The organism is Haladaptatus salinisoli, assembly GCF_020614375.1.
Classification (GTDB): domain Archaea; phylum Halobacteriota; class Halobacteria; order Halobacteriales; family Haladaptataceae; genus Haladaptatus; species Haladaptatus salinisoli.
The window spans coordinates 2,409,854-2,464,680 of the sequence record NZ_CP085327.1; the positions used below are offsets into that span (position 1 = coordinate 2,409,854).

60 protein-coding genes and 2 tRNA genes (2 of these 62 running past the window's edge) are annotated in these 54,827 nt (G+C 65.2%); 27 read left to right on the forward strand and 35 right to left on the reverse strand.

The features are described from left to right. The 3 genes from LIX00_RS13170 to LIX00_RS13180 form a co-directional block, all read left to right on the forward strand. On the forward strand, positions 1–357 hold the final stretch of the coding sequence (locus LIX00_RS13170; protein WP_227353646.1) for a profilin-fold protein. Its footprint begins 366 nt before the window's first position; 357 of the gene's 723 nt are visible here — the last part of the coding sequence; the start codon falls outside the window, past its left edge; its stop codon occupies positions 355–357. Positions 358–420: 63 nt separating this feature from the next. Continuing rightward, positions 421–873 carry a DUF2243 domain-containing protein gene (locus tag LIX00_RS13175; RefSeq protein WP_227353647.1) on the forward strand — a complete coding sequence of 151 codons (453 nt, stop codon included), beginning with the start codon at positions 421–423 and terminating at the stop codon, positions 871–873. Between the two features lie 118 nt (positions 874–991). After that, complete coding sequence (locus LIX00_RS13180) at positions 992–1,363, forward strand: VOC family protein (RefSeq protein ID WP_227353648.1); 372 nt, start codon at positions 992–994, stop codon at positions 1,361–1,363. Between the two features lie 82 nt (positions 1,364–1,445). Here the strand turns inward: LIX00_RS13180 and LIX00_RS13185 are convergent, their stop codons facing one another. Then, positions 1,446–3,248 carry a hypothetical protein gene (locus tag LIX00_RS13185; protein WP_227353649.1) on the reverse strand — a complete coding sequence of 601 codons (1,803 nt, stop codon included), beginning with the start codon at positions 3,246–3,248 and terminating at the stop codon, positions 1,446–1,448. 167 nt (positions 3,249–3,415) lie between these two features. On the opposite strand from LIX00_RS13185, the gene LIX00_RS13190 reads away from it, so the two are divergent. The 5 genes from LIX00_RS13190 to LIX00_RS13210 all read left to right on the forward strand — a co-directional run bounded on the left by LIX00_RS13190 (position 3,416) and on the right by LIX00_RS13210 (position 9,753). Next, positions 3,416–3,991 carry an NUDIX domain-containing protein gene (locus LIX00_RS13190; protein ID WP_227353650.1) on the forward strand — a complete coding sequence of 192 codons (576 nt, stop codon included), beginning with the start codon at positions 3,416–3,418 and terminating at the stop codon, positions 3,989–3,991. Between the two features lie 117 nt (positions 3,992–4,108). Continuing rightward, complete coding sequence (locus LIX00_RS13195) at positions 4,109–5,524, forward strand: GntP family permease (protein WP_227353651.1); 1,416 nt, start codon at positions 4,109–4,111, stop codon at positions 5,522–5,524. 41 nt (positions 5,525–5,565) lie between these two features. Continuing rightward, positions 5,566–7,041 carry a tRNA guanosine(15) transglycosylase TgtA gene (gene tgtA / locus LIX00_RS13200; RefSeq protein WP_227353652.1) on the forward strand — a complete coding sequence of 492 codons (1,476 nt, stop codon included), beginning with the start codon at positions 5,566–5,568 and terminating at the stop codon, positions 7,039–7,041. 79 nt (positions 7,042–7,120) lie between these two features. Beyond that, complete coding sequence (arcS, locus tag LIX00_RS13205; RefSeq protein WP_227353653.1) at positions 7,121–8,872, forward strand: archaeosine synthase subunit alpha; 1,752 nt, start codon at positions 7,121–7,123, stop codon at positions 8,870–8,872. 65 nt (positions 8,873–8,937) lie between these two features. Continuing rightward, on the forward strand, positions 8,938–9,753 hold the full coding sequence (locus tag LIX00_RS13210) for a GNAT family N-acetyltransferase (RefSeq protein WP_227353654.1): 816 nt from the start codon (positions 8,938–8,940) through the stop codon (positions 9,751–9,753). A gap of 188 nt (positions 9,754–9,941) precedes the next feature. Here the strand turns inward: LIX00_RS13210 and LIX00_RS25975 are convergent, their stop codons facing one another. Continuing rightward, complete coding sequence (locus tag LIX00_RS25975) at positions 9,942–10,064, reverse strand: hypothetical protein (protein ID WP_255679291.1); 123 nt, start codon at positions 10,062–10,064, stop codon at positions 9,942–9,944. Positions 10,065–10,575: 511 nt separating this feature from the next. On the opposite strand from LIX00_RS25975, the gene LIX00_RS13215 reads away from it, so the two are divergent. Then, positions 10,576–10,731, forward strand: coding sequence for a hypothetical protein (locus LIX00_RS13215; protein WP_227353655.1), 156 nt, complete (start codon positions 10,576–10,578; stop codon positions 10,729–10,731). Here the strand turns inward: LIX00_RS13215 and LIX00_RS13220 are convergent. Together LIX00_RS13220 and LIX00_RS13225 are read right to left on the reverse strand one after the other, a co-directional pair. Beyond that, positions 10,720–11,790 (reverse strand): archaeosine biosynthesis radical SAM protein RaSEA, encoded by a 1,071-nt coding sequence (locus tag LIX00_RS13220; RefSeq protein WP_227353656.1) that lies wholly within the window; start codon positions 11,788–11,790, stop codon positions 10,720–10,722. The genes LIX00_RS13215 and LIX00_RS13220 overlap by 12 nt on opposite strands. Before the next feature lie 15 nt (positions 11,791–11,805). Beyond that, on the reverse strand, positions 11,806–12,225 hold the full coding sequence (locus LIX00_RS13225) for a VanZ family protein (protein ID WP_227353657.1): 420 nt from the start codon (positions 12,223–12,225) through the stop codon (positions 11,806–11,808). Positions 12,226–12,621: 396 nt separating this feature from the next. On the opposite strand from LIX00_RS13225, the gene LIX00_RS13230 reads away from it, so the two are divergent. Further along, positions 12,622–13,812, forward strand: a complete 1,191-nt coding sequence (locus LIX00_RS13230; RefSeq protein WP_227353658.1) for an outer membrane protein assembly factor BamB family protein — start codon at positions 12,622–12,624, stop codon at positions 13,810–13,812. Between the two features lie 124 nt (positions 13,813–13,936). On the opposite strand, the gene LIX00_RS13235 is transcribed toward LIX00_RS13230, so the two are convergent. Then, positions 13,937–14,077, reverse strand: a complete 141-nt coding sequence (locus LIX00_RS13235) for a hypothetical protein (protein WP_227353659.1) — start codon at positions 14,075–14,077, stop codon at positions 13,937–13,939. A 74-nt stretch (positions 14,078–14,151) separates the two neighbouring features. Between LIX00_RS13235 and LIX00_RS13240 the strand changes: the two genes are divergently transcribed. Both LIX00_RS13240 and LIX00_RS13245 read left to right on the forward strand, forming a co-directional pair. Continuing rightward, the gene (locus LIX00_RS13240) at positions 14,152–16,083 is read left to right on the forward strand and encodes an aldehyde ferredoxin oxidoreductase family protein (RefSeq protein ID WP_227353660.1); all 1,932 of its coding nucleotides are present in this window, start codon (positions 14,152–14,154) and stop codon (positions 16,081–16,083) included. 232 nt (positions 16,084–16,315) lie between these two features. Next, positions 16,316–17,548, forward strand: coding sequence for a trans-sulfuration enzyme family protein (locus tag LIX00_RS13245; RefSeq protein WP_227353661.1), 1,233 nt, complete (start codon positions 16,316–16,318; stop codon positions 17,546–17,548). 413 nt (positions 17,549–17,961) lie between these two features. Here LIX00_RS13245 and LIX00_RS13250 read toward each other — a convergent pair whose 3' ends face one another. The 10 genes from LIX00_RS13250 to LIX00_RS13295 form a co-directional block, all read right to left on the reverse strand. Beyond that, positions 17,962–18,336 carry a DUF8048 family protein gene (locus LIX00_RS13250; RefSeq protein ID WP_227353662.1) on the reverse strand — a complete coding sequence of 125 codons (375 nt, stop codon included), beginning with the start codon at positions 18,334–18,336 and terminating at the stop codon, positions 17,962–17,964. Positions 18,337–18,358: 22 nt separating this feature from the next. Next, positions 18,359–18,613 carry a MoaD-like domain-containing protein gene (locus LIX00_RS13255; RefSeq protein ID WP_227353663.1) on the reverse strand — a complete coding sequence of 85 codons (255 nt, stop codon included), beginning with the start codon at positions 18,611–18,613 and terminating at the stop codon, positions 18,359–18,361. Continuing rightward, positions 18,614–18,883 (reverse strand): ubiquitin-like small modifier protein 1, encoded by a 270-nt coding sequence (locus LIX00_RS13260; protein ID WP_227353664.1) that lies wholly within the window; start codon positions 18,881–18,883, stop codon positions 18,614–18,616. It abuts the gene before it with no gap. An 88-nt stretch (positions 18,884–18,971) separates the two neighbouring features. Beyond that, positions 18,972–19,424: a hypothetical protein gene (locus LIX00_RS13265; protein ID WP_227353665.1), complete on the reverse strand. Its 453-nt coding sequence runs from the start codon at positions 19,422–19,424 to the stop codon at positions 18,972–18,974. Further along, a complete protein-coding gene (locus tag LIX00_RS13270; RefSeq protein ID WP_227353666.1) occupies positions 19,421–19,804 on the reverse strand; it encodes a DUF7971 family protein in 384 nt (127 codons plus the stop codon). The genes LIX00_RS13265 and LIX00_RS13270 overlap by 4 nt, the downstream gene beginning before the upstream one ends. A gap of 45 nt (positions 19,805–19,849) precedes the next feature. Further along, a complete protein-coding gene (locus tag LIX00_RS13275) occupies positions 19,850–20,815 on the reverse strand; it encodes an aldo/keto reductase (protein WP_227353667.1) in 966 nt (321 codons plus the stop codon). Between the two features lie 46 nt (positions 20,816–20,861). Next, the gene (locus LIX00_RS13280) at positions 20,862–21,137 is read right to left on the reverse strand and encodes a DUF8028 family protein (protein WP_227353668.1); all 276 of its coding nucleotides are present in this window, start codon (positions 21,135–21,137) and stop codon (positions 20,862–20,864) included. 218 nt (positions 21,138–21,355) lie between these two features. Further along, positions 21,356–22,162: a ZIP family metal transporter gene (locus LIX00_RS13285; RefSeq protein ID WP_227353669.1), complete on the reverse strand. Its 807-nt coding sequence runs from the start codon at positions 22,160–22,162 to the stop codon at positions 21,356–21,358. Between the two features lie 139 nt (positions 22,163–22,301). Next, complete coding sequence (locus tag LIX00_RS13290) at positions 22,302–22,562, reverse strand: DUF8028 family protein (RefSeq protein WP_227353670.1); 261 nt, start codon at positions 22,560–22,562, stop codon at positions 22,302–22,304. Between the two features lie 379 nt (positions 22,563–22,941). Further along, positions 22,942–23,090, reverse strand: a tRNA-Met gene (locus LIX00_RS13295). Between the two features lie 196 nt (positions 23,091–23,286). On the opposite strand from LIX00_RS13295, the gene LIX00_RS13300 reads away from it, so the two are divergent. Beyond that, complete coding sequence (locus tag LIX00_RS13300; protein WP_227353671.1) at positions 23,287–24,348, forward strand: DUF7115 domain-containing protein; 1,062 nt, start codon at positions 23,287–23,289, stop codon at positions 24,346–24,348. Between the two features lie 208 nt (positions 24,349–24,556). Continuing rightward, a complete protein-coding gene (locus LIX00_RS13305) occupies positions 24,557–25,087 on the forward strand; it encodes a 2'-5' RNA ligase family protein (protein WP_227353672.1) in 531 nt (176 codons plus the stop codon). Between the two features lie 364 nt (positions 25,088–25,451). Here the strand turns inward: LIX00_RS13305 and LIX00_RS13310 are convergent, their stop codons facing one another. After that, positions 25,452–25,814 (reverse strand): DUF5830 family protein, encoded by a 363-nt coding sequence (locus LIX00_RS13310; RefSeq protein ID WP_227353673.1) that lies wholly within the window; start codon positions 25,812–25,814, stop codon positions 25,452–25,454. Positions 25,815–25,900: 86 nt separating this feature from the next. Here LIX00_RS13310 and LIX00_RS13315 point away from each other — a divergent pair, with 86 nt between their 5' ends. Next, on the forward strand, positions 25,901–26,545 hold the full coding sequence (locus tag LIX00_RS13315) for a TVP38/TMEM64 family protein (RefSeq protein WP_227353674.1): 645 nt from the start codon (positions 25,901–25,903) through the stop codon (positions 26,543–26,545). Here the strand turns inward: LIX00_RS13315 and LIX00_RS26070 are convergent, their stop codons facing one another. From LIX00_RS26070 to LIX00_RS13325, 3 genes are all read right to left on the reverse strand, one after another. Continuing rightward, positions 26,546–26,668, reverse strand: a complete 123-nt coding sequence (locus LIX00_RS26070) for an HVO_2523 family zinc finger protein (RefSeq protein WP_303659898.1) — start codon at positions 26,666–26,668, stop codon at positions 26,546–26,548. Positions 26,669–26,714: 46 nt separating this feature from the next. After that, the gene (locus LIX00_RS13320) at positions 26,715–27,959 is read right to left on the reverse strand and encodes an aryl-sulfate sulfotransferase (protein ID WP_227353675.1); all 1,245 of its coding nucleotides are present in this window, start codon (positions 27,957–27,959) and stop codon (positions 26,715–26,717) included. A 103-nt stretch (positions 27,960–28,062) separates the two neighbouring features. Beyond that, positions 28,063–31,140, reverse strand: a complete 3,078-nt coding sequence (locus tag LIX00_RS13325; RefSeq protein WP_227353676.1) for an adenosylcobalamin-dependent ribonucleoside-diphosphate reductase — start codon at positions 31,138–31,140, stop codon at positions 28,063–28,065. Positions 31,141–31,522: 382 nt separating this feature from the next. Between LIX00_RS13325 and LIX00_RS13330 the strand changes: the two genes are divergently transcribed. Then, positions 31,523–31,684: a hypothetical protein gene (locus tag LIX00_RS13330; protein WP_227353677.1), complete on the forward strand. Its 162-nt coding sequence runs from the start codon at positions 31,523–31,525 to the stop codon at positions 31,682–31,684. Here LIX00_RS13330 and trpG read toward each other — a convergent pair. From trpG to trpD, 4 genes are read right to left on the reverse strand one after another with little or no spacing between them, the layout of a single operon-like run. After that, positions 31,660–32,283 (reverse strand): anthranilate synthase component II, encoded by a 624-nt coding sequence (gene trpG / locus LIX00_RS13335; protein WP_227353678.1) that lies wholly within the window; start codon positions 32,281–32,283, stop codon positions 31,660–31,662. The two genes, LIX00_RS13330 and trpG, sit on opposite strands and share 25 nt — an antisense overlap. Next, positions 32,280–33,833: an anthranilate synthase component I gene (gene trpE, locus LIX00_RS13340; protein WP_227353679.1), complete on the reverse strand. Its 1,554-nt coding sequence runs from the start codon at positions 33,831–33,833 to the stop codon at positions 32,280–32,282. The genes trpG and trpE overlap by 4 nt, the downstream gene beginning before the upstream one ends. Next, complete coding sequence (locus tag LIX00_RS13345; protein ID WP_227353680.1) at positions 33,830–34,468, reverse strand: phosphoribosylanthranilate isomerase; 639 nt, start codon at positions 34,466–34,468, stop codon at positions 33,830–33,832. Before LIX00_RS13345 ends, trpE begins: the two co-directional genes overlap by 4 nt. After that, positions 34,465–35,469: an anthranilate phosphoribosyltransferase gene (gene trpD / locus LIX00_RS13350; protein WP_227353681.1), complete on the reverse strand. Its 1,005-nt coding sequence runs from the start codon at positions 35,467–35,469 to the stop codon at positions 34,465–34,467. Before trpD ends, LIX00_RS13345 begins: the two co-directional genes overlap by 4 nt. 162 nt (positions 35,470–35,631) lie before the next feature. Between trpD and LIX00_RS13355 the strand changes: the two genes are divergently transcribed. Next, a tRNA-Val gene (locus LIX00_RS13355) sits at positions 35,632–35,705 on the forward strand. A 153-nt stretch (positions 35,706–35,858) separates the two neighbouring features. Further along, on the forward strand, positions 35,859–36,011 hold the full coding sequence (locus tag LIX00_RS13360; RefSeq protein WP_227353682.1) for a hypothetical protein: 153 nt from the start codon (positions 35,859–35,861) through the stop codon (positions 36,009–36,011). A gap of 91 nt (positions 36,012–36,102) precedes the next feature. On the opposite strand, the gene LIX00_RS13365 is transcribed toward LIX00_RS13360, so the two are convergent. Next, positions 36,103–36,771, reverse strand: a complete 669-nt coding sequence (locus LIX00_RS13365) for a DUF7344 domain-containing protein (protein ID WP_227353683.1) — start codon at positions 36,769–36,771, stop codon at positions 36,103–36,105. 142 nt (positions 36,772–36,913) lie between these two features. Further along, positions 36,914–37,249: a lycopene cyclase domain-containing protein gene (locus LIX00_RS13370; protein ID WP_227353684.1), complete on the reverse strand. Its 336-nt coding sequence runs from the start codon at positions 37,247–37,249 to the stop codon at positions 36,914–36,916. 95 nt (positions 37,250–37,344) lie between these two features. On the opposite strand from LIX00_RS13370, the gene LIX00_RS13375 reads away from it, so the two are divergent. Beyond that, positions 37,345–38,487, forward strand: coding sequence for a CBS domain-containing protein (locus LIX00_RS13375; RefSeq protein ID WP_227353685.1), 1,143 nt, complete (start codon positions 37,345–37,347; stop codon positions 38,485–38,487). Between the two features lie 142 nt (positions 38,488–38,629). Here the strand turns inward: LIX00_RS13375 and radB are convergent, their stop codons facing one another. Then, a complete protein-coding gene (gene radB / locus LIX00_RS13380) occupies positions 38,630–39,328 on the reverse strand; it encodes a DNA repair and recombination protein RadB (RefSeq protein ID WP_227353686.1) in 699 nt (232 codons plus the stop codon). Positions 39,329–39,413: 85 nt separating this feature from the next. On the opposite strand from radB, the gene LIX00_RS13385 reads away from it, so the two are divergent. Further along, positions 39,414–40,142 carry a RuvC family protein gene (locus tag LIX00_RS13385; protein ID WP_227353687.1) on the forward strand — a complete coding sequence of 243 codons (729 nt, stop codon included), beginning with the start codon at positions 39,414–39,416 and terminating at the stop codon, positions 40,140–40,142. A gap of 45 nt (positions 40,143–40,187) precedes the next feature. Here the strand turns inward: LIX00_RS13385 and LIX00_RS13390 are convergent, their stop codons facing one another. Both LIX00_RS13390 and larC read right to left on the reverse strand, forming a co-directional pair. Continuing rightward, positions 40,188–40,412, reverse strand: coding sequence for a hypothetical protein (locus LIX00_RS13390; protein WP_227353688.1), 225 nt, complete (start codon positions 40,410–40,412; stop codon positions 40,188–40,190). Between the two features lie 24 nt (positions 40,413–40,436). Further along, positions 40,437–41,738, reverse strand: coding sequence for a nickel pincer cofactor biosynthesis protein LarC (gene larC / locus LIX00_RS13395; RefSeq protein ID WP_227353689.1), 1,302 nt, complete (start codon positions 41,736–41,738; stop codon positions 40,437–40,439). Between the two features lie 213 nt (positions 41,739–41,951). Here larC and LIX00_RS13400 point away from each other — a divergent pair, with 213 nt between their 5' ends. Further along, positions 41,952–44,174, forward strand: a complete 2,223-nt coding sequence (locus tag LIX00_RS13400; RefSeq protein WP_227353690.1) for a CDC48 family AAA ATPase — start codon at positions 41,952–41,954, stop codon at positions 44,172–44,174. 263 nt (positions 44,175–44,437) lie between these two features. Next, positions 44,438–44,734: a hypothetical protein gene (locus LIX00_RS13405; RefSeq protein WP_227353691.1), complete on the forward strand. Its 297-nt coding sequence runs from the start codon at positions 44,438–44,440 to the stop codon at positions 44,732–44,734. Between the two features lie 188 nt (positions 44,735–44,922). Here LIX00_RS13405 and phoU read toward each other — a convergent pair whose 3' ends face one another. The 5 genes from phoU to LIX00_RS13430 form a co-directional block, all read right to left on the reverse strand. After that, a complete protein-coding gene (gene phoU / locus LIX00_RS13410; protein WP_227353692.1) occupies positions 44,923–45,600 on the reverse strand; it encodes a phosphate signaling complex protein PhoU in 678 nt (225 codons plus the stop codon). Positions 45,601–45,630: 30 nt separating this feature from the next. Next, entirely contained in the window at positions 45,631–46,431 is an 801-nt protein-coding gene (gene pstB / locus LIX00_RS13415; protein ID WP_227355704.1) for a phosphate ABC transporter ATP-binding protein PstB, read from the reverse strand. Between the two features lie 87 nt (positions 46,432–46,518). Then, positions 46,519–48,201 carry a phosphate ABC transporter permease PstA gene (gene pstA, locus LIX00_RS13420; protein WP_227353693.1) on the reverse strand — a complete coding sequence of 561 codons (1,683 nt, stop codon included), beginning with the start codon at positions 48,199–48,201 and terminating at the stop codon, positions 46,519–46,521. Between the two features lies 1 nt (position 48,202). Next, the gene (pstC, locus tag LIX00_RS13425) at positions 48,203–49,159 is read right to left on the reverse strand and encodes a phosphate ABC transporter permease subunit PstC (RefSeq protein ID WP_227353694.1); all 957 of its coding nucleotides are present in this window, start codon (positions 49,157–49,159) and stop codon (positions 48,203–48,205) included. Positions 49,160–49,214: 55 nt separating this feature from the next. Further along, positions 49,215–50,216 carry a PstS family phosphate ABC transporter substrate-binding protein gene (locus tag LIX00_RS13430; protein WP_227353695.1) on the reverse strand — a complete coding sequence of 334 codons (1,002 nt, stop codon included), beginning with the start codon at positions 50,214–50,216 and terminating at the stop codon, positions 49,215–49,217. 321 nt (positions 50,217–50,537) lie between these two features. Here LIX00_RS13430 and LIX00_RS13435 point away from each other — a divergent pair, with 321 nt between their 5' ends. Further along, positions 50,538–51,533, forward strand: coding sequence for a phosphate signaling complex PhoU family protein (locus LIX00_RS13435; RefSeq protein WP_227353696.1), 996 nt, complete (start codon positions 50,538–50,540; stop codon positions 51,531–51,533). An 81-nt stretch (positions 51,534–51,614) separates the two neighbouring features. Next, the gene (locus LIX00_RS13440) at positions 51,615–52,037 is read left to right on the forward strand and encodes an ester cyclase (protein ID WP_227353697.1); all 423 of its coding nucleotides are present in this window, start codon (positions 51,615–51,617) and stop codon (positions 52,035–52,037) included. Between the two features lie 57 nt (positions 52,038–52,094). On the opposite strand, the gene LIX00_RS13445 is transcribed toward LIX00_RS13440, so the two are convergent. Next, a complete protein-coding gene (locus tag LIX00_RS13445; RefSeq protein ID WP_227353698.1) occupies positions 52,095–52,469 on the reverse strand; it encodes a 30S ribosomal protein S8e in 375 nt (124 codons plus the stop codon). A 91-nt stretch (positions 52,470–52,560) separates the two neighbouring features. Here LIX00_RS13445 and LIX00_RS13450 point away from each other — a divergent pair, with 91 nt between their 5' ends. Together LIX00_RS13450 and LIX00_RS13455 are read left to right on the forward strand one after the other, a co-directional pair. Beyond that, positions 52,561–53,007, forward strand: a complete 447-nt coding sequence (locus LIX00_RS13450; RefSeq protein ID WP_227353699.1) for a DUF2240 family protein — start codon at positions 52,561–52,563, stop codon at positions 53,005–53,007. Positions 53,008–53,031: 24 nt separating this feature from the next. Continuing rightward, complete coding sequence (locus LIX00_RS13455) at positions 53,032–53,418, forward strand: DUF7993 family protein (protein ID WP_227353700.1); 387 nt, start codon at positions 53,032–53,034, stop codon at positions 53,416–53,418. On the opposite strand, the gene LIX00_RS13460 is transcribed toward LIX00_RS13455, so the two are convergent. After that, positions 53,415–54,071 carry an HAD family hydrolase gene (locus LIX00_RS13460; RefSeq protein ID WP_227353701.1) on the reverse strand — a complete coding sequence of 219 codons (657 nt, stop codon included), beginning with the start codon at positions 54,069–54,071 and terminating at the stop codon, positions 53,415–53,417. The two genes, LIX00_RS13455 and LIX00_RS13460, sit on opposite strands and share 4 nt — an antisense overlap. Positions 54,072–54,143: 72 nt before the next feature. Between LIX00_RS13460 and pyrF the strand changes: the two genes are divergently transcribed. Beyond that, positions 54,144–54,827 carry the 5' portion of an orotidine-5'-phosphate decarboxylase gene (gene pyrF, locus LIX00_RS13465; protein WP_227353702.1) on the forward strand. The gene runs 114 nt beyond the window's last position, so only the first 684 of its 798 coding nucleotides appear in the window; the start codon lies at positions 54,144–54,146; its stop codon lies off the right edge, out of view.

Below are 54,827 nucleotides of genomic sequence, written 5' to 3' on the forward strand. Positions count from 1 at the left end.
ACCGAGTTCCCCGCCGTCGCCTCCACCGATTCGGTCGTCGCCGAGCGCGACCGCGTGGTCGGACGCATCCGCGAGGTCGCCGACGCGATATCGGGCGAGCTCCACCGCTACGAGGGCGTCGACTACGGGACGTTCTCGGCGCGAGTGGACGGAACGCGGTGGGAGTTAAAGTGGGAGGAGGGCAGGGCGTCCTACCTCCGCGTCGGCGGGCGGGGCGGTACGTACCTCGTCTCGCAGTACGAGCCGCCGTCGGCGCCGGACCTCCGCGAACTCGCGCCGGAGTTCGGTCGATTCGTGGAAGCGTTCAACGAGCACGTCGACGACCTGGAGGCGGACCTCTCGCGGGTTTCGCTCTGAGCGGGTCGAGCGGCGTCGCACGTCGGCCGCGGCTATTTTCGTTCCGAGCCTCCTGTTTCGCGTATGGCCTCCGAAAGCGAGCGCCGAACCACCGTTCTGGTCGGCGGCGGGATACTCGGCTTCGGATTCGGGGCGCTCCTCGACGTCGTCGTGTTCCACATGATACTCCAGTGGCACCACCTGTTGTCGTCAATCTATCCGCCCTCGACCGTCGCCGGTCTGCGGACGAACGTGTACTTCGACGGAATCTTCTCGCTCGCCACGCTCGGCGTGATGGTTCTCGGCGGGGGAATCATCTGGCGAGCGCTCAATCGCTCCGACCGACCGCACTCGACGGTGCGGTTGGTCGGCAGCCTTCTCGTCGGCGCGGGCGCGTTCAACGTCTTCGACGGAATCGTCGACCACTACCTCCTCCACATCCACGACGCCGTTCACGGAACTCGCGCGCTGAACCCCCACTGGGTCGGGGCGAGCCTCCTCCTCCTCGGCGTCGGAATCCTCGTCCTGACGAGGTAGGCGCAACCGGAAACCGACCGCGGCCGCCCGACGGATTCGACCGCCCTCCCGCGCCCGATTTCACTTTCACCCTCCGCTTCGCGCACAGTTATGTCACCGCCCTGCGAATCGACGGACGATGTCGAAATCGCCGATAGAGAACCGAATCGGAACCGTGTTCGTCCCCGTCTCGGACGTGCCGCGGGCGATAGAGTGGTACTCCGACCTCTTCGACCTGCCGACGGACGGGACCGAGGCGAGTCACGAGGGAACGATTTACGACGTGGAGATGGAAGGCGACGCGGGACTCGTTCTCGACGCCAACCGACCCGTCGAGAACTCCTCGCAATCGCTGTGTTACTTCTGGACGGACGACGTCGAGGCGACCCACGAGTTCCTCGAAGAGCGGGATATCCCCGTCGTGATGGGGCCGGAGAACGTCGGGAGCGTCACGTTCGTGACCTTCGAGGACCCCGACGGAAATCGGTTGATGGCCTGTCAGGAGAACTGAACGACTGACTCGATTTTCGGTCCCCTCGCCTTCTCCTCCCGCTCTCTCCGCGCGTTCTTTCGCTCCCCCGCCCGACGCCGACTCAGGTCGTCTCCGAGGGCGTCTCGGTCGTCGCGGGGACGTCCTCGGTCGTCGATTCGGGATTCCCGCTCGGCTCCGATTCCTCGGTCGCCGGTTCCGCGGTCGTCCCGGCCGAGTCCGTCGTCGGCTCCGAGCGTTCGGTCGTCCCCTCCGCCGTCGCCTCCGTCGTTCGGTCGGTCGTTTGGCCGGTCGTCTCCGCGCCGGTCGTCACCCCGCACTCGGCGGCGGTCGGGCCGGTCGCGGTTATCTGATTCTCGTAGCCGAACGGGCGCATATCGAGTCGCCAGCGGAGTCGTTCGTCGGGACTCGTCGGATTCCAGCGCGCCGTGAAGCTGTGTCGCCCCGGTCGTAGCTCGTCTGGCGGCGCGGTCGAACTCGCGCCGACGAGTTCGCTCCGGACGAGGAGCGCCTCGTCGTTCGGATTTCGGTAGACGAAGGTTACGGTACCCCCGTCGTCGGTCGCGGTACAGCCCTCCGCGGACGCCGACACCTTTTCCGGGCGAACCCGCCGAAGGCAGGCTTTCAGATTCGGATTGCGCTTCGAAATCGTCGGCTCCGCGGCACCCGATTCGAAGGCGGCGACGTCCGTGATGACGAACCCCGAAACTCCGGCCACGTCGCCCACGTTCGACTCGTCGATTCGAGTCCGCCCGCTCACGGGGCCGATTTCGTTGTAGGAGGTCGCAACCCCGTCCGAGGCGTACCACGTCGTGCTGATCGCTACTCGCTCGAACGCGCCGGTCACCCGCGCCCGGTCGCAGTCGAGGAACTCGATTCGCCTCGTCGGTTCTTCCCCGTCGCCGCCGTCCCCTCCTCCGCCGTCCGGCTTTATCTCCCGCCCGTTGAGGTAGACGGTCGCGTCCCCGTCCATTCGGAATCGCCTCAGTTCGCCGGAGAAACGATAGGCGTCGCCGCCGCCCGCGACCGCGCCGCGGACGCGCTTGCCGGTGATGGTATCCTCGTCGTCCTTGGTGACGTGCCGGTCGGCGATGGGCGCGCCGCCGCTTCGCCCGCTCTTTCGCACTTTCCCGCTCACGGCGAACCGGTATTGCACGACGTTCCGCGGACTCCCGCCGAAGACGACGAGGTGGTTCGGCAGTCCTCGCTCCCGACACCACGGACCGGCGTAGGGGTTGTCCGCCGTGAACTTCGCGGGCTGTCCCGGCGTCCGAAGCTCCCGGGTGTCGACGCTCAGAGTGTCGATGGCGAAGGGATAGTGGTCGTGCGCCGCCGCCGGGTGGATGGTGGTCGTTCCGCTGACGGGGCCTTGGAACAGGACGTTCGTCCCGAGACCGGACTCGTCCCAGAAACTCGTGTGCATCCGGACGCTCCGGAAGTTCCCGGTCACCCGCGCCGTGTCGCAGTTCACGAACTCGATGGGCGTTTCCGCGGCGGGGTTGTCGCCGAGTTCGTCCGGACGAACCCGGCGACCGTTGCGATAGACGTTGAGTTCGCCCGCCCGCCCGGAGGACGGCGAAACTCGGAATCGAACGATACGACCTGTGTATCGGTAGGCGTCGCCGCCGCCGGCGACCGCGCCGCTCGCGTGGGTCCCCCCGCCCGAAATCCGGTCTTCGTCGTCCTCGGTGACGTGCCGGTCGGCGATGGGCGCGCCGCCGCTACGTCCGCTCTTTCGCAGGCGTCCGCTCACCGTGAGGCCGTATTCGATGATGGTGTCGGGACTGCCGCCGAAGACGACGACGTGGTTCGTCCCTCGTTTCCCCTCGGTTCGGATCCCCCCGACACCGACCATCCCCGCCGTCGCTGCGAGGAGGCTCCGTCGACTGACGCGATTCGGTCGCATAGTTGAATTGTTGTGAATTCGACGGTCCGGGCGATAAATCACGACAACCGTTTTCGTGCTCGTCGACAGGAAACGTCGGCTTTCCCGAAATCGTCGTCGGTGCAGGGTTCGCCTATCCCGTCGCCGAAGACCGGAGCGTCTATTCCCGTCCCCGAGAAGACCCGTGTATGCCCGACGAAGACGACCCCCTCGCGTGGGAGACGCTCGGTTCGGACGTGGCGTACACCTGTCCCGGCTTCGACGTGCGCCACGAGGACGTTCGCCTGCCCGACGGGACGGAGACGGACTTCGATTACCTCGCGGAACCCGAGAGCGTGGTCGTGCTCCCCTTCACCGATGACGGCGACGTGGTCGTCATCGAGGAGTGGCGACAGGCGGTCTCGCGCGTCTCGCGGGGCCTCCCGGTCGGCGGCGTCGAACCCGAAGACGAGGACCTCGCCGCCGCGGCCCGCCGAGAACTCGCGGAGGAGACGGGCTACGAGGCGAACCGGGTGGCGCACCTCACCACCGTCGAACCGGCGAACGGAATCGCGAACTCCGTGCTCCACTACTTCGTGGCTCACGGCTGCGCGCCGACGGCCGAACAGGAACTCGACCACAACGAGAGCATCCGCCCTGAGACGTCCACGTTGGACGCGCTCCGCGAGGAGATCGCGGCCGACGGAGTGTTCGACGGGCGAACCGCGCTCGGCGTGCTCTACTACGACGCCTTCGGTCGAACCGCCGGTGACGCTACCGAATAGCGTTTTTCCACTCCGGGAACCTGATCCCCCGAAACCATAATATATAGTTTATAATAATAAAACAACTCTTGATAACCATAAATTATAATTGGGAGTCGTGATTTATCCTCGGAGTGTATGGCGTATCCGCACAGTCCATTGGTAGCGTTCATCGTCGGCGTTCTCGCCGTCGTTATTTTACTCGTGTATTGGGATCTACCCGCGTTCATCGGGCTCATGATAGCCGCGATGATCGTCGGTCTCGTCGCACCGCAAGTTCCCGCGGGCAAGGTTCCCGTGAAGATAGCGAGCGCGTTCGGCGAGGAGATGGCCGGTATCGGTATTCCGATTCTGATGGCGGCCGTCATCGGAAAGTCGATGATGGCCAGCGGTGCGGCGAACCGCATCGTCCGCGCATCGACGTCGCTGACCGGCCGCGATAACGCCGAGTACGCCCTCTGGGGGAGCAGTTCGCTGCTGTCGATTCCGGTGTTCTTCGACAACGTCTTCTACCTCATGGCTCCGCTCGCGCGCTCGATGCGAACCCGTATCGGGAAGAACTACACGCTCTTCATCGTCGTCGTCGGCGCGGGCGGCGCGACGACGCACGTGTTTGTCCCGCCGACCCCCGGTCCGCTCGCCGTCGCGGCCGAAATCGGCGTCAACCTCGGGACGACCATCCTCGTCGGCCTCGCCGTCGCCCTCCCGGCGGCGCTGGTGGCGGGCATCTTCTACGGCCACTGGATCAACAAGCGACTGGACATCCCGTTGCGCGACTCGATGGACACGTCCGGCGACGAGATGGAGGAGCTTTCGGAGCGTCCGACGAGCGCGCTTCCGGGGCTGTTCGAGTCGCTCCTTCCGATACTGCTCGCGGTCGTCCTCGTCGCGGCGAACACGGCGACGACGACGCTGCGCGACTCGTACGGGGATCTACCGGTCTGGTTCACGTCCGCCGTGTCGCGCTCGATGCTGAACGGAATCTCCCCCGCGACGTCGCTGCTCGGCGATTCGACCTTCGCGCTGACGGCGGCAGCGGTCGTCGCGGCGCTGACCTTCCTGCGGACGCGGGATATCTCCCAACCCGAGTGGTCGGACGAACTCACCGAGGCGCTGAAGAACGGCGGTAACATCGCCGCCATCACCGCGACGGGCGGCGCGTTCGGCGCGATGTTGGCGGCGGCGGGCGTCGGCAACTACATCTCGGGCGGGCTGAAGGACCTCGGACTCGGCTTGCTCGTGACCGCGTGGGTCATCGCCGCCGCGGTGCGCGTCGCGCAGGGGTCGGCGACGGTCGCCATGCTCACCACGGCCGGCATCGTCGCCCCCTTGACGGGACAGCTCACGGTGCATCCGGCGTACCTCGTCATGGCCATCGGCGCGGGCGGAAACATCTTCTCGTGGTACAACGACAGCGGCTTCTGGTTGGTCAAGGAGATCGGCGGCTTGACGCAGGCCGAGACGCTGAAGACGTGGACCGTCCTGACGACCATCGTCTCCGTGACGGGGATCATCACCGTCCTCGTGCTGTCGTCGATCGTTCCGCTGACCTGACAGCGGAACCCTTACGCCACCGCCGCGGTTACGCCGCGGTAATGGACCGAGATGCCTTTGAGATTCGCGCGCAAGACGGAGGGGGTCGAATCGGGGAACTCACCGTTCCGCGGGCCGGCGTCACCGTCGAGACGCCGGCCCTCCTGCCGGTCGTCAACCCCCACGTGGTGACGGTCGAACCGTCCCGGCTCGAATCCGAGTTCGGCGCGGAAATTCTCATCACGAACTCCTACATCCTCTACAAGAGCGAGGACTTCCGCGACGACGCGCTCGACGGCGGCCTCCACGAACTCCTCGATTTCGGCGGGGCCATCATGACCGACTCCGGGTCGTTCCAACTCGCCGAGTACGGCGAAATCAGCGTGACGACCGAGGAGATTCTTCGGTTCCAGCGCGATATCGGTTCTGACATCGGGACGCCGGTGGACATCCCGACGCCGCCCGACGTCGACCGCGAGCAGGCCGAATCGGAACTCGAAACGACGCAGGAGCGCCTCGAACTCGCGGCGACCGTCGACGTCGGCGACATGCTCGTCAACGCGCCGGTTCAGGGGTCGACCTACGCCGACCTCCGCGAGGAGGCCGGTCGCCACGCCTACGACACGGGGCTCGACGTGTTCCCCGTCGGCGCGGTCGTCCCGCTGATGAACGAGTACCGGTACGGCGACATGGTGGACGCGGTCGCCGCCGCGAAGCGCGGTTTGGGCGCGGACGCCCCGGTGCACCTGTTCGGCGCGGGCCACCCGATGATGTTCGCGCTGGCGGTCGCCATGGGTTGCGACCTGTTCGACTCGGCGGCCTACGCGCTCTACGCCCGCGACGACCGCTACCTGACGGTTCGCGGCACGAAGCACCTCGACGACCTCGAGTACTTCCCCTGTTCGTGTCCCGTCTGCGCGAACTACGACCCCGACGAACTCCGAGGGTTCGGCGACCGGGAACGAGAGGAACTGCTCGCCGAGCACAACCTCCACGTCACGTTCGAGGAGATGCGTACAGTCAAGCAGGCGATCCGCTCGGGCGACCTCTTCGAACTGGTGGAGAACCGCGCCCGCGCCCACCCCGCGATGCTCGACGGGTACCGCGCGCTCGGCGCGCACGCCGCCCAACTCGAACGCGCGGACCCCGCATCGAAGGGGACGTTCTTCTACCTCTCCGGCGAGAGCGCCGCCAGACCCGAAGTGCTCCGTCACCGCGAGCGACTCTCGCGGCTGAATCCCGAGGGGCGCGTGCTCCTGACGGAGGGCAACCCGAGCAAGAACTACGACGAGTCGTGGCGCGTCGTCCCACCCTTCGGCCCGTTCCCCCGCGCGCTCTCGGAGACCTACCCCCTCACCGCCGAGATTCCCGAGCGCATGGACGGCGCGGGATACGAGTCGGCCGCCCGCGGGGTGGCGCGACTGGTCGAACTGAACCCGGCGTGCGAGTTCACGCTGGCGCACTACGACTGGCCCGCCTCGGCGCTGACGCTGGTGCCCGAGTCGGTTCGTGCCGTGGATTTGAGCGACCAACCGTAGTCCGCGGCTTCGATAGCTCGAACGACGCGACTCGCGGAGTTACGCAAGATAGTTCAAGCCGCTTCCCCGAGATTTGGGTATGACCGATTACTTCGAGGTTCACGACAGGGACGGGGCGGCCCGCATCGGGGAACTCCGCCTCGCCGAGTCCGTGACGACGCCCGGACTCGGCGACGACGTGCTCTCCGACGCGGGGAGCCTCTGGTTCGAGGAGCGCGACCTGCCGGAGGGCGACGAGTCGAAGCTGACCGTCCTCCCCCACCGCGCCTTCCCGAGCGGCACCGACGAGGAGGTGATGGCGTCGTTCGCGGTGGACTACCCGGACGTGGAGTTCCCGAGCGCGGCGGTGGTCGCGCCGGAGACGGCGGACGACTTCGGCACCGACGCCTACGTGCTCTCGGGGGCCCGCGGGTTCGTCGGCCACGGCGCGGGGTTCAAGGACGCTATCATCGAGACGCGCGAGGCGATTCCGTCGGACAGCGCGCTCCTGCTCTCCGGGGTCGCCACGCCGCGGAACGTGGCGACGCTCGTCTACGCCGGGGTCGACCTCGTGGACGCGGACCGGGCCGTGGTTAAAGGAACGCAGGGGAAGTACCTGACCACCGAGGGGGAGTACCGCGCGGACGAACTGCGCGAACTCCCCTGTTCCTGCCCGGCCTGTCGGCGTCCGGTGGAGGAGTTCACCCGAGAGCACTGCGTCGACCACAACGTCGCCGCGCTCCGGGCCGAGTTGGCGGTCGTCCGCGAGCGAATCCGGGGCGGGCGACTCCGGGACTACATCGAAGGGCAGGCCCGCCACGACCAGTGGCTCACCGCCGCGTTCCGGGAGTTCGACCAGCAGTGGGACTACCTCGAACGGCGGACGCCGATCGTCCGAAACGCGGAACTCGCCGCCGCGACGGAGGACACCCTGCGCCGGGTCGAGATTCAGCGGTTCGCCGACCGGGTGACGACGCGGTACCGCAACCGGTTCCGGAATCCGCTGGTGCTCGTCCCCTGCTCGGCGAAGAAACCCTACAGCGAGTCCCAGAGCCACGGTCAGTACCACGACGCCGTCCAGTTCAAGGCGCACAAGGTGTCGATGACGAGTCCCATCGGCGTCGTGCCTCAGGAACTCGAACTCACCTACCCGGCCCAACACTACGACTCGGTGGTGACGGGGCGGTGGAGCGAGGACGAAAAGCGGTTCGTGGCCGAGGTGCTGCGGCGCTACCTGGAGCGAAACGAGTACCCGAAGATCGTCGCCCACGTTCCCGACGAGGGCTACCGCGACGTGTGCGAACGAGTCGAGGACGCGCTCGACCTGTCGTTCGAGTACACCGTGGAGGGGCACCCGACGAGCACCGAGTCGCTCGGCAACCTCGCTAGCGAACTCTCGGGCGAACTGAAGTACGGCAAGCGCGAGCGCCAGCACAACACCGTCCGGGCCATCGCGGACTTCCAGTTCGGGGACGGGGCGGGCGACGACCTCTTCTCGGACATCACGATACAGAGTCGCTACCCGAAACTCCGGGTACACGACGCGGAAGGCGAACAACTCGCGGCGATGGTGCCCCAGTACGGCACGCTCTCGTTCACGCTTGCGGGCGCTCGCCGGTGGGTCGAGAGCGACGCGCCGGAAAAGCGGGTCGAGATAGACGCCTTCGCGCCCCACGGGAGCGTCCTCGCGCCGGGCGTCGTGGACGCGTCCGACGACATCCGCGTCGGCGACGAGGTGGTCGTCGAGGGGCCGAAGGCGTTCGCCGTCGGACGCGCGGAGATGGCCGGCCCGGAGATGGTGGAGTCGACGCGCGGCGTAGCGGCGGACGTGCGCCACGTCGAGGAGAAGTGAGTCGGGCGAGAGTGGTCCGAATTAGGCGAAAAATAATAACCTTCTGCGCGTCGGTACACCCTCCTATGGGAGCACCCGCCGACATCGAGTTCGAAGACACCGTTCACCGACGCATCTACGAGCAGGTCGAACAGCGGGGTGCCGTCACCGTCGAGGAAGCCCGCGACGCGGTGCGAATCGACTCGCCGACCGGGTCGAAACCCGCGCGCTCGGGAACGACGGAACCGAAGGCGCGCATCCCGCCGGAGAAGTTCCGCGAGCACGTCTCCGAGATGGTGGACGCCGGACACCTCGTGGAGCGCGACGATACGCTCCACCTCGCGCTGGACGAGGGGACCGAAACGTACGAGGACGGCGACCTCTCGTACCGAGTCCGGCCCGCCCGCCAGTCGGACTGGGAGGGAATCGAAACCGTGATTCGGGAGGTCGCCGACGAGGGCGCGTCCATCTCCGCGGAGCGCGTCGCGGCGGACATCGACGACGAGGGCGCGCTGTTGCGCTACAACGACCACCGGTCGCGGATGTTCTACGTGGCGACCCTGGACGAAGGGGGCGACGAGGGCCGGGACGACGGCGAGGTTATCGGCTGGGTTCACGTGGACGCGCCGGAACTCGACAAACTGCGTCACATCGCCGAACTGACGGTCGGCGTTCGGGAACCCTACCGGGAACGCGGCGTCGGGGGTCACCTGTTGGAGCGGGCGATGGACTGGGCGCGCGACGCCGGCTACCGGAAGGTGTACCAGAGCGTTCCGGCGACGAACGAGACGGCCATCGAGTTGCTGGAGGAACACGACTGGGAGACCGAGGCGGTTCGGGCGGACCACTACCTCGTCGACGACGAGTTCGTGGACGAGGTGATGACCGCACGAAAACTGTAGCGCGACGTTTCGGCGGTCGGCGGTCGTCAGCTACCGCCCCGCTCGAACGTCCAGAAATCCCGCCTCGACGGTGCGTTACTCCCCGTTTCGTCGCCCGTGAGCGACGAGGAGCGACCACACCGCGCCCACGAGAAGCCCCCACACCAACACCACCAGGAGCGGCCAGAGGACGACCGGTCCGGCGACCGTCATCGCCGCACCTCGGTCGGCGAGTCGGTCGCTATCCACTGCTCGAGACGCTCCGGGTTCCGGATTTCGACCCAGCCGTTCGAGCAGAAGACGGTTTCCCACTCCGAAAGTTCGTCTGACATGCTCGGCTCCACATCGGGGTCGGTGGTCGAGACGAGTTCGCGCGACTCGTCGCGAGTATCGGCGTACCGTTCCCCGATAAGGGGAAGACGGACGAGGATTTTGTTATTCGGCGAGTATCGCGACGGTAGGCGGAGCCTACGGTCGTCGAACCCGGTTCGACGACCGAAACTGTCAGAAGCCATCTATCGGTAGTCGGACGGGAGGAACTCGACGCCCGCCGGGCGAGACGCGCTCCGAGCGTGCGGCGCACCGACCCTCTCGGTCGCCGGCTGTCTCTCGGCCGGAACCGACGGGGTCCGTCGGCGAGGAGTCGTCCGATTCTGACGACGAACCGCGCACCGTCTGGATAGGAAACGTCACCGACGAGGCCCGAACCGTCGAGTTCGCGCTGACGACGAACGAGACGACGCTGTTGGAGGAGTCGGTCGAGTTCGATTCTGGGGCGGTGCTCGCGGTCGAACTCCGCGAACCTACGAACTGACCGTTCGCTCGGGCGAACCGGAGACGACCGTGGCGGTCGAACGCTCGCGCATCGACTGCAACCGGTCGGCGACTGACGTCGCCGTCGCGAAGGACGGAATCGAGTCGGCGACCGTCACGACCCTACCGACCTGCCGGACGACGACCGCCCGAGCGAAAAACGCGAACGGTCGCTCACCGCGCTAGCGGGAGGTTGTAGCTCCGCTCGCGCTCCACGACCGCTTCCCACGTCCGCTCGCACTCGCAGGACACCTCGTCGAAGACCGAGGGGTCTTGGCGCAGGTCGAAGTCCTTGATGGCCCTCTGGGCGAGGTCGTCGCACTCGCCGCAGTTGTGCGGGCCGCGGTCGCTCCCGTGCCCGACGGGGTCGGAGACGACGATGGCGGGCGCGTCGGCGGTGTCACGCAGCACCTCGCAGACGCTCCAGAGCCACGGCGGTCGATAGCCGTCCCGGAAGTACAACTCGTCGACCATCGTGTACCGCTGGACGTTGGTCGGGTTCATCGAGACGGTGTGGGCGTACTCGGCGCACTTTCGGACGGACTCCTTCATGTCCCGTATCGCCTCGCTCTCCGAGAGGAAGGGCGGTTTCATCAGCAGGTAGGCCTTGATGCCCGCGCCGACCGACTCGGCGTGCTCGCTCGCCTCGATGAACCGCTCGAAGTCGAAGTACTTGTTCACGCAGTCGTGGCGCACGCGGTCGTTCGCCGTCTCCAGGCCGATGGCCACGTCGGTCTCCAGTCCGACGCCCGTGAAGTCCTCCAACTTCTCGCGCTCGACGAAATCGGGCAGGCTCTCGACCACGATTCGGTCGCGGTCTGCGAACGTCTCCGCGATGGCCCGGCGCGTCTCGGCGCCGACCTCGCGCTCGTCGAGAAACGACCCGGAGGTGTATATCTTGACGAGACCGCTCTTCTCGTCGCTCTCCTCGCGCTCGTGTTCGAGACAGACCTCGATCTGGTCCATCAGCGCCTCGTGGGCGACGCTCCCGCCTTCGACCGATTCGGCGACGTAGCCGCACATCGTACACCCACCGGCGCGCGCCCAGCGACAGCCCCCGGTGTTGAGGATGATGGTGAGGCTCTGGTAGACGCCGTCCGGCGTGTTGTCCTCGTCCAGCCACACCCGCGTCGGCTCGTGGGGGTCGTAGTGTTTCTCTTTTTTCGCGCGGATACCGCGCATCACCGCGTTGTGGGCGTCCATACCCTTGCCCTGTTCGTACCCTTCGGGACCCGGCTTGCTCATTGTCGGGAAGAGCGGCTACGAGCGTAAATCGGCTTCGTCTCGCCGGGCGACCCTCCGCGAGAACGCCCACCAGACGGCGACGGCCGCGGTCGCTCCGAGCGCGTCGGCGACGACGTCGCCGACCGAGGTATGTCGAAGCGGGGCGGTCAACTGGGCTATCTCCATCGCCACGCCGTAACCGGTCGCGCCAGCGACCGCGAGCGCGGCGGTCGCGCGCCCGTCCGCCGCGGGGCCGCGTTCGCCCGCCAGCGCGACCGCGAGCGCGGCACCCAACACCCCGTAGCCGACCGCGTGAGCCCACTTGTCCATCCCGACGAGGCCGAGCGGTCCCGTCGGCGTGACGCCGGCGTCGGGGGTCGTGAACACCGAGAAGTAGCAGATGACGGCCGCGACGAGGACGACGGCGGCCCAGCGAACGCGGAGCGGTCGTGGCATTCGTCTCTCTGCTCCCGGGGAGCGCGTAAAAAACGTCCGCTTCCGGCGTTCGTCGCGCGCGGGCCGTCGAACATTCACGCCGGAATTCCTGATCGACCGACGGCGTTCAAGGGAAGTGCTCTCACTTAGCGGAGAGTTAATCATTCCCGAACGCCGAAACCGGTGTCAGTACGCTTCAAAACCGGTTCACTTCGATAGCGAGGCGGACGAAAACACGTCCGACGACCGTAAAAATCGGCGTTTTTATTCGTACAATAAATAACGAAAATTGAACACCAGTTGGCCGCTCATCTCCCGCTCGACTGTCCGAAATCCGACCGATAAAACCGGTCTAAATTGCAAAAAACAAATTATGAACCTAATAGTAAACGTCGGCCCAACACAGGTTTCGCCCGCATGTCCGACAACACGCGCAGAACGTTTCTGAAAGCCGTCGGCATCGCGGTCGGTACCGCGAGCGTCGGAACGGCGGCGACCAAGACCGGTGTTCGACCCTCGGGCGTAGCGGGCGAGGCGACCGCGACCGATACTCGAACCGAGAGCGTCGAGGATGAGTCATCGACGGACTCCGTACCGGGGACGGGCTGGCGGTACAGCACGGCCGAACCGATATACGACGCCCCGGCCGTTTCGTCCGATTCCGTCTTCGCCGGGGCGAGCGGCGGCTACGTGTACGCCATCGACCGAATCTCCGGAAAAAAGCGCTGGCGCGCTCGGCCCGACGACCGGCGAGTCTTCGCTCCCGTCTACGCGGATGGTATCGTCTACGCCAGAGGAAATCAGAGTTTCACCGCGCTGAATGCCGAAACGGGTGCGGTCGAGTGGAGCACCACCATCGAAAGCGGCGTCTCCGCCGACCCGCTCGTCCACGAGGGAACCGTCTACGTCCCGTCGCCTCGGTTCGACCCGAGTCCGAAGCTGTACGCCTTCGACGCGAAAACCGGCGAGACGAAGTGGACGTTCGACGGCGACGGCTGTGAGTACGCTCGGATGACGCCCGGAGTGGGTGTCGAGAACGGATCGGTGTTCCTATTGGACGAGCGGACGCTCTGGAAACTCGACCCTGACGACGGAAGCGTTCGCGGGTCGTACGCCGACGAAAATCAGGACGACTTCTACGCGTTCGCCCACGGCGCCGACACCGTTTACGGGAGCAGGGATGGGGAGACGCCGACCGATACGGTGGCACTCGATACGTCCGACGGGTCGGAACGCTGGACGACCTCCTTCGGAGACGACACCCCAGTTCGCCTCTCCGCGGAGGGCGAGACGCTCTACGTCACCAACACGGAGCAAGGGCTGGGTCGTCTCATCGCGGTGGACGCGACCAGCGGTGCCGAACGCTGGCGGTTCGAGGAACCGCGAGGCGACAACTACCTGAGTCGGGCGACGGTCAGCGGCGACGCCGTCTTCGTCGGAGCGAATCGTCGGCTGTACGAACTCGACGCGGCCGACGGAACCGAACGACAACGGTGGGAGGCGACGGAGTCGATTATGACCACGCCGGCCGTCACCGACGACGGGGTCTACTCCACCACCAAGGACGGTCAGACCGGCTTCGTCTACTCGTTCGACCGCGGTGAGTGAGTACCTGACTCGTTCTCTGTAACCAGAGTAAGAATCATTTTCGTCTATTGACGATATTTTTTCTGCTCGAAAGTAGCGCGTCCGCGGCCAACGGAACCGTCTCCGCCGTAACCCGGTCGTATCTTTACTCCCTCGACGCCGCGGAGTAGGTCACCGCCGAACTGCTCGCATTTTCCCCCGATTGCCCCCCTCCCGTGAGGAGTACGCCCATCGCCTCGCCGTCGCGTGTTCCACCCGTCGTCCGTTCTTCGTCCTCCGCGCTCACGTAACCGTTTCCGGTTACGACAGGTTGGTAACGACTAACACGATAGCGGTCCAATATAATCGTTGAAACTTACCATGACCGACTTAGGCGGTTTTCACGACCACGTGGCCCGCGTCGACCTCTCCGACGGAGCGGTGAACTACGAGAGCGTCGACGACGACGACGCGCGAAAGTACATCGGCGCGCGCGGGCTGGGGGTAAAGTACGTGTTCGACCAGGGGCCGGACGTCGACTCGCTCGGCCCGGACAACCTGCTGGCGTTCATGAACGGCCCGCTGACGGGAACGCAGACCGTGATGAGCGGGCGAATCGCGGTCTGCACCAAGTCGCCGCTGACGAACACCGTGACCGACAGCCACCACGGCGGCTGGAGCGGCGCGCGCCTGAAGTGGGCCGGCTTCGACGGCCTGCTGTTCGAGGGCGCGTCCGACGACCCCGTGTACGCCGTCGTCGAGGACGGGGAGGTCGAACTCCGCGACGCCTCGCACCTCTGGGGCAAGGGCGTCCACGAGACGCGCGACACCTTGGAGGAGGAGGTCGACGGCGCGTACGGCAAGAACCTCTCGATGATGGCCATCGGCCCGGCGGGCGAGAACAAAGTTCGGTTCGCCTGCATCATCAACGAGGACGACCGCGCCAGCGGTCGCGGCGGCACCGGCGCGGTGATGGGGTCGAAGGGTCTCAAGGCCATCGTCGTCAAATCCACGACGAAGATGCCGAAACCCGCCGACCCGGAGACGTTCCAGAAGGGCCACCAGCAGGCGATGCAGGCAATCCAGGAGTCCGACGTGACGGCCCCGAACGAGGGCGGCCTGTCGATGTTCGGGACGAACGTCCTGATGAACGTCACGGAGGAGATGGACGGCCTGCCGACCCGGAACGGGAAGTTCACCAGCACGAACAGCGAGGCGGAGTCGGACTCCGCCGAACGGAGCATCGACGCGGAGAACGTCTCCGGCGAGAACGTCCGCGAGAACATCCTCGTGGACGAGCCGACCTGCCACTCCTGTCCGGTCGCCTGCAAGAAGGAAGTCGAGGTGCAGGTCAACCACAAGGGCGAGGACATGAACGTCCGGATGGAGTCCTACGAGTACGAGTCGGCGTGGGCGCTCGGTCCCAACTCGATGAACGACGACCGCGACAAGACCGCCCTGATGATGGACCGCTGTAACGACATGGCGGTGGACACCATCGAGATGGGCAACACGATGGCGATGGCGATGGAGGCCACCGAGGAAGGTCGTCTCGACGAAGGTCTCGAATGGGGCGACGTGGACACGATGGTCGAGATGATCGACCGCGTGGCCCACCGCGAGGGCGAACTGGCCGACCTGCTCGCGGAGGGCGCGGCCCGCGCCGCGACCGAACTCGGCGACCCCGAGATGGCGCTCGACGTGAAGGGCCAGACGATGGCCGCCTACGACCCGCGGAGCATGAAGGGGATGGCCATCGGCTACGCCACCAGCAACCGCGGCGCGTGCCACCTGCGCGGCTACACGCCCGCCGCCGAGATTCTCGGCATTCCGGAGAAGGTCGAACCGACCGAGTGGGAAGGAAAGGGCGAACTCTGCGCCACCTTCCAGGACATGCACGCCATCAGCGACTCGTTCGACATCTGCAAGTTCAACGCCTTCGCGGAGGGCGTCGAGGAGTACGTCCTGCAGTACAACGGCATCACGGGCCTCGACGTGACCGAGGACGAACTGATGGAGACGGGCGAGCGCATCTACAACCTGGAACGCTACTACAACAACCTCGCCGGTTTCGACGGCGACGACGACGACCTGCCCGCTCGGTTCGTGAAGGGACACCCCGACGCCATCCCCGGCAAGGGCGGTTCGGAAGGCTCGCTCGCCGAACTCGACGAACTGAAAGCTGAGTACTACGACGTGCGCGGCTGGGAGGACGGCGTCGTGCCGGACGAGAAACTGGACGAACTCGGCATCGACCTCGGGCCGGGAACCGGCGTGAGTCGCGGCGGCGCGGCGGCCTCCGGCGACGACTAGAGACCACCTTTTTCGTCGTCGAGTGTCCTCGCGCCTTCGTCACCTCGACCGCCGCGCGCGAGGAACGAAGCGTTCGAAATCCTCCGTTCGACGTTGAGTTTACCAGCGAACGCTCGTAAGTTTCCGGCGGTATGTTTCGCGATAATTCGAGTCGGAGCGCGATACTCCCGGCGCATGGCAACACCTGCCGCATCGAAAGTTTCTAAGTGCGGCTACCGAACGGGACGGTGGCATGACAGACCGTCCCGGCGACCGCGGCGCTCGAAAGGACTCCCCCGAGTTCGAAACGACGGCGGTGACCCACGCGGAACAACCGTCGCACGACGAACGAGCGGGCGACGTGACGATGCCGATCCACCTCGCGTCGACGTACGAGGTCGACGGCATCGACCCCGACGTCTCCCTCGAAGAGTTAGACCCGGAGGAGAACCAGTATCTCTACTCGCGCCTCTCGAACCCGACCCGCCACGCGCTGGAGAAGCGACTGGCGGCCCTCGAAGGCGGCGACCACGGGATGGCGTTCGCCTCCGGCACCTCGGCCGTCGTCGCCACCGTCACGGCGTCGGTCTCGCCCGGCGACCACGTCGTCGCGTTCGACGACCTCTACGGCGGGACGAAGACGATGTTCAAGGAGTTGTTCTGCGACCGCCTCGACGTGGCGGTCGACTTCGTGGACGCCCGCGACACCGACGCCGTGTCGGACGCCGTGCGCGACGACACCGCCCTCGTCTGGATGGAGACGCCGACGAATCCGCTCCTCAGGCTCTGCGACATCGAAGCCATCGCCTCCGTCGCCGAGTCGGTCGGCGCGACCTTGGGCGTGGACAACACCTTCCTGTCCCCCTACTTCCAGCGCCCGCTCGAACTCGGCGCCGACGTGGTCGTCCACAGCACGACGAAGTACCTGAACGGCCACAGCGACTCCATCGGCGGCGTCGCCGTCACCAGCGACGACGAACTGGCCGACGAAATCGGCTTCCTCCAGCGGGTCGGCATGGGGAACGTGCTCGCACCCTTCGACGCCTTCCTCACCCTCCGCGGGCTGAAGACGCTCCCCCTGCGGATGCGCCAGCACGAGACGAACGCCGCCGAAATCGCGGCGTATCTGGACGAACACGAAGGCGTATCGCGGGTGTACTACCCCGGCCTCCGGTCCCACCCGCAGTACGACCTCGCCGAGCGCCAGATGGACGGCGGCGGCGGCGTCCTCTCGTTCGAACTCGACGGCGACCTCGAAGTCGTGCAGCGGTTCGTCGCCGAACTGGACGAGTTCGCGCTGGCGGTCAGCCTCGGCGGGGTGGAATCGCTCATCGAACACCCCGCGAGCATGACCCACTCGCCGCTGACGCCCGAGGAGCGAGAGGAACTGGGGATTACGGACTCGCTGCTCCGCGTTTCGGTCGGCGTGGAGCACCCGAAAGACCTCCTCGCCGATTTGGAGTCGGCGTTCGAACGGCTCGACTGAGACGCGCGATCCGCTTTTTCGGCGGACGGGCGGCGAGGGGGATCTTCATGCGGGTTCTCAGCCGGTACGTTTCAGTACGGTCGAAGAATCCACCGTCTCGGTATGGCGAGTGAGTTCTCGCAGTTGCGTTAGCCTCGAAGGCCCCCGGCCGCTCGCTCCAGCGGGTCGACCAGCCGCCGAGCGCCATCCGCCATTCACGAAGAGCGCGCCGGCCCGTCCCCGCCTTGTCCTGGCGGAATGAAAGGGCGAAGTCGCTACGCGAAGCGCCGTCCCGAGGAGCGCAGTAGGGGGGCGCGCGAGCGTAGCGGCTGAGGGCTTTCGAGGACGCAGCACTGGCAGAACCATCGAATTAAGAGCGTCAAAGCATCCGAGAACACTACTCCAGAAGTGAGTAACGCATCTCGAATACGGCATTATTCCCGTCGACCGATCAGCACGGCCGTCCGAATCTCCAGCGCGCTCTCGAACTCCTCCGCTCGCTCCTCTTTCCGCCCGATTCGCTGGAGTTGCTCGACGTGCGCCCGCCGCACCCCGTCCCACTCGCGTCGCCCGAACCCGAGGCGCTCGCCGACCGCCCGCCAGTGCTCTTCGTCCGCGAGGAAGACGCTCCGCTCCGGCGTCTCGTGCACGCACTCGTACTCCCGTCGGTACTCGTCCAGCCGCGGTCCGAGGTCGGCCTGCGTCGCTTCGAGAAGTTCCGAGAGTCGCTCCAGCGGGACGCTGGCCTTCGATCCGGCCAAGAGTACGATCTGCCCGTCGATGGGGTGCGTCGGTTCGTCTGTCGTCATCCGTCCTCCTCGGCGTTTCCGGTTATCCGCCCGCCCGCATCGCCTTCTGCGAGAAGCGTTCGACGAGCGAGTCCAGCGTCTCCTCGTCTCCCTCGAACACGACCGTCACCTCGGTCAACTCGACGCTCGGTCCGATGCTCACCGTCTCCGAGGAGAGCGACGCCCGCCAGCCGTCACCGCTAACGTCGCCGTCGTCTCGCGTTTCGCCGCCGAGGTTTTCGAGGTACGTGCGCGCGAGGTTTTCGTTGATACCCCGAAACGACTTTTCGCGTCGCATCTATCCACCCGCGACCGGCGGGAAGATACTCAACCTGTCGCCGTCCGAGAGCGACGTCTCCCGACCGTCGATGTGGACGACGTCCTTCCCGTTTCGCATGATGGAGAGCTGAGGTCGTAACTCCCCGTCCTCGAACAGGTCGAGACCGTACTCCTCGGTCAGCGATTCGAGCACCGCACCGACCGTCGCGTCGTCCGGGTACTCCCGCTCGAGCGTCTTCTGTCCGACCGCCTCTCGGAAGTTGGCGAAAAACCGGAGGGTGAGTTCCATGCCCGACGTTGGAACGCCTCGAATAATAAACGCTCAGTTCGAATCGAGGCGAACCGGACGGGTTCGCCGGTCGATCGCGCTCGCGGACTCAGTCCGACCCCACCGCTCCGGCGGCGATTCCGACGACGAGGAGTAAAACGACCGCTCCCGCGAGCGCGACCGCTCCCGCTCCGACGCCCAGCATCCCCCCGAACGCGGCGAGCGCCCCGTCGGAACCGGTGAGCCAGACGGCCGCACCGCTCAGAACGGCCAGCGACGCGACCGTGGCGAGCGCGCCGTGCACCCCTCGGCGCGTCCGACCGCCGCCCGCGTAGTTTCCGGCGACGCGGCTCCCGACCGGGACGGCGACCGTGCTGGCGAGAGCCGCGACCCGGACGAGCGCGTCCGACGTTTCGAGGAGCAGGAGCGCTGCCGGGACGAGGTGCGCGCCGAGAGCGACGAGCATCCCGACCGCAATCGCACCCCCGTCGACGCGCCGCGGGACGGGTCGTCCGCTCTTCGCCCTGCGGACGCGGGCCAGCGGCGAATCGTCGTCCGTCATCGGCCGGGGCGGATGCCGTCGCTGACGATGCGGGCGTTCCGCTCTCGGTCGATGTGCGCCGAGAGGTCGTCGTGGTCGTACAGTTGCCGGATGAGGGCGGCGTGCAGGTCGCGCCACGCCATCGCGTAGATGGGCGACTGTCCCCACGCGCGGAGTTCGGCGACGAAGTCGTCGTACTGCTCCCAGCGCGTCTCGAAGCGCTCCACCACGTCCACGGCCGCGCTCGCGACCTCCTCGTCGGCGTCGGTCTCCTCGGCGAGCCGGTTGAGGCGGGCTTCCCACCCCGCGACGGCCTCCCGCATGTCGCGGGCCGCGGCGTCGCCGTCTTCGGGGAGCGAGTCGACGATGGCGTCCGGAACCGACAGCGAAATCTCGTCCATGGGGTGAGGTTGTTCGTAATCCGTCAAAAACGCTTGGCTCGTCGGTCAGGCCGACTTCGCGCTCGCCAGTCGCTCGAACTGCTCGTCGGTGAGCGACACGTCGGTCGCGGAGAGGTTCTCCTCCAACTGCTCGACCGTCCGCGCGCCGACGATGGGCGCGGTGACGGCGTCGTGTTCGAGCAGCCACGCGAGGCTGACCGCGGCGGGGGTCGTTCCGACCTCCTCGGCGACCGCTTCGACGACCTCCAGCGCGTCGAAGTTCTCCTCGGTGAGATAGGAGTCGCGGAACTGCTGGTCGGTCGCGCCGCGGGTCCCCTCCGGCGGTTCCTCGCCCCGCGAGTACTTCCCCGTCAGGAAGCCGCCGGCCAGCGGCGACCACGGGACGAGACCGATGTCGTAGTCCTCGCACATCGGCAGGTAGTTCGGCTCTATCTCGCGGTTGACGAGGTTGTAGCGCGGCTGTGCGAGTCGGAACGGTTCGTACTCCATCTCGTTCGCCTTCGCGACCTTCCACGCGTTCGGTTCGAGCGTCGAGGTGCCGAGGTAGTTCACCTTCCCGTCGCGGACGAAGCCGTCGAGCGTCCGCATGAACTCATCTGCGGGCGTGTCGTCGTCCCAGCGGTGGATGTAAAGCAGGTCGATGTAGTCGGTGCCGAGTCTGTCGAGGATGCGGTCTATCTGTCGGCGCAGGTGCTTGCGCGAGAGGCCCCGTCCGTTCGGGTCGCCCTTCCGGGTCGGCCAGTATATCTTCGAGGCGGCGACGAAGTCCTCGCGGTCGCGGTCCGCGAGCCAGTTGCCGATGTATCGCTCGCTCTCGCCGTCGCCGTACATGTCGGCGGTGTCGACGAAGTTCCCGCCGGCGTCGGCGTAGGCGTCGAGCAGTTCGTGGGCGCGCTCCTCGCCGATTTCGACCTCGCCGTCGTCGTTCTCGCGCCCGAATCGCCACGTCCCGAACGCGATTTCGCTCACCTTGGTGCCGGTGCTTCCCAGCGACACGGTTTCGAGTCCCATGTCTCGAGGGTTTCGAGAGGGGAGGGTTAAATCGACCGAAGGCGGGTCACTCTCGGCCGTAGGAGTGGCCGACGAACAACGCCAGGACGTTGCACGCCAGCAGGGCGGAAAAGACCGTCAGTTCGGCGCCAGCGAGACCGTTCAGGAAGAGCGGGACGTAGAGGAACGGCAGCGCGACCGCGGCCCAGAAGCCGACGAACTGGATCGGCGTCGTCAGCGAGTGCTCGCTGTACCTCGCGCGCAGTGCTGTGAGTTTTCGGCGACCGTCGACGACCCGTTCGACGACGGAGTCGCCGTTCTCGAAGCGAGTTGTTCCCGTCATGGTTGACACACCGAACCCGGACGAACGGTGGACGGGAGCGACCTTATAACGGACCGAGCGTTGGAGCGAGTTCACACCGTTTACCGGCGGCCTCCCCGTTCGCTTTCGCGCGCTGAGAGCGCCCGATACGATTTAAAACCGTTTTTGCGAACTCCTCTCCGAGACCGGGTTCGGCGGACGGCGGGATAAATTTCGTCACCGTGAGCGGGGAGATGGAGTCAGATGAACGCGAGCGGGAGCATCAAGAGGACGCCTGCGGCGAGTCCCGAAAGGAGTTCGCGGTGCCCTCCGCCCGGTAACCCCTTCCCTACTTCGAGCGCTTCCGGGATGAATTCGGACGCGACGAGGTATATCATCGCCCCCGCGGCGAAGCCGAACCCCATCGGCAGTAACTCCCGCGCGGTGCGGACGAAGTAGTACGCGATGACGGCCCCGATGGGTTGCGGGAGGCTGGAGAAGACGGACCACCAGACCATCCGCCACTTTCCGACGCCCATGGAGTGGAGCGGGATGGAGATGGCGACGCCTTCCGGAACGTTGTGGATGGAGATTGCGACGGTCATGAAGACCGCCAGTAACGGCACTGCGAATCCGGCGATTCGGGGCGCACCTTCGAATCCCAGGTCGGCGAACGAGACGCCGATAGCGACGCCTTCGGGGAAGCTGTGTACCGTGAGGATGCCGAGGATGAGCACGAGTTTCCTGACGTCCGCCTCCTCGTACCGCTTCGGACTCACCTCCGCGCCGGAGATGATTCGGTGGCTCGCGACGACGAGGGCGACGCCGACCACGAGACCGACGACGACCCCGGTGAGACTGCCGCCGTTCGCGCTCGACAGCCCCTCGAAAATCAACCCGAAGACGGATGCGGAGACCATTATCCCCGAGGCGAGCCCCCAGAGCGCGACGTTCCAGCGGTCGCTCACGTCATCCACGAGAAAGAACGGAAGCGCGCCGACGCCGGTCGCTAGCGCCGTGACGAGACCCGCGAAGAACACCAGGACGAGATTACCCAGTACGTCCATGACTACAGTTGGGTCTCCGTTCGGATAATTCTTATCACAGAACTTACGTTTTTGGCCAGCCTTAAAATAGATGCCGACACGAAACGGATTACTTCCTAAATTTGAAAGTATTTTTCGAAGAGACTCAAAGAGGGTTTGTTCAGTCGCGGTTGTAGCCGTGGCCGACGACCACGGCGACGAGATTGAGCGCGAGGAGCACGTCGAACAGGTCGGCGGTCGGCGAGAGATTTCCGCGATAGAGAAGCGGGAGGTAGCCGAACGGAAGCGCGACGGCGACCCAGAAACTCAAGCACTGAACCGGGGTGAAGAGCTTTCGCGCTGCGGTCCGGGCGACGCTACGCGAGACCGAGAGTTCGAAGTTCGATGCGCGGTCGTTCTGTAGGGTTGGAGGACTTGACATGAGTTCTCTCGAATGTATCCATTCGTACGACCGGTGGGGTCATATAACGGAACGAGAGTACAGCGAAATTCGAGCTATTTCATAATTTAGATATCCTTTACCGACGTTTTACGAACGCTTTAAATCCGCTTAGACGTTTTAAAACCGATTTTGGACTAGTTTCTCACGATCGGTCCTGAAAACGTATCGCATCGAATACTCATCGGGAACTTTCGGCCGACTAGCGACAGCGAAGTGACTCATTCCCGTTCGAGGCAGTTGGCTGGTAGTTCGCGCTCGGTGACCGACTTCGCGGAGCGAACTCCCCGTCGTTTCGGAGGTGGCGCGAGCGGCGCGTCGCGGCGTCGACGCTCCGCGAACGGATTTGTTTTCGATAGAATGCCCGGGGAGGGCTCCGAACCCTCGATCTCCGCATGACCCAGGTTCGAGGCGTGGCGGGCCTCACGGGCATGGGAGGTTTCCAAGGCCTGAGCGCCAAATCTCAGAACCCTATGAGTGCGGCGCTATGTCCAGCTAAGCCACCCGGGCTCGATTACGGGTAGGGAACTGCCACTCTTTAAAGTTCCCATCTTCACCGATGGAGGGCGTCGGTGAGATGCGTCGACGCTCCGGCGTCCCGCGGTATCGGTGCGCACGCCCGCCGACTCTCGTCGGCTATCGCACCGGTCATGTTTGTGTCGTATCTACCCGTCGGTTTTAAGATAGGTGGATGACCATTCCCTGCATGAGCGTTCCGGAAATCGTACAGTCCAGTCTTGGAGACGAACACGTTGCCGCGGAAGTGTCACTTGGCGGTGAGGACGTCCTCTACGTGACGCCGACGCGGACGCTTATCTATCGGGCCGACGGTCTGCTGAGCGACGAGTCCGTCGAAGAGTATCCGCACGACGCGGAACGAATCGACGTCTCGGAGGGGCGGCGGAAATCCGCCGTCTCGCTCGACTACGGCATCGACGGCACCGACCAGTTCAAAGTACCGACGAAGCGCCTCCACGACGCCCTCCACCCGGTCATCGCCGGCGTGTTAAACGCGGCCGGTATCACCGACGCGAACGAACAGGTCATCCAGACGTACCAGTTCAGCGAACTCACGCTCGTGCTCACCAGCGCCCGCGTCGTGAAACACGTCGGCGAAGCGATCTGGGACGGGGACTTCGAGCAGTTCCACTACGCGGACGTCACGCGCCTCGACGTGGAAGAGGGCAACGTCTCCTCGCAGATAATCATCGAAGTCGACGGCCGTCCGCAGCGCATCAAAACGCCGAGCGACCGGACGCGCGAAGTCCGAGAGCGCATCGAGCAGGGGCTCCTCTCCTACCACGACGTCGGCTCGTACGCGGAGTTCGAGCGGACCGTCGCCCCCGACGAAGAGCCGGAGCCGGAGTCGGATCGGAACGTCTCGTTCGCCGAGGACGACGACGTGTTCGGCAGCGGCGTCGACCCGCTCGACGCGAACCCGCCCGAACTGGACGAGGAAGGACAGATAATCGAGGAACCCTCCGTCGACGCGCTCGACGGAGACGACCTCGCCGCCGAATCGGAACCGGAAATCGGCGGCGAGGACGACGCGCCGGAGTCCGAAGTTTCGGACGACCGCGGTTCGGACTCCGAAGAGACGACCGGGTTCGCCGACTCGGGATTCGAGTCCGCCAGCGAGAACTTGGACGACTCCACGGAGGCGCAACTCGCGGCGCTCACCGAGGCCGTCGAGCGACAGAACGAACTGCTCGAACGACAGCAACGCACCGTCGAGCGACTCGTCGAGGAACTCACTCGCGCCCGGTAATCCGGCAGACACGAACCGTCGGCGGCGCTCGCTGCGGTGCGGTGGACGCGAGGGGCGCTGGAGGAATGCGTCTATCACGATTCATCCGTCGCACCGGCCTGAGAGGGCAGTATGGAATCAACCATCGACCCGCGCAGCTATTGATCTACTTGCGCTCAACGAGCATAAATATAAAAGCACTTTTTAAAGAAGTCGGAGAATTCCGACTATGCCGACGATCATCGGGTGCACGCTTCCCGACCCGTATTACAGCACCGTCGAATCTGTCCGAGATGAATTAGTAGATACGTTCGGCGTTGACGAGTATATCAACCCGTTCCCGCACTTTACGTTGTATCCTCTGGACGACGGTGTCGATATCACGGCGATTGTAACCGCCGTTGAGGCGGCGACGGAAGACCGGTCTCCGTTTTCGGTGCATACCGATGGGATCGGTCTCTTCCCTCAGAATATCGTCTGGCTCCCCGTCGCTAAATCGCCCGAACTCACGGCTCTCCAGTCCGACGTCGCACGGGCGGTTGGGAGTTTAGGAACGCCGCCGGTCCCGTACTACGAACCGCATCGATGGTTCCCACACGTTGGCTTCGCGGTCGGTGAAGATGAGGAGCAAACCAGTGACATCGTTACGTTCCTGCTGGACTACGATTTCGAGTGGGATTTCACCGTAGATAACGTTACAATCACTCGACCGCCCGCCGACGGCGAAAAGTACGAAGTAATGGCGTCTATCGATCTTTGAATACGCTATACGGAGAGTGCCTCGTCGAGCGGGACGATGCCGAGCGTTGGAAGCACGCCGACGGAATGGCGAAATATCGGCGATGAGGTCGGCCTCCGTTCCGGCAGGTCCGAGGAAAACTCGCGCCGTTTCGGTCGGGTGAGCGCGTCTCGACGTCCACCGAACTAACGGCTGCGAAGTTGCGAATTTCGACCCGATTACTGGGGGCTACTGGGGTTGCGAGCGTTCGCTGTCATCGCTCGTGGCCTCCGACTCCCTCGCCGTAAATCGCGCTCTCCGTACGTGACACTGCGATCGAGAAGCCGCGCGACCGATGCGCGCATTCGGCACGGTCGCCGGAACTCGTCAGTACGAGCGAATTAATTCACTCGCGCCCGGTGACCTTCCGGATGCAGGACGACCCGAACGGACCGTGTTCGCCCGCGTCGAGTTTCATGAAGTAGCCCGTCGAGATTCCCGTTCCGCAGCGCCGGCAGGTAAAATCGCCCTCCTTCGTCACCACCTCGCTCTCGAATCGGACGAACCCGCCGCCGCTCGGTCGGACGATACCGTTTTCGCGCTCGATGACGCCTCGCTTTTCGGCCTCGTCGAGGATGGTTCGCGTCGTCGTCGGATCGGTGGTGATGGTCTCGATGCGGTCTACCGCCTCCGCGACCGACAGTTCGGACCGCTCGAGTTTGCTCAGCAGTTCGACCCCGAGGGCCACGGGGTCGTCGTCGCCCTCCATCGCCTTCGACTCCCACCCGGAGCGGATTAAACGTTGCGCGCACGGGCGGAAAGAACTTAACCCTCCCGCCGGCTACCCTCGGAGGAATGGCGCGTGCGCAGATTCGGCGGCAAGTCGTCGGCCTCGCGGCGGTCGCGCTGGTCGTCCTCGCCGGGCTCGCGCTCTCCCCGGAGGTCGTCTTCCGGCAGGTCGAGCGCGCGACCGCGAATCCCTTCCTCGCCGCCGGGTTCTTCTGCGTCGTCTACCTCGTTCGACCCCTGTTCGCGTGGCCGACCTCGGCGGTCGCTGTCGCGGTCGGCTACGTCTACGGCCCGGTCGCCGGATTTCCGCTCGCGCTCGCCGGGACGGTCGCGAGCGCCTGTCTCCCCTTCGCCGCCGCTCGGTACTTTCGAATCGACGCGGGACCGTTCGGTCGTCTCGGCGCCTCCGGGGAGCGGTTCTTCGACGCGACCGGCGACCTTCGCGGGATGGTCGCCTCGCGCCTCGCGCCGGCCCCGTCCGACCCCGTCTCGGCGGCGGCGGGACTCTCCGGCGTCCCGTGGCGCGCGTTCGTGCTCGGCACCGCGCTCGGCGAGGTACCGTGGACGGCCGCGGCGGTGCTGGCCGGCGGTTCGCTCGACGTGCTCTCGGTCGGCCGACTGAGCAAGAACTGGTGGCTCGTCGTCGCCGCCGCGGTCGCGGCGCTGCTGTTGGTCGCCAAACCCGCCCGCGAAGCGCTGCGGCGGGCGTAATCACCAGAAATTGTCCGAGCAGTCGTAGACGACCCCGTGCCGGGGACATACGTACTTGCAGTGACGCCGGTACATCGACTCCTCGCAGAGCGGACAGGGTCGTCCTCGCGGCTTCTCGGCCATGCGTTACGCTACCGCCCGCGAGTCGCTTGACTGTTTCCACCCCCGCTCAGGGCGAAAACCACCGGTCTCTCACCAGCAGTACGCCGCCCGCTATCCAGAGGACGACCGCGACGATGACCGAGAGGACGTGGAGCTCCGAAATCCAGAACGGGAGCGAGACGACGTGACGAGCCCCGGTGAGGAGCGTGGACAGGACGGGGACCTCCACGTTGCGGTTTCCGAGGACGTTGTACCCGTTCTCGGTACCGTAGGGTTCCCCGAACGATTCGCCGTACGGAACGCGGTCGGCCTCGTACGGCAGATCCGGAACTCGATAGCTACTCACAAGGCTCCCGTTTCTCGTTATCTCGACCACGCGGTTGTTTCGACTGTCGGTGATGAGCGTGTTTCCGTTCGGCAGGCGGTCGGCGTCGCGGGGCCAGTCGAGCACGATGCCGTCCGCCTCGTACACGGTCCACGCCTCCTCCCAGCGCCCCGTCGACTCGTTTTTGTGGAGTTCGACGACCCGATGGTTCTCGGAGTCGGCGACGAGCACCGCTCCGTCGCCGAGCCAGTGCGGGTTGTGTTGCTTGTTGAGGAGCGACGGGTCGCGGTTCTTATTTATCACCTCGACCACGCCCTTGCCGCGCTCCACGATGACCAGTTGGTTCGTGTTCCGGACGGAGACGAGATACCGTCCCTTGCCGATTCGGTCCACGTCGTTGATGTGGAGCCAGTCGGTCTTCGTCGGGTCGGGCGGCGCGTCGTAGTACTGACTCGCGTTCCAGACCCACGTCTGCTTCCCGGTGGTCAGGTTGAGCGCGTAGATGCTCTCGTACTCCATGTCCGCGACCAGTAACTCGCCGTTGGGGAGCATCTCCGCGTCGTGAACCTCGCTGTCCTCCCGCGTTCGAACCGGATAGCTCCACTGTCCGACTATCTTCGGTTTCCCCTTCGTGTCGATGAACCGGACCCCGGTTCGCTTGCAGGGCGGGTCGAACTGGCCGCACCGCTTGTACAGGCCGTCGGCGAACGTCGCCAGTACGGTTCCGTTTTCGAGCTTCGACACGCCCTGATAGCTGATGGCGTTCCCGATGGTCCACAGCTGGCTCCCGTTGCTGGCGAGCGCGGTCACGTTGCCGCCCCACCCCGGCCCCTGCACGCCGACCAGCATCGTGGTGTTGTCCGCTCGCGTCGGTGCCTTGTTCGTGTTCGGTGCGAACGCCCACCCAGCGCCGAAGGTCAGTCCGACGAGTAGCAAACCCGTGAGGATGAGTACGACCCCCCGCGACGCGTTACTCCGTAATTCCATCCCTCCCTTGTCCCCCGATTTAGTTAATCCTCTCAGTCAAAGGATGTGACTGTACTTGTCAGTTCCGGCCGTCGGACGCGAAAAATGGAACGCTACGATTGCGTTACGAGCACTCGCTCCAGCCGCAGGATTCGCAGGTCTTACAGCCTTCCGAGAAGTACAGCGAGAGCGATCCGCAGGTGGGACACTCGGGACTCTCCCCGGCGTCGATGAGCGACTGGGAGGCGTCTTTCGTCTCGACCGCCCCGCCGTCCGTCTCCGTGTCGTCCGCCGTCTCTTCGAGCGTCACCTGTTGCGGGTACGCGGCCTTCTCGATTTCCCCGTCGAGGTAGCGCCGCATCGCCACGCCGATGGCGTCCGGGATGGAGTTTATCTGCTCGCCCTTGTCCCACGCGACCTTCGGACTGCGGATGCCCTGCAAGTCGGCGGCGATCTCGTTCGGGTCGACGCCCGACCGGAGCGCGTAGCTGATGACCTTCGCCAGCGCCTCCGTGAAGGAGTTGGTGAACCCGCCGGAGTTGCCGATGGTGGCGAACAGTTCGAACGGTTCGCCGGCCTCGTCCTCGTTGATGTTGACGTACATCTTGCCGTAGCCGGTGTCGATGCGCTGGGTCACGCCGTGGAGCACGTCCGGGCGCGGACGCTCCTTCGCGTAGGCGCCGCCCGTCACGCCGTCCTCCGCCAGACTGGAGAGTTCGCCGCCGAGCGCGGCCTGCACTTCCTCGTTCTCGATGAAGCTCTCGATGCCGCCGAACACGTCCTCGATCTGTTCCGCGATGGTCGCCGCGGCCTCGTCCTCGTCGGCGAACTCGGCGTTGTCGGCGCGCGTGGTGAGCACCTGCTTCGAGCGGGTGCCGTCGCGGTAGACCGTGACGCCCTTTCCGCCGTGGTCGTAGATGTAGCGGTACACCTCGTCCATGTCCTCCTTGGTCGCGGAGTTCGGGAAGTTGCAGGTCTTCGAGATGGCCGAGTCGACGCCCTGCTGGCAGGCGCACTGCACCGCGGCGTGTTGCTTGCCGGTCAGGTCGCCCGTCACGACGAACAGTTCGCCGATGGCGTCCGGGACGGTTTCCAGTCCCTCGACGCCCGAGAACTCGTTTTGCGCCATCTGTTCCTGGGCCTCTTCCTTGACCGCCTCGACGTCGATGTCGTTCGCCTCCAGCGTCCGGAGGAAGTAGTCGTCGAACTCCACGAGCATCTCGTCGCCCTGCACGTCGTCGGAGACGTTCTTGTAGTAGGCGACGTTGTAGATGGGTTCGCAACCGCCCGTGGTGTTGCCGACCATCGAAGTCGTGCCGGTCGGCGCGATGGTCGTCGTGTTGTGGTTGCGGATCGGGAAGCCTTCCTTCCACTTCTGGGGGTTGAGTCCGGTCTGGTGCTCGAACCACTCGGGGTAGTCGGTGGGGTTCGCGTACTTCGAGTCCGACCAGTCGTTGAACGACCCGCGCTCCTCGGCGAGTTCGTGGGACGCCCACTTCGACTCGTGGTTGATGTGGGTCATCAACTGCCGGGCGATTTCGTTGCCCTCGTCGCTGCCGTAGCGGACGCCGAGTTGGATGTACAACTGGGCCAGCCCCATGATGCCCAGCCCTATCTTCCGCATATCCCGGACCTTCTGCTCAATCTTCTCGACCGGGAAGTCGGACATCGTGACGACGTTCTCGAGGAACCGCGTCCCCCACTCGATGCGGTGGTCGAACTCCTCCCAGTCGACGGCGTCCCGGAGGAACGCGTCGACGGCCTCGGAGAGCGACTCGTAGTTGTCGCCGTTCTCCTCGTACCAGACGCGCCAGTCCGGCGCGTCGAGGTCGGCGACCGTCGAGAGGTTGATGTGGCCGAGGTTGCAGGCCTCGTACTCCTCGAGCGGCTGCTCGCCGCACGGATTCGTCGCCAGAATCCGGTGGTCGGGGTGTTTCTCCACGTCGAAGGAGTGTTCCTTGTTCACCCGTTCGAGGTAGATGACGCCGGGTTCGCCGTTCTCCCACGCCCCTTCGACGATGCGGTTCCAGAGGACCTTCGCGGGAATCGAGAGCACCTCGCCCGCCTCGACGTACTCGCCGAGGCCGAACATGTCGTAGAGTTCCTTCGTGTGCTCGGTGGCGACGTGCGGTTCCTCGGTGCGCGGGTTGGTGAAGACGAACTCCTCGTCCTCGTAGAGCGCCTCCATGAAGCCGTCCGTGACGCCGACGGAGATGTTGAAGTTGGAGAGGTGCCCCTCGGCGGCGTTCCGGAGGTGCTTCGGGACGCGCCCCTCCTCGTCGATGAGTTCGCGGGCCTCTTCGAGCGCCTCCTTGAACGACGTGTGCGTGTAGTCGTCGGGGTCGTTCAGGCGGAGGCTGTTGGCGAGGCTCACGTCCTTGTTCTTCGCGTGGATGAACTGGATGATGTCGGGGTGGGAGACGCGCATGACGCCCATCTGCGCGCCGCGCCGCGCCCCGCCCTGCGCGATGGTCTCGCACATCTGGTCGTACGTCCGCATGAACGTGATGGGACCGGACGCGATGCCGCCCGTCGAACCCACGGCGTCGCCGTACGGTCGGAGTCGCCAGAAGGCGTAGCCCATGCCGCCGCCGGACTGGAACACCTCGGCGGCCTCCTTCGCGGTCTGGTGGATGTCGGTGATGTCGTCGTCAGGCGAGTCGACGAAACACGCGGAGAGCTGCTGGAGTTCGTCGCCCGCGTTCATCAGCGTCGGCGAGTTCGGGACGAACGATAGCTGCTCCATCAGGTCGCGGAACTCGTCTCGAACCGACTCCACGTGTTCGCGGATGTCGTCGGGGAGTTCGGGGACGACGGTGTCGTAGGCGAACTTGTTGACGTTGTAGACCGTGAGCGTCGTCTCCGCCTCGTCGTCCGCCGCGGTTCCCTTTCCGAACACCTCGGCCGCGAGTTCGTCCCGACGGGGGTGGTCGGGCTTCAGCTGGTCGGGGGTTACCGTGACGTCGACGCCCCGATTCTCGGCCTCGTAGACCGCTTCCGCGAGCGCGATGTTCTCGGCGACGCGGGGGAACAGTTCCTCCTGGGTCTCGACGAGGTTCCCGTCCGCGTCCTTCCGGAGGTATCGCGCCGGGAGGATGTTGTGGTACGCGTTGCCCGTCATTCGGTCTTCGAGGGTTGCCCCCTCGGTGCGCTTGACCGGGAGGGTGACCTCGTCGGCGTCCGTCTCGTGCGCGCCGCTCATTCGAGCGTCACCACCGCGCCAGCGGTTCTCTGTGTGCCGATTCGCCCTTCGATGCGTGTGTCGACCCGTTTCATTCGTGACGAAGAATCCATCTTACCCATCCCAAATTAAGTTTGCTTTCTTTACCGCAAGTGTGGTTGTATAGCAACGCCTCTGATTTATTCTTCTCGATTGACAGTCCCCCGGCTGGCGACTGGTTTCGACCTACTCGAACTAAGAGGGCGGGGATTATAAGAGTGTTCAGTCCGGGGCGAAAGTGACCTGTACGAAGATATTTCTCGCGGTAGCGGTTCCGCGCCGGCCCCACCGCCTCTCGATTTTCGCTCGAACGAGAATCGACATCATCGATACGTTTACCACTCGGTATTGCGTCACTTCTCGTATGCTCCCCTCGGCCATCGAACCCGTCGGCGTGCTCGCGGTCGTCGTCGCTATCGTGTTGCTCGTCTTCGCCGTGCGTTTCGCCCTCAAACTCGTCTGGCGCGTCGCCATCGTCGGCGTCCTCATCGTCGCCGCACTCTACGCGGCCGGCGTGCTGGTGTAGCGGACGAGGAAATTCTCGATTACTTCCCTCCCTCGCGCCGTGAGCACGCTTTCGGGGTGGAACTGCACGCACTCGATGGGGTGTTCGCGGTGGCGGACGCCCATCACGAGTTCCTCGCCTCGATGGGTCGTCGTCGCGCTCACGTCGAAGCAGTCCGGCACCGTCGTCGAGACGAGCGAGTGGTACCGCCCGGCGCTGAACCCCTGTTCCAGCCCGCCGAACACGCCGATTCCGTCGTGTTCGACCGGAAACGCCTTCCCGTGAACCGGCTCCGGTGCGCGACCGATTTCGCCGCCGTACACGTGCACCGCCGCCTCCAACCCGAGGCAGACGCCGAGCGTCGGAATCTCGGGCGAGAGCTCGCGGAGCACCGCGCTCGTGACGCCCACATCCCGCTCGTTCTCAGGATGGCCCGGGCCGGGACTGATGACGATGGCGTCCGGGTCCGCGTCGCGGATATCGCCCAGCGACGCGGTGTTCTTCACGACCACCGTCTCGACGTCCGCGTCCGGTCGGGCGGCGCGAAGCGCCTCCTCGGTGTACTCCACGAGGTTGTACGTGAACGAGTCGAAGTTGTCCACGAACAGCACGCGGGTCATCGCGGCACCTCCGCGAGTTCGCGCTCCATCGCCTCCAGCGCCGCCAGCACGCCACCCATCTTCTGTTCGGTCTCCTCGAACTCGGCGGCCGGGTCGCTGTCGGCGACGACTCCCGCGCCGGCCCGCACCGTGATTTCGTCCGGGTCGCCCGACTCCACCGTCGCCGTCCTGATGACGATGGCGAAATCGGCGTCGCCCGTCCACGAGACGTAGCCGACGCCGCCGCCGTAGACGCCCCGCGGGCCGGATTCGAGTTCGTGGATTATCTCCATCGCCCGAATCTTCGGCGCGCCCGTCAGCGTCCCGGCGGGGAAGGTGGCGCGCACCGCGTCGAAGGCGTCGCTGTCCGCTGCCAGCGTCCCCGTCACGGTGCTCTCGATGTGCTGGACGTGGCTGTACTTGATGACGTTCATGAACTCCTCGACGCGCACGCTCCCCGACTCGGCGACCCGGCGCACGTCGTTCCGGGCGAGGTCGACGAGCATCGCGTGCTCCGACCGCTCCTTCTCGTCGGCCAGCAGTTCGCCGGCGAGCCGTCGGTCCTCCATCGGACTCCCGCCCCGCGAGCACGTCCCGGCGATGGGATTCGAGACGATCCGGTCGTCGTGAACCGACACGAGCGTCTCCGGACTCGCGCCGACGACGGTCAGGTCGTCGTAGCCGAGGAGGTACATGTACGGCGACGGGTTCACCTCGCGCAGGGCGGCGTAGAGTCCGAGCGGATCGATGTCCGCGTCGATCCGTCGCTTGCGCGAGACGACGCCCTGATAGATGTCGCCCGCCTCGACGCGTTCTTTCGCCCGCTCGACCGCGTCCTCGTACGCGGCTCGCGGCTCCGCCGTCTCGGCTTCCGGTACGTACCCTCCGAACGCTCGGCCGTCCGCCGATTCGAGCGCGTCGCCGACGCGCTCCGCCTCCGCGACCAGTTCGTCGTACAGTTCGCCGGGGTCGTCGTCCGGCGAGACGAGGGGGGTGAACGCGAGCGAGAGCGTCCCCTCGACGTGGTCGAAGACGAGCGTCTTCGTGTTCAGGACGAACTGCGCGTCCGGCAGCCGCGTCTCGGGGCGCTCGATACCCTGCTCTTCCAGCCAGAGGTCGTACACCGCGTCGTAGGCGAGGAAGCCGACCAGACCGCCGGAGAACGCCCCGCCGTCCGGAAATCCTCGGCGCGGAACGTCGGGGAACGCCCCGCGGAGTCGGTCGAGGACGTCTCCGTCCTCGACCGCGGGGGTAACGGACGCTCGGCCGCCCCATCCGTCGTCCAGCGTCCGGACGTCGGTTCCGTCCGGCCCGACCGCGACGACCGCTTCGGGGTCGTACCCAACGAACGAGTAGCGCGCCCGGCGGTCGTCGGTCGCCGCCGGGTCGAACGCGCCGTCCGGGTCGCTGGAGGCGACCTTCTCGGCGCTTTCGAGCAGGAAATCGTACTCGCCGCCGCCGAGCACCGAGTACGCCGCCAGCGGGTCGACCGACGCGTCGAGGTCGGTCGCCGCGTGGACGACGGCGGGCCGGTCGCCGTCGGCGAGCGCCTCGAACTCGGCGCGGTTCATCGTTGCGCGACCGGTCTCCGCGCCGACTTCGCGTTCGCGACGAACGACTCGACGGCGGCGGCGTCCTTCTCGCCCCCTTTCGATTCGACGCCGCTCGCCACGTCGACGGCGAACGGTTCGACCGTCCCGACCGCCTCCGAGACGTTCTCGGGCGTCAGCCCGCCGGCGAGCACGACCGGCGTTTCGAGCGAATCGACGGTTCGTCGGGCGCGTTCCCAGTCGTGGGTTCGCCCCGTCCCGCCCGTCGTCCCGGCGTCCAGCAGGAGGGCGTCGGCGAGGCCGTCGTAGCGTTTCGGTTGCTCCTTCGTCGCGTCGACGGCTCCGACGACGTTCGCGTCCACGTTCGCGGCGAGATAGGCGAGGTCGCCGACGCTCGTCCCGTGAACCTGCACCGCGTCGGGTTCGACGGCGCGCGCGAGTTCGACGGCGCGCTCGGGGCGCTCGGGCATCGTCACCAGCACGGTGGTCACGAACGGCGGGACTTCTCGGGCGAGTTCGGCGGCTCGGCTCGGGTCGATCTCTCGCGGCGAATCGACCGGGACGTCCACGAGCAGGCCGACGGCGTCGGCTCCCGCCGAGACAGCGGTCCGGAGGTCGTCCTCGCGGGTCACCCCGCAGATTTTCACCCGCGTCACGCCGACACCGCCCCCGCCATCGCCGCGAGTTGCTCGCCCGCGCGACCGGAGTCGATGGCTCGCCGCGCCCGTTCGACGCCGTCTTCCAGCGAGGTCGCTCGCCCGGAGACGTACACCGCGGCTCCGGCGTTGGCCAACACGATGTCCCGTTTCGCACCGTTCACGCCGCCTTCCACGATTCCGCGGAGGTCGCTGGCGTTCTCGGCGGGCGTTCCCCCCGCGACGGCGGCCACGTCGTGTCGGCCGACGCCGAGGTCTTCGGGCGAGAGGGTGTACTCCTCGATGGTTTCCCCGTCGACTTCCGCGACGGTCGTCTCCCCGTGGACGGCGATCTCGTCCATCCCCGAGCCGTGGACGACCAGCGCGCGCGACACGTCCATGTGCGCCAGCGCGCGGGCGAGGACGGGCACGAGGTCGGGGTCGTAGACGCCGACGACCTGCGCGTCGGCTCCCGCCGGGTTCGTCAGCGGCCCGAGCACGTTGAAGATGGTTCGCATGCCGAGTTCGCGCCGGGGGCCGATGACGGCCTTCATCGCGGGGTGGAAGACGGGCGCGAGCATGAAGCCGATTCCCCGCCGCTCGATGGCCCGCTCGACGGCGGGCGGTTCCGAATCCACGACGACGCCGACCTCTTCGAGCACGTCCGCGCTCCCGGAGGACGACGAGACGGAGTAGTTGCCGTGTTTCGCCACCGGGACGCCCGCGCCGCTCGCGACGATGGCCGAGGTCGTCGAGACGTTGATGGTGTCGTACTCGTCGCCCCCCGTGCCGCAGGTGTCCACCAGCGGCGTCCGGTCGGGGGAGATGGTTCGCGCCGCCGCTCGCATCCCCTGCGCGAACCCCGCGATTTCGGCTTCGGTCTCTCCCTTCGCGCGCAGTCCGGAGAGGAGCGCGCCGATTTGGGCCTCTGTCGCGTCCTCGAAGACGGCGCTCGCCGCCTCCCGCGCTTGCGCGAGCGTGAGGTCGCGGCCATCCGTGACGAGTTCGATGTAGTCCTGCATAGTGGAACACCAGTGTATTGTTTAGGTCTATAGTGAACACATTCGTACATCAACTTAAGCCTATCGCCGCGGTACCCGGAGCCGAAATCCGGCCACGGCGCGGGATTTCGAAACCTTCAATTACCCCTGCGGCCAACGAAGGAATGCGTCCGAAAGCCGACTGGGTTTGTGGTCTAGTTGGTTATGACACCTCCTTGACATGGAGGAGGCCGGCAGTTCAAATCTGCCCAAACCCACTCTCTTTGCAGCGAACCTCGGATTAATTCGACTCCTTACCCGGTTCAGGACCCGCCTACCGGTTGTCTAACTGACGGATAATAAAATAGACATCCGGCGTAGACGTATCCGAGAAGATCGGAACGGCACGAACGTTCGGTTCGAGTTCATAGGTGAAGACCGCCCTCGCAAACCACCACCCCTTTCGTGCGACGATCACCGTCTCAACCGTCGTTTTCGAGGACGGAACATCGGCGCGGCGAACCGACCGTCGACGAATCGGCGACTCGCGCTCCGGCGCGAGCGCCGCTGACCAACACCGGTGAGAAGTTCGGCAAGAAGCGACCGGCGCTCACCGCCCTTGCGTTCTCCGCGCTAGTCGCTTCCGACGACGAGTCGATAAAAGCGTATCCGGTTCTACTCGTCCAGAATCTCCGGCATGGGTTCGCCGGTCGTTGACTCTCGTCGCGCGTCGTAAGTGTGAGCTACCGCGACGAGCGTGAACGCGAGAACGACGAGTAGGGCGAGACCGATGTCGGCGATTCCGGCGAGCGGCGGGACTTCCAGCCACGCCGCGGTGAGCAGCGCGAATCCGCCGGCGGCGAGTCCGAGATACCGTTTGCACCACGAGATATCGTCGCCGGTGTTCGTTTCGAGGTACGGGTCGAGCTGCTCCGCGGCGGTGGCGAGTTCCACGATGCCCCGGTTCTGGTTGTAATCCACGATCCCCGCGTCGTCGAGTTTCGGGAGGTGCGATTGATAGAGCGCGGTGTAGACTCGCTTTCGCTCCGCGGCCGAGATGGCGCCCACCGTGGTGTCGTTCTCCCACGCGGCCACCTGCTCGGCAAGGTCGCTCAACTGGACGGTTTCTTCGGCCTGTTTCAGGTAGTGAAGAGCGTACCGGCGGCGCTGATTTTTCAGTACGTCGAAAACCATGTCGCGGGAGAGGGGTGTGGCCCGCTCTTCCTGCGACTGCTTCGATTCGAATATGTCCGAAACGTGTTCAGCGACGGTCGAGTCCGACCCGCTCGATTGGCTGTCCGTATCGTTACTCCCCGTGCCAGAGGAGTCGCCGATTGTGCTCATTACTCCGCCACCCCTTGCTCGTAACCCAGCATGGATTCGAACATTACCGGGTTTGTTCTTTGTTATTCACCATTTACCAGAGGTAAACGAGTGGTTACGGAAAATGACAGTCCACCCATACCGTCCAGCCTTCCGGCGGTAATCACCGCTTACCGGCCGTCTCGGGCGCCTCATCTCGGATGTGCCACAGGTTCTCGTGGACGCCGAGCACGAGCGCCGGGACGACGACCATGAAGACGTGTTCCTCGATGGGTATCCCCGCCAGTTCGACCCCGGTCCGAAGGGGTATCTCGAACACGCCGATGGTGAGCGTGTACCAGTCCCAGACGTAGGCGAGCGGGTACAGGACGAGGATGGTCTTCCCGGCGCGGGCGAGGGCGTCCGCCCGCGCGAGCAACAGGAGCGCGAGCAACCCGAAGACGACTTCGCTGGCGAGGTACGTGTACGGGCCGAACACCGCGCCGATGTCTGGTAACACGTCCGCTACGTACGGTTTCCGCGCCTAAAAACCCCGCAGAGATGCTCCTCGTGCGACAAAGTTCAAGACCACGGAGTACGACATTCAAAACGACGATGGATATCTCTGACATCGCGACCACGGAGTACTTCGAGATCGAAGCGGAGGAACGACTCGGAAAGGCGCGCTCGATCTTCGAGGAGGAGAACCCGAAGGGCATCGTCGTGACCAAGGCGGGTGAGTACGACGGAGTCATCACCCAGAAACAGCTCCTGCAGTCGCACATCGAAGACCAGACGAAAGTGGCGACGCTCACGAAACCCGCGCCCAAGGTGAACTGGAACGACGGTGTACGCGATGTCGCGCGGGCGCTCGTCGAAGGTGGGACGAAGGTCGCGCCCATCTTCGAGGGCGACCAGGTCTGGGGCATCGTCGACGAGGACATGATACTCGAAGGCGTCCTCGAGAATCTGGACGCCCTCGTCGTCGAGCAGATATACACGGAAAACCCCATCACGATTCCCGAAGACGCGACGCTCGGCCGCGTCATAAACAACATGCGGGAGCACAGCATCTCCCGCCTCCCGGTCGTGAACGACGACGGTTTCCTCACCGGCATGGTCACGACCCACGACATCGTCGACTTCGTCACCCGGAACATGGACAAGCCGACCACGGGCGAGCGCACGGGCGACAGCAACCGGATGCTCGACTTGCCCGTGTACGACGTGATGAACAGCCCCGTCGAGACCATCCCGCTCACCGCGACCGTCCGCGAGGCGGTCGAACTGATGTTCGAGAAGAACTACGCCGGACTCGTCGTCACGCCCGAGGACGACCAGCGCGTCGTCGGCGGTATCCTCACCAAGACGGACGTGCTCCGCGCCCTCACGTTCACGGAGGAGGACCACATGGACGTGCAGATTACGAACATCAGCCTCCTCGACACCATCTCCCGGCAGGACATCCGCGAGAGCATCGAGGAGATCACGAACAAGTATCAGGAGATGCACGTGCGCCACGCTCACGTCCGGTTCCACGAGCACAAAGAGAAGCTCCGCGGGACGCCTCTCGTGCAGTGTAAGATCCGCCTCCGCACCAACCGCGGACAGGTCGCGGGGTCCGGCGAAGGCTACGGCGCGGAGCAGGCGTTCAACGTCGCCCGCGACACGCTGGAGCGCAACGTCCTCGAACTCAAGGGCCTCCAGAGCGACCGGGAGTACGAGGGCCAACTGCTCCGGAAGCTCAACGAACTGTAACCGAGAGGGTCGTATCCGTCGTTTACTTCCCGTTTTTCCGCGTCGATAGCGCCGCGACTCGCTCCGTTTCCGTAACTCGTCGGCGGTGTCGCTGCGCGACGGTCGCGGTCGTCCTCCTCGAAAACGAAAATCAGTCGGCCTCTCAAATCGTCTCTTCCGCGCTCTCGAGTCCCGAGTCGGTGATGCGGAACTGGGCGCGTCCCCCGGCGGACTTCGACCGGTGTTTTTCGAGGGTGGCCCGGCGTTTCCCGCCGCGGAAGCGGTCGACCCGGAGGACGACGCCCGTCCAGTGTTCGAGCGTGTGCCCCCCGAGGGGGCGGGTGCCGTCGGAGTCCGGGTCGGTGTACACTTGGTTCGTCAGCAGGACGGCGATGTCGTACTTTCGGGCGAGCGACAGCAGGTGGGTGACCTGGCGGGCGACTCGGCGGAGCGCCTCGCCGGCCTTCTCGTCCTCGCTCCGTTCGAGGCGGTAGAATCCGGTCGCGCTGTCGACGACGACGAGGTCCGCGCGCTCGGCGAACTCCGTCACGTCCCTGACCGCTTCCTCCTGTTCCCCGAAATCGAGCACTTCCTTGATGACGATTCGGGAGGCGAGTTCGTCCACGTCGTCGGCGCGCGCGCCGGCGACCTGCTCGAAGCGGTCGACGGACAGTCCCTCGGTGTCGATGTAGACCACGGTTCCCCCGGCTCGCGCGGTTTCGACGGCGGCTCCGAGCGCCACGTTCGTCTTCCCTGCGGCGGGCGGCCCGTACACCTGCGTCACGGTTCCGCGCTCCAGTCCGCCTCCGAGCAGGTCGTCCACGGACGGGCACCCGGTCGTCAGTTTCTCGGCGTCGGTCACACCTCCTCTTGGTACTTCTCACGCAAAAGGTTCCGGTTTCGACGCGACCGTTGTGCCTTTGTTCCGCCGCCGCGAACTGCGTGTAGTGACAGTCGTCGTTGCGACAGCGGATTTCGAAGTGTACCACGACGTGGTGAACGAACTGCGCGACAGGGGCGTCCGGTTTACGACGGTCGAACCGGGCGACGACCTCCCCGAGGGCGCGCGCGTCTGCATCCGGGCCGAGGGCGACGACGTCGACGTCGACCTCCCCGTCGTCGTCGCCGACCCGGAACGGCCCCGCGAGGCGGTCGAGGAGGCGCTGGCCCTCCTCCGGGGCGAAACGGGAAGAACCGTCGTCGGCGTCGACCCCGGAACGCGCCCCGGTATCGCGGTTCTCTCCGGCGACCTGGTGACCGCGGCGTTTCACGTTCCCCTCGCGGACGCCGCGGCTATCGTCAAAGAGGAGGTCGAAGGCGCGGTCGACCCCGTCGTTCGAATCGGCGACGGCGCGCGACTGCAGGGCGCGCAACTCGTCCGCGAACTCGACGACGTGCGGGTCGAACTGGTGGACGAAACGGGGACGACCCCCTTTCTCGGCACCGGTGCGCGGGGGATGGGCGACGCGCTCGCGGCGGTCAACATCGCGCGACTGGAGGGCGAGGTCGTCGAGGAGCGCGAGATAGAACCGACCGCGGGCGAGTTGGGCGTCATCAAGCGGCGGTCGCGCGAGCACTCGGCGGACAACCGCGAAATCGACGAGGAACTGGCTCGCCGGGTCGCCGCGGGCGAGTTGACCATCGAAGAGGCGCTCGACGAGCACCGCGAGGAGTGAGACGATCGGGGACGAGGGCGACGACCCGAGGCGGCCCGAGACGACTCAGAGTTCCACGAGCACGGTGAACCGGTGCGCCTCGTCGTCCGGGCATCGGAGATGCTCTTCTTTCACGATGGTTCCGGAGAGCAACTGCTTGCCGACCTTCTGGAACTTGTCGAGTTCGACGTGCCCCTTCTCGCGGGTGACGACCTCGCTGTCAGGGTCGGTTTCGAACGTGCCCATTCCCGCACAGCCCTCGAACGGACACTGGACGCGAACGCGGACCATACCCAGACTACGATCTGTCGGGAGTTATAGGTTTTCGTGAACCGCCGTCTCCGCCCGCCGCATCACCTCGCGCACCGCGAGTCCCGTCTCCCGCGCCGCCGCCAGCGCGTCGTCGAACTCGGCGCTCACGTCGTACACCGACCCGGAGTCGTCGCTCGCGACTTTCACCGTCACGTCGTAGTTCGACTCGCCGATTTCCACCGCCACCGTCTCGAACTCCCGGCGAGCGATCCAGCGGTGACTCGCGCCCGATTCACGAACGCCGAGCGTCCCCGTCTCCTCGGCGAGTTTCCGGGCGACCCGCTCCGCGTCCTCGGGTTTGACGACGATTTTCACGAGGTGGCCCGGACGCGACTTCTTCATCGTCGCGGGGAGGACGGAAACGTCTCGCGCGCCCGCGTCCGAGAGCGTCTCCTGAAGCCCGCCGAGCACCTCGGGCGGCGCGTCGTCGAGGTTGGTTTCGAGGACGGTGACGTCGTCGCGGACGAGGCCTCCCCTCGACTCCCCCGCGAGCACCCGCAGGACGTTCGGGTGCTCCGGAAAGTCGTACCCGCCCGCGCCGTAGCCCGAGGCCTCGACGTTCAGGGTCGGGAGCGTCTCGACGCCCTCCGCGAAGCGGGCGAGAATCGCGGCCCCGGTCGGCGTGAGCAGTTCCGCCTCGACCGGGCCGCCGGCGAGTGACCAGTCCGCCCGCGCCGCGATTTCGACCACCGCCGGGGCGGGAACCGGGTAGGTTCCGTGGCTCATCTCGACCTCGCCGCCGCCGGTGGCGAGGGGAGTCGTCACGACGCGCTCCGGGTCGAGGTCGGCGAACAGTAGCGATGCTCCGACCACGTCCGCGACGGCGTCGTCCGCCCCCACCTCGTGGAAGTGCGTCGAGTCGAGGTCGGTGTCGTGGACGCTCGCTTCGGCCTCGCCCAGGATTCGGAAGACCCGCTTCGCGTCGGTTTCGACGTCGTCGTCGAGTTCCATCGATTCGAGCAGGTCGACGACCTCCCGGTAGGTGCGCGCCGGACCCGCACCCTCCGCGCGGTGGTCGTGGGAGTGCGGATGGTCGTGCGAGTGACCGTCTCGCTCGTGCGAGTGGTCGTGGTCGTGCGCGTGCGGGTCGTCATCCGCCTCCTCCGACTTCGCCCCGTCGGTCAAGAGCACCCGAACGCTCGTCGCGGAGATTCCGTTCTTCACCGTCTTTTCGACGGCGTACTCCACGTCGAGGGCGTCCTCCACCGGCGAGAGCGCGTCGCGGTCCGCTCCCGCGTCGAGCAGCGCCCCGAGAATCATATCCCCGCTCGCTCCCATCCGACCGTCGAACGCAAGCGTCCTCATACGTCGCATCGCGCGCCGGAGTGCGAAAATCCCATCGGTCGTGTCGGCACCACTATCCCTTTGTACTGCCGTCCCGTAGTAGTCACCAATCGCACGCGGGCACGGTTCGAGCTATCGGCGGCTATCGGTGACTAGCGTGACCGAAAGTCCCGCTAACAAAGGACTTATACCCCGCGAACCATCACCCACAACTATCCCCGCAACTGAACAATCATGAACGAAGTGCAATTGGAGGTGGCGAAAGCGTACCCGAACGACTCGGGCCGTGGTATCGCCCGTCTCGACCCGGACACGCTCTTACATCTGAAGTTGAGTCCCGGAGATATCATCGAGATAGAAGGAGGCGACACGACGGCGGCCAAGGTCTGGCGCGCCGACCGGCAGGACTGGAACACGGACACGGTGCGCATCGACGGCTTCACGCGCCAGAACGCCGACGTCGGCATCGGCGAGCGCGTCGAAATCCGCAAAGCGGAAGCCGAGAAGGCCGACAAACTGGTACTCGCGCCGCCGGAGGAGGCGAGCGTACAGTTCGGAAGCGACGCCGCCGGGATGGTCAAACGCCAGATTCTGAAGCGCCCCGTCGTCGAGCGCGACATCGTGCCCGTCATGTCGAGCACGAACCACCCGTTCATGCGCTCGCCCGGACAGGCCATTCCGCTCATCGCCGTGGAGACCGACCCGGACGGCGTCTGCCTCATCACGGAAGACACCGAGGTCGAACTGCGGGAGGAGCCGATATCCGGCTTCGAGAAGACCGGCGGGGGAATCACCTACGAGGACATCGGCGGCCTCCAGAACGAGATTCAGCGCGTGCGGGAGATGGTCGAACTCCCGATGAAGCACCCGCAAATCTTCCAGAAGCTCGGCATCGAGCCGCCGCAGGGCGTGCTCCTCCACGGCCCGCCGGGCACCGGGAAGACCCTGTTGGCGAAGGCGGTCGCCAACGAAACCAGCGCGAGTTTCTTCTCCATCGCGGGGCCCGAAATCATCTCCAAGTACTACGGCGAGTCCGAACAACAGCTCCGGGAGATATTCGAGGACGCCGCCGAGGAAGCTCCCTCTATCATCTTCATCGACGAACTCGACTCCATCGCGCCGAAGCGCGAGGACGTGACCGGCGAGGTCGAACGCCGCGTCGTCGCCCAACTGCTGACGATGATGGACGGTCTCGAAGCGCGGGGACAGGTCATCGTCATCGCGGCGACCAACCGGGTCGACTCGGTTGACCCGGCGCTCCGACGCCCCGGTCGCTTCGACCGCGAGATCGAGATCGGCGTTCCGGACGAGGAAGGTCGGACGGAAATTCTCCAGATTCACACGCGCGGGATGCCCCTCTCGGACGACGTTAACCTCCCCGGTCTGTCGAACGACACGCACGGCTTTGTCGGGGCCGACATCGAGAGCCTGACGAAGGAGGCCGCGATGAAGGCGCTCCGCCGCTACCTCCCCGAAATCGACCTGGACGAGGAGTCCATTCCGCCGTCGCTCATCGACCGGATGATCGTCAAGCGCGAGGACTTCCGCGGCGCGCTGAACGAGGTCGAACCCTCCGCGATGCGCGAGGTGTTGGTCGAACTGCCGAAGGTGTCGTGGGACGACGTGGGCGGTCTGGAGGACGCCAAGAGCCAGGTCAAAGAGAGCATCGAGTGGCCCCTCTCCTCGCCCGAGAAGTTCGACCGCATGGGTATCGACCCGCCGAGCGGCGTCCTGCTCTACGGGCCGCCCGGAACCGGGAAGACGCTGATGGCGAAGGCCGTCGCCAACGAGACGAACGCCAACTTCATCAGCGTGCGCGGGCCGCAACTGCTGTCGAAGTGGGTCGGCGAGTCCGAGAAGGCCATCCGCCAGACCTTCCGCAAGGCGCGGCAGGTCAGCCCGACCGTCATCTTCTTCGACGAACTCGACAGCCTCGCCCCCGGCCGCAGTCAGGACGTCGGGAGCAACGTCTCCGAGCGCGTGGTGAACCAACTGCTGACGGAACTCGACGGCCTCGAGGACAAGGGCGACGTGATGGTCATCGGCGCGACCAACCGCCCCGATATGATCGATCCGGCGCTCATCCGCTCCGGGCGGTTCGACCGCCTCGTGATGATCGGCCAGCCGGACGACGAGGGCCGCGAGCAGATCCTCAAGATTCACACCGACGACACGCCGCTCGCGCCCGACGTGAGCCTGCGCGAACTCGCCGAGATGACCGACGGCTACGTCGGCAGCGACCTCGAATCCATCGCGCGCGAGGCGGCCATCGAGGCGCTCCGCGAGGACGATGAGGCCGACGAGGTCGAGATGCGCCACTTCCGCAAGTCGATGGAGAGCGTCCGCGCCACCATCACTGAAGACCTGCTCGACTACTACGAGCAGATGGAACGGGAGTTCAAGGGCGGTTCGTCCGCACCTCAGCGCCAGACCGGCGGGCGCATCGGGTTCCAATAGCACCTTTTTCTGCGGTTGGGTGCCGAAACCGGCGGCACTGTACCGCCGGTTTCGTCCTTCCTCCCTGGCAACAGCTGTACCAAAACCTCGGTGCTCCCTTCGGTCCGCTCTGGGTCCGCTCGCTACGCTCGCGGCGAGCGGGCTAGCCGCCGGCGGCTGCGTCACCGACGGCTTTCGAGAGTTGTGTCGACTGCCGATTCGGCCAAAAGTCGAAACCGAGCGCCGCCCGAAGCGTTATCCGCGTCTCGACTCAATTGTAGCGTATGAGCTCCGACCGCGACACCAACAGAACGCCGCCCGATTCGCGTCAGGGCGACGACGTGTACGTCAAGGACGAAGAGGGAGACCCGGGGTTGGCCGGTCGCTCCGGGGACAACGAGGGCGTCTACGAGGGGTTCCCGTCCACCGTCCACCGGGTCGCCGACCCGAAGGTCTACGGCTTCCTCCTGCTCATCGGCCTGATCCTCCTGGTCTTTCCGGAGCCGATCACGTCCACAATCGGCTTCGTCCTCATCCTGATCGGCGCGTTCATCGGGGCGATCGATTTCTTGTCGCCGTAGCCGCCCTCGGCTTCGACTGCGCCGTTACCCTACCGCGAACGCAGTGAGCGGACAGATCAACGACCGTCGGGAGGAGCGCAGGCTTTCGGTCGAGCTCTTTTCCAGGGAGGAAGGCCGAGACGACCGCAGAAGGAGGCGCGCTTAGTAGATGAGTTCGTCGTCGGAGACGACCGCAGAAGGAGGCGCGCTTAGTAGATGAGTTCGTCGTCGTTCTCGACCATGTAGAACGTGCGGGCGGCGATGTTGACCGCGTGGTCGCCAACCCGTTCGAGGTCGCGGATGGTGAGCAGGAGCCTGGAGACGTCCTGGAGGAGGCGTTCGACCTCCTCTTCGGTGTTCTCCTCCAGTTCCGTCTCGATGAGGTCGCGGACGACCAGCGCGCTCGCGCGCTCGCAGAGCTGGTCCAAGTGGTCGTCGCGGTCTGCGACGGCGTAGCAAGCCTCCGTGTCCTCGTCGGCGTACGCGTCCATCGTCGATTCCATCATCTCCAGAGTGACGTTCCCGAGTTCCTGGATGTCGACTTCCGGAAACATGTCGCGGTCGGCGGCGAGCGTGTACTCGCCGAGGTTCACCGCGAGGTCGGCGATGCGTTCGAGGTCGGTGATTATCTTGAACGTCGCCGCTATCATCCGGAGGTCGCTGGCGACCGGTTGCTGGAGCGCGAACAGGTCGATGCAGTCCTGTTCGAGTTTGAGGTACAGTTCGTTCACCTCGTCGTCGCCCTCGATGACCTCGCGGGCGAGTTCCCGGTCCTTCTGTTCCAGCGCGTTGAGTCCGAGGCGCAGGCGCTCCATCACCACCTCGCTCATGTAGAGAACGTTCTCTTGGAGGTCGGCCAACTGCTGTTGATAGCTTTTTCGTGCCATAGCTGTGATTCGGTTGTTTTCGGTGTGCGTCTATCCGAACTTCCCGGTGATGTAGTCTTCGACGCGTTCGTGTTCGGGATTCTCGAATATCTTCTGCGTGTCGTCGAACTCGACGAGTTCGCCGCCGGTGAGGAAGACGGCGGTCTTGTCGCTGATACGGGCCGCCTGCTGCATGTTGTGCGTGACGATGACGACCGTGTAGTCCTCGGCGAGCTCGGCGATGAGATCCTCTATCTGCGAGGTGGCGACGGGGTCGAGCGCGCTCGCCGGTTCGTCCATGAGGAGCACCTCCGGGTCGGGCGCGATGGCGCGGGCGATGCAGAGTCGCTGCTGTTGTCCGCCGGAGAGTTCGAGACCGGACTCGTCCAACCGGTCTTTCACCTCGTCCCACAGCGCGGCGCGCTTCAACGACTGCTCGACGATTTCGTCGTAATCGCCGTCCTTGTTCTGAATGTTCAGGCCGTAGGCGACGTTGTCGTAGATGCTCTTCGGGAACGGATTGGGCTTCTGGAACACCATCCCGACGCGCCGACGGAGCGCCACGGGGTCGACATCGCCGTCGTAGACGTTCTTCCCGCGGAGCGTGAGTTCGCCCTCCACGTGCGCGGCGTCGATGAGGTCGTTCATCCGGTTGATACACCGGAGGAACGTGGACTTTCCGCACCCGGAGGGACCGATCATCGCGGTGACGCGGTTCTCGGGGATCTCTATGTCGATTCCCCGCAATGCCTGGTCGTCGCCGTACCACACCTCGATGTCCTTCGACTCGATGATAGCTGGCGTGTCCGCCCGTCGCGCACCCTCGGAGTCCACCTCGGTCTCGATGAGCATCTCGTCGTTCATCGACCCTGACGACTCGTCCTCTCTCTGCTTTTCGCTCGTTTCCTCGTTCGGTGGCATGTTCTCTTGGCTCATTGTTTATCGCTCCCTCTGATACCTGTTGCGCAGTGCGATGGCGACCGAGTTCATGGTCAGCATGGCGACGAGTAGCACGACGACGCCCGCCGGTACGACTTTGGTGTAAAAGTCGTGTCCGGTGAACGTGGTCGCGTACACGAATATTTGCATCGGCATCGCCGCGGCGACCGAATCGAACGTTCTCGGCACGGGGGCGATCGCCGCTGCGCCGATCATGATGAGCGGTGCCGTTTCGCCGATCGCCCGCCCGAGTCCGAGGATCGTTCCAGTGAGTATCCCGGGGAAGGCGCGCGGAAGGACGACGTTCCTGACGGTCTGCCAGCGGGTCGCTCCCATCCCGTACGACGCTTGGCGCATATCGTCCGGCACCGCGCGAATCGCCTCTTCCGAGGAGATGATGATGATGGGCAGGATGAGAAGCGACAGTGCGAGTCCCCCGACCACAATCGTCCCGGAACCGAACAAGTTGCCGGCGACGAAGATCGGCGATAGACCGAGGGGTTCCGCGACGCTCGGCGGTAGAACCGGAATACCCGGGCCGAGATACGTGACGAAGACCCCCGCGGCAAGTAGTCCGTAGACGACGCTGGGAACGCCCGCCAGGTTCGAGACGTTGATTTTGATGATCCTCGTCAGCCGGTTATCGGGGGCGTACTCTTCAAGGTACACGGCGGCCCCGACGCCGAGCGGGAACGAAACGAGGGCGACGACGAACATCAACAGCACTGATCCGACGATGCCGGGGTACAAACCCGCGTTGGCGGCGGTGTCCGAACTGTTGCCGGTAACGAACGCCCAATCGAGCCACGAGTGCGGTCCGGCGAAGCCGAAGATGTCGACGAGCAGTGCCCCGAGCAGCGCGCCGAGGACGACGACGACAGGTAGCGTTATCCCGACGCGATCCCGCGGTCGGTGTGCGGCGACGTCGGCGACGTACAGGCCGAACGGAACGCCTGCGAGTGCCATAATTAGCGCTACGGGAACAGCACCGATTCCGACGAGTCGACCGACCGGTGCTGCGAGCATGGTCGCGAGGAGGACGACGACCGCCGCGACGTCGGCGGTACGTTCCCCGTCCCATCGATGATCGACGTACGAGCGAGCCGCGAGCGCCACCACCGAACCGAACGTGAGCGCCACCGACATCCCGTTGGTTGGGACGTAAAGGAGTCTGAGAATGCCGTACGGTACGAGGACGATCGACGCGACGAACGCGAGAACGGTGACGCCCAACCATCCGAGAAACGGTAGTTGCACGTCGCTTCGGCTCAGTCCCACGGCGATCACGACCGGGACGGCGACCGCGACGAAGTACGCGAACCACACCAGCGGATAGACTACGTCGATGAACACCGTCGATACGCCGGCCGCGAACACCAATCCGACGAGCGGGATACCGAGCGCGGTTGCTCCCGTCGAGAGGGCGTTACCGCCTCGTCGATTCAGGTACCGCCCGACGACGGCGGTCGGTGCGACGAAGGCGAGGAAGAAGACGAGATACCATCCGGCGTCCGCGGTGAGCGGTTGAATGGCGTCGTTCGTCACGTACACCAGCAACACGCCAAGCGAGACGATGCCGACGAGCGTCGCCGCCAGGAGAAGGTACTTGAACGCCGTTCCGGCGGTTCGGCTGACCCGTTCGAACTGCCCTATCGTCTCGTATCGTTCCGTGTCGGCCGCCATTTCAGTACTCCTCCCGGTATCGCTCCGCGATGAGGTCGCTGACGACGTTCATCAGGAGCGTGATGACGAACAAGGTGAGACCGACGGCGAACGCGCTTCGATACGCTATCCCACCGCCGGCGAAGTCGCCTGTCAACGAGTTCACGATGGCCGCCGTCATTGGCATGTTCGGTTTCGTGAACGCGAACGGATTGAACGGATTTCGAAAGAACGCGACGCTCCCCGCCGCGACGGTCACCGCCATCGTCTCCCCGATGGCGCGCGACAGCGCGAGGATGAACGAAGAGAAGATGCCGGAGATGGCGGCGGGAATGACGATGCCGATGGACACGTCCAGTTTCGTCGCACCCATCCCGTACCCCGCCTGTCGTAACTCGTCGGGCACCGCGCTCATCGCGTCCTCGCTGATGGACGCGACCATCGGGATGATCATGATTCCGACGACGATGCTCGCCGACATCATGTTGAAGAACGAGACGTGAAATATCGGCTCGAGTAGCGGCGTGATGTAGACGAGCGCGAAGAACCCGTAGATAACCGTCGGGACGCCCGCGAGGATTTCGAGCGCCGGTTTGAGTACGGACCGCGCGCGCTTGCTGGCGTACTCGCTCAAATACAGCGCGGTGGCAACGCCGAGCGGGAGCGCGATAATCGCGGATCCGATGGTCACCATCAGCGTTCCCGTCAACGGTGCGAGCACGCCGAACTGGTGGTTACTGGGTCGCCACGTCGTCCCCGTTAAAAATTCCATCAGTGACGCCGTTTCCCCGCTGACGCCGAGAAGTCCCGCCGTTTCGCTGAAAAAGCGCAACGATTCGTTGATCAGTAAAAGCGCGATACCGATCGTAGTGAGTATCGACAGGAGAGCACACGTGAAGAAAAATGCCCACGCTAGTACCTCCTGCGACGAATTCCCCGTCCGTCTTGTAAGATCCTGTGTTATCCGGTCAGCGCCCATCGTTCGTATCCTCCGGTTGTACTCGAAAAAGACCTTCGTTTATCGGCGTGGCTATTTAGTTCCCGTTCGCCTTCTTGATGGCCTTTTCGAGGGTTTGCATCTGATTTTTCTGTTCGTCGTTGCTGAGCGGCACGTAGCCGACGCTCTTGGCGACGATCTGTTTGCTCGTCGAATGTTCGACCCAGAACTTCGCGAATTTCGCGGTGTGATCCTCTTTGAGTGCCGACCGTTTCGCGTAGGTGAACAGCGGTCGGGAAAGGGGTTTGTACTTCCCGGATTTCGCCGTTTCGAGCGACGGCTTGACGCAACCGTTCCCGTTGTCGATGCCGAGGGCTTTCACCTGTTCTTTGTACTCGCTGTAATACGCGAACCCGAGGTAGCCCAGTGCATACTTGTCCTTCGATACCCCCTGAATTATCGTCCGATCTTGCTCGCTCGCCTGGTGGTCCATCCGATGTTCGTTATCTTCGCCGACGATGGCCTCGTGGAAGTAGTCGAACGTCCCGGACGCGTCGGTCGGACCGTAGAGTTGGATCTTCTTGTCCGGCCAATCGGGATTCACGTCGCTCCACTTCTGGACCTTGTTGTTGCCACCCTGCCAGATCTTCTTGAGTTCGTCGACGGTCATACAATCGACCCAGTCCGCCTTCGGGTTGACGATAACCGTCAGTGCGTCCGTCGCGACCTTGAGTTCGACGGGTTCGATGCCGTTCTTCTTGCACGCGGAGCGCTCCTGCGGTTTGATGGGTCGTGAGGCGTTGTTGAACTCCGTCTGCCCCGGACAGAACTGGTTGGCGAACCCGCCGCCGGTTCCGGTCGACTTTATGTCGATGCCCACGTCCGGGTATTTCTTATTGAATCGCTGCTGTATCGCCTGTGCGAGCGGAAACACCGTCGAGCTACCCGAGATGCTGATCGAACCGCTCAGTCCGCCGCCGTCCTGCGAACCTCCGGCCGCCGGATTCTTCGTACACCCCGCGAGCGCGACCGCGCCGGTCGTCCCCGCTCCGACGAGGAACTTCCGCCGCGAAACGCCGACTGACGACTTATTTGACATCACTACGTTCCAAGAACGGGACGTAATAATGCGTTGCTATTATATCTATATACTTCTCTGTATGCTATTGTCCTGCAAGCAGTCACGTCCCGAGGCGGTCGAGTATCGGCGGGTAAAATCCTCGACAAGGGCGGATACGTCGGTATCTTCGGGATTTGCTCGACGTATGTATCTCCCGACATCGACGAACGTGAGACCGGGTAAACACGTTCTCTCCTCGAAGAACGTCGCCTGGATATACATCTCCGCTCGCAACAGTCTTTTACAGGATGGTATATAGACATAGACGGATTTATGGTGTCCCCTGTTCGAACGACGAACATGGAGACGCGCAAGGTGCAGGTCACCGGCGGTTCTACGTACACCGTCTCGCTCCCGAAGACGTGGGCGACGGAGAACGGAATCGAAGCGGGGAGCATCGTCGAGTTCTACCCTGAGTCCGACTCTCTACTGCTGGCCCCGAGAGACGACCGAGACCGGCTCGAAGGCTCGCTCGACATCCGGGATTTACAGGACGAGGAACTGCGACGCGCGGTGTTCACGATGTACGTGAGCGGCTTCGACATCATCAGACTCGAAGCGGGTCGGATCACGACCGAGCAGCGCCGCACCATCAGCGACGCGACCCAGAGCCTCGTCGGCCTCGAAGTGTTGGAGGAGACGGGCAACAGCGTCGTGATACAGGACCTCCTCGACTCCTCGGAGCTGTCGATACACAACGCCGTCACGCGCATGCGGCTCATCGCCCTCTCGATGCTGGACGACGCCATCACCGCCCTCGCGGAGAACGACGACGACATCGCCCAAGACGTCATCGAACGCGACGAGGACGTCGACCGCCTCTGGTTCGTCGTCTCGCGCATCTTCCGGGCGGCGCTCCGCACAGCGAAGGCGACCGAGGAACTCGGGATGTCGCGCGAGGTGTGTTTCGACTACCACTCCAGCGCCCGCCAACTCGAACGCATCGCCGACCACGCAGCCAAGATCGGACAGCTCACGCTTCAGCTGTCGGAGGTTCCCGAGGAGGTCGTCGAGAGCTTCGAGGAACTCCACGACGACGCGACGGAGGTCATCGACAAGGCGATGGACGCCCTCTTTCTGGACGAGAGCGACGAAGCGACGGAACTCGCCAACGACGCCCGCCAGTCGATACTCGCCATCGACGAACACGCGCGCGCCATCGACAAGCTACTCCGCGAGCAGGACCCGCAGCAGGCGCAGCTGCTCGGTCTCGTCGTCGACTCCCTCTCCCGCTGCGCCGACTACGGCGGCAACATCGCGGAGACGGCGCTGCAGAAGGCCGCCCCGCGTCCCTGAACCGGGCGAACTCGGCGCGACTCCGACGCCGTCGACCGCACGCTCAGAGTTAATAGTTCGGGGGCCCTCGTTCTGAGAACGATGACGACGCCCGACGAGCACGAGGTGCGACTCCGCAGACTCTACGAAGGGGTCTGGAACGGCGAGAACCCGGCCGTCGCGGACGAACTCGTCGCCCCCGAGTACCTCATCCACGACCGAGCCATCGCCGAGGAGCTACGCGGTCCGGAGCTGTACAAGGCGCTCGCCGACTCGACGCGGGAGATATTTCCGGATATGGAGTTCACCATCGACGACGCGATATCCGCGGCCGACACGGTGACCCTCCGGTGGACGATGACCGGCACCCACGAAGGGTCGCTGTTCGACATCCAGCCGACGGGGAAACGGGTGACGCTGACCGCCATCGAGATGAATCGCTTCGCGGACGGGAAACTCGTCGAGACGTGGACGCAGAGCGACATGCTCGGACTGGTGCAGCAACTCGGCGCGACGGTTCGGTGAGAGCGAAAACGAGAGCCGCCGCTCGAAGCCCGTCGAAATCGAAGAATACGGAACCGATTACTCCTCTACGAGCACCGCGTTGACCTGTCCGGTCTGGCCGGGGCGGGAGGTCACTCGCGCCGTGCCCTCGTCCGTCTCGATGATGGCGCCCTTCGTGATGATGTTCCGGCGGGCGTAGTTCGGGTTCGCGCCGTTTTCGAGGACGTCCTGAATCGTCGCGTTCACCGTCTCGCCGTCGGTGGTCACGTTGGCCACGTCGGTCGTGAGCGCGCGAATCTTGGAGTTACGGCCGCGGGCGTCGATGGTGCGGTACCGCGGTTCGCCGACCTGCGTCTCGGTCGGTTCGCGGCCGAGTTCGTACTTCTTTTTCTTCTTGATCGGTCGCAATCGACCGCCGGTTCGCTTTCGCGTGGAGCGTCCCTGGTCTTTCATATCGTGAGGGTCGGCGACGAAACACTTTAATGACTCGATTCGCGGTTCGACATCGGCAGATTTAGGCCGTCGCGTCCAGTTCCGCCGGACGATGAGTTTGCGGATCGCCGTCGCCGCCCCGTTCCAACAGAAGGGCCGCGAGCGAATGCGGAAAAGCGAGTTCGTCGTCGCGCTGTCGCTCGACCGCGACTGGTTCTCGCCCGACCAGGCGAAGCGGCTGGTGGACGTCGCCAGCGGACAGGGACTGCTCGCACGCGAGGGCGACGACTTGGTCGCGGAGTTCGACCCGGCCGCCGTCGAGATACCGGAGGAGTTCGTCCCCGACGAGCGCCTCCTCCAGGAGCAATCGACGTTCGAGAAGGTGCTGGACAAGGTCGTCTCCGGCGGCACCGCGAAACAGACCGCCGTCGCCGAGATAAACGAACTCCAGCAGCGCGTCGGCGTCACCGTCGAAGCGGCGGCTATCCTCTACGCCCGCCGGCGGGGGATCGACGTGAGCGCCGAGGCCGACGAGGCGCTCGCGGACCTCAAAGCGTAAGCCTGCGCCTCGTCAACTGCGAGTATGGTCGAGGAGAGAGTCACCGACGGGGTACGCATCGCACAGATACTCTCGTCCGAGGTCGACGGCCGCGAAGACCCGCCGCTCGATTCGCTCAGCGTCGCGAACGCGAACCGGAACGTCGAACCGACCGCGGACGGCGCGCTTGCCTACGAGGTCGAACGGAACGGTGAAAGCGGCGGTGGCGAGGTCGTCGCGAAGGTGTTCGTCCAGCCCGACCGGGTTCGCGTCGAACTCTCCGAGGGTATCGAGGCCGCGGCGAAAGCGGCCCGCGAAGCCGGTCTCCGCGTCCGTCCGAAGGCGGTCGAACCGCCCCGCGTCCTCGTCTTCGTCGAGAGCGGTGCGGAGGTCAAACGCGCCGTCGACGCACTCGTCGCGGCGGTTCGCTAGAGCGACGCGAGCACGTCGGGCAGCGTCGCGACGAGTGCGTCGCGCTCGACGTAGGCGTCGGCCGCCGGTTCCGGTTCCGGTCCGTTCGAGTAGAGGACTTGCACCGCCAGCAGCCCCGCGTCTTTCGCGCCCCGAACGTCCATCTCCGGGTCGTCGCCGACGTACACCGTCTCGTTCGGCGACGAGTCGAGTTCGGCGCAGAGCGCCTCGAACGCCCGTCGGTCCGGTTTCCCGGCGTCGAGTTCGCCCGTGACGACCGCCGCGTCGAAGCGGCCGTCCCACCCCAGTTCCGCGAGTTTCCCCCGCTGGGCGACGACCGGTCCGTTGGTGAGCACCCCGACGCGGTAGTCGCGGCGGAGCGTCTCGAACAGGTCGGTGACGCCCTCGAGCGGCTCGAGGGCGTCGAGTATGGCGGTTCGGTAGGCCTCCGTGAGTTCGTCGGGGGAGACGTCGCCCTCCTCGGAGAGCAGGTCGGCGAAGATGGGTCGCCGGGTCTCGCTGCCGAGGTGCCGACCGTGTGCGTCGAGGTACTCGTCGCGTGAGAGCGCCGGGGCGCCCACCGCGTCCGTCGCGTCCGCGAGGAGTTCGTCTCGCGGGCGCTCGGTCACGGCGAGCGTGTCGTCAAGGTCGAAACCGACGGCGGTGACGGGCATTCAGTGCGTCTTGGACGCGAGCGCTCTTTATCAGTTCGATACATCCATGACCCACCGCGAACATCTCGGGATATGAACTTCTTCGACCGCCTCGCGGATCGCATCGCGGCGACCGACAGCATCGTCTCCGTCGGCCTCGACGCGGACGTCGACCGAATCCCGGACCACCTCTCCGAGTACGACCTGCCGAGGTGGGCGTTCAACCGCCGAATCATCGACGCGACGCACGAACACGCGGCGGCGTTCAAGCCGAACGTCGCCTTCTACGAGGACTCGGACGGGTGGGCCGCGCTCCAAGAGACCATCGCGTACGCGCACGGAAAGGGCGTGCCGGTGTTGTTGGACGCGAAGCGCGCCGACATCGGCAACACGGCCCGAAAGTACGCGGAACTGCTCGACGCGGCCGACGCCATCACGGTCAATCCGTACATGGGCCGCGACTCGCTCGAACCGTTCCTCTCGCGCGAGGAGAAGGGCGTCTTCATCCTCTGTCGAACCTCCAACCCCGGCGGGAGCGACGTTCAGAACCTCGAACTGGCGTCCGGAGAGTCGGTCTACGAGTGGGTCGCCTCGCTCGCCGACCTCTGGAACGCGAACGGGAACGTCGGCCTCGTGGTCGGCGCGACGACGCCGGACGAACTCGAGGAACTCCGCGAGCAGGTGCCGAACCTCCCCTTCCTCGTCCCCGGCGTCGGGGCGCAGGGCGGCGACGCGGAGGCGGCGGCGACCCACGCCCTCGCGGACGGGGCGGGACTG

Coding starts and splice junctions, on each gene's coding strand:
- LIX00_RS13280 (WP_227353668.1), bottom strand. CDS start 21,137: ATGACGGGAACAACTCGCTTCGAGAACGGCGACTCCGTCGTCGAACGG.
- pstB (WP_227355704.1), bottom strand. CDS start 46,431: ATGCTCATCGAGACCGAGGTGGACTCCGAGGGTGCGCGACGGGCGGAC.
- LIX00_RS13175 (WP_227353647.1), top strand. CDS start 421: ATGGCCTCCGAAAGCGAGCGCCGAACCACCGTTCTGGTCGGCGGCGGG.
- LIX00_RS13250 (WP_227353662.1), bottom strand. CDS start 18,336: ATGACGACAGACGAACCGACGCACCCCATCGACGGGCAGATCGTACTC.
- LIX00_RS13315 (WP_227353674.1), top strand. CDS start 25,901: ATGGCGCGTGCGCAGATTCGGCGGCAAGTCGTCGGCCTCGCGGCGGTC.
- arcS (WP_227353653.1), top strand. CDS start 7,121: ATGACCGATTACTTCGAGGTTCACGACAGGGACGGGGCGGCCCGCATC.
- trpG (WP_227353678.1), bottom strand. CDS start 32,283: ATGACCCGCGTGCTGTTCGTGGACAACTTCGACTCGTTCACGTACAAC.
- LIX00_RS13445 (WP_227353698.1), bottom strand. CDS start 52,469: ATGAAAGACCAGGGACGCTCCACGCGAAAGCGAACCGGCGGTCGATTG.
- LIX00_RS13190 (WP_227353650.1), top strand. CDS start 3,416: ATGCCCGACGAAGACGACCCCCTCGCGTGGGAGACGCTCGGTTCGGAC.
- LIX00_RS13180 (WP_227353648.1), top strand. CDS start 992: ATGTCGAAATCGCCGATAGAGAACCGAATCGGAACCGTGTTCGTCCCC.
- trpE (WP_227353679.1), bottom strand. CDS start 33,833: ATGAACCGCGCCGAGTTCGAGGCGCTCGCCGACGGCGACCGGCCCGCC.
- LIX00_RS13460 (WP_227353701.1), bottom strand. CDS start 54,071: ATGCCCGTCACCGCCGTCGGTTTCGACCTTGACGACACGCTCGCCGTG.
- LIX00_RS13300 (WP_227353671.1), top strand. CDS start 23,287: ATGAGCGTTCCGGAAATCGTACAGTCCAGTCTTGGAGACGAACACGTT.
- LIX00_RS13405 (WP_227353691.1), top strand. CDS start 44,438: ATGAGCTCCGACCGCGACACCAACAGAACGCCGCCCGATTCGCGTCAG.
- pstC (WP_227353694.1), bottom strand. CDS start 49,159: ATGGGCGCTGACCGGATAACACAGGATCTTACAAGACGGACGGGGAAT.
- LIX00_RS13400 (WP_227353690.1), top strand. CDS start 41,952: ATGAACGAAGTGCAATTGGAGGTGGCGAAAGCGTACCCGAACGACTCG.
- LIX00_RS13440 (WP_227353697.1), top strand. CDS start 51,615: ATGACGACGCCCGACGAGCACGAGGTGCGACTCCGCAGACTCTACGAA.
- LIX00_RS13320 (WP_227353675.1), bottom strand. CDS start 27,959: ATGGAATTACGGAGTAACGCGTCGCGGGGGGTCGTACTCATCCTCACG.
- LIX00_RS13275 (WP_227353667.1), bottom strand. CDS start 20,815: ATGGGACTCGAAACCGTGTCGCTGGGAAGCACCGGCACCAAGGTGAGC.
- LIX00_RS13255 (WP_227353663.1), bottom strand. CDS start 18,613: ATGCGACGCGAAAAGTCGTTTCGGGGTATCAACGAAAACCTCGCGCGC.
- LIX00_RS13375 (WP_227353685.1), top strand. CDS start 37,345: ATGGATATCTCTGACATCGCGACCACGGAGTACTTCGAGATCGAAGCG.
- LIX00_RS13195 (WP_227353651.1), top strand. CDS start 4,109: ATGGCGTATCCGCACAGTCCATTGGTAGCGTTCATCGTCGGCGTTCTC.
- LIX00_RS13260 (WP_227353664.1), bottom strand. CDS start 18,883: ATGGAACTCACCCTCCGGTTTTTCGCCAACTTCCGAGAGGCGGTCGGA.
- LIX00_RS13435 (WP_227353696.1), top strand. CDS start 50,538: ATGGAGACGCGCAAGGTGCAGGTCACCGGCGGTTCTACGTACACCGTC.
- LIX00_RS13290 (WP_227353670.1), bottom strand. CDS start 22,562: ATGTCAAGTCCTCCAACCCTACAGAACGACCGCGCATCGAACTTCGAA.
- LIX00_RS13390 (WP_227353688.1), bottom strand. CDS start 40,412: ATGGTCCGCGTTCGCGTCCAGTGTCCGTTCGAGGGCTGTGCGGGAATG.
- LIX00_RS13450 (WP_227353699.1), top strand. CDS start 52,561: ATGAGTTTGCGGATCGCCGTCGCCGCCCCGTTCCAACAGAAGGGCCGC.
- LIX00_RS26070 (WP_303659898.1), bottom strand. CDS start 26,668: ATGGCCGAGAAGCCGCGAGGACGACCCTGTCCGCTCTGCGAGGAGTCG.
- LIX00_RS13305 (WP_227353672.1), top strand. CDS start 24,557: ATGCCGACGATCATCGGGTGCACGCTTCCCGACCCGTATTACAGCACC.
- LIX00_RS13310 (WP_227353673.1), bottom strand. CDS start 25,814: ATGGAGGGCGACGACGACCCCGTGGCCCTCGGGGTCGAACTGCTGAGC.
- trpD (WP_227353681.1), bottom strand. CDS start 35,469: ATGCAGGACTACATCGAACTCGTCACGGATGGCCGCGACCTCACGCTC.
- LIX00_RS13220 (WP_227353656.1), bottom strand. CDS start 11,790: ATGAGCAAGCCGGGTCCCGAAGGGTACGAACAGGGCAAGGGTATGGAC.
- LIX00_RS13265 (WP_227353665.1), bottom strand. CDS start 19,424: ATGACGGACGACGATTCGCCGCTGGCCCGCGTCCGCAGGGCGAAGAGC.
- LIX00_RS13430 (WP_227353695.1), bottom strand. CDS start 50,216: ATGTCAAATAAGTCGTCAGTCGGCGTTTCGCGGCGGAAGTTCCTCGTC.
- LIX00_RS13330 (WP_227353677.1), top strand. CDS start 31,523: ATGCTCCCCTCGGCCATCGAACCCGTCGGCGTGCTCGCGGTCGTCGTC.
- LIX00_RS13270 (WP_227353666.1), bottom strand. CDS start 19,804: ATGGACGAGATTTCGCTGTCGGTTCCGGACGCCATCGTCGACTCGCTC.
- LIX00_RS13210 (WP_227353654.1), top strand. CDS start 8,938: ATGGGAGCACCCGCCGACATCGAGTTCGAAGACACCGTTCACCGACGC.
- LIX00_RS13225 (WP_227353657.1), bottom strand. CDS start 12,225: ATGCCACGACCGCTCCGCGTTCGCTGGGCCGCCGTCGTCCTCGTCGCG.
- LIX00_RS13230 (WP_227353658.1), top strand. CDS start 12,622: ATGTCCGACAACACGCGCAGAACGTTTCTGAAAGCCGTCGGCATCGCG.
- LIX00_RS13245 (WP_227353661.1), top strand. CDS start 16,316: ATGACAGACCGTCCCGGCGACCGCGGCGCTCGAAAGGACTCCCCCGAG.
- LIX00_RS13455 (WP_227353700.1), top strand. CDS start 53,032: ATGGTCGAGGAGAGAGTCACCGACGGGGTACGCATCGCACAGATACTC.
- LIX00_RS13325 (WP_227353676.1), bottom strand. CDS start 31,140: ATGAGCGGCGCGCACGAGACGGACGCCGACGAGGTCACCCTCCCGGTC.
- LIX00_RS13285 (WP_227353669.1), bottom strand. CDS start 22,162: ATGGACGTACTGGGTAATCTCGTCCTGGTGTTCTTCGCGGGTCTCGTC.
- phoU (WP_227353692.1), bottom strand. CDS start 45,600: ATGGCACGAAAAAGCTATCAACAGCAGTTGGCCGACCTCCAAGAGAAC.
- pstA (WP_227353693.1), bottom strand. CDS start 48,201: ATGGCGGCCGACACGGAACGATACGAGACGATAGGGCAGTTCGAACGG.
- LIX00_RS13365 (WP_227353683.1), bottom strand. CDS start 36,771: ATGAGCACAATCGGCGACTCCTCTGGCACGGGGAGTAACGATACGGAC.
- LIX00_RS25975 (WP_255679291.1), bottom strand. CDS start 10,064: ATGTCAGACGAACTTTCGGAGTGGGAAACCGTCTTCTGCTCGAACGGC.
- LIX00_RS13240 (WP_227353660.1), top strand. CDS start 14,152: ATGACCGACTTAGGCGGTTTTCACGACCACGTGGCCCGCGTCGACCTC.
- LIX00_RS13185 (WP_227353649.1), bottom strand. CDS start 3,248: ATGCGACCGAATCGCGTCAGTCGACGGAGCCTCCTCGCAGCGACGGCG.
- larC (WP_227353689.1), bottom strand. CDS start 41,738: ATGAGGACGCTTGCGTTCGACGGTCGGATGGGAGCGAGCGGGGATATG.
- tgtA (WP_227353652.1), top strand. CDS start 5,566: ATGGACCGAGATGCCTTTGAGATTCGCGCGCAAGACGGAGGGGGTCGA.